The organism is Aeromonas taiwanensis, assembly GCF_000820165.1.
In the GTDB taxonomy this organism is placed as follows: Bacteria; Pseudomonadota; Gammaproteobacteria; order Enterobacterales; family Aeromonadaceae; genus Aeromonas; species Aeromonas taiwanensis.
In genome coordinates this window covers 1-54,032 of sequence record NZ_CDDD01000045.1, presented here as the reverse complement: position 1 = coordinate 54,032, position 54,032 = coordinate 1, and the positions used below count along the sequence as shown (strand labels likewise).

39 protein-coding genes, 1 tRNA gene and 1 pseudogene are annotated in these 54,032 nt (G+C 61.7%); 17 read left to right on the top strand and 24 right to left on the bottom strand.

Annotation, left to right across the window (positions count from 1 at the left end):
• Positions 1-1,087, top strand: a 1,087-nt coding sequence (locus BN1136_RS07765) for a type I secretion C-terminal target domain-containing protein (protein WP_156135298.1), incomplete at its 5' end; no start/stop codon positions are given.
• Positions 1,088-1,262: 175 nt separating this feature from the next.
• Here BN1136_RS07765 and glpC read toward each other — a convergent pair.
• The 5 genes from glpC to BN1136_RS07740 form a co-directional block, all read right to left on the bottom strand.
• A complete protein-coding gene (gene glpC / locus BN1136_RS07760; protein ID WP_043760084.1) occupies positions 1,263-2,465 on the bottom strand; it encodes an anaerobic glycerol-3-phosphate dehydrogenase subunit GlpC in 1,203 nt (400 codons plus the stop codon).
• Positions 2,466-2,516: 51 nt separating this feature from the next.
• On the bottom strand, positions 2,517-3,797 hold the full coding sequence (gene glpB / locus BN1136_RS07755) for a glycerol-3-phosphate dehydrogenase subunit GlpB (protein WP_043760086.1): 1,281 nt from the start codon (positions 3,795-3,797) through the stop codon (positions 2,517-2,519).
• Positions 3,787-5,460 carry an anaerobic glycerol-3-phosphate dehydrogenase subunit A gene (gene glpA / locus BN1136_RS07750; protein ID WP_043760088.1) on the bottom strand — a complete coding sequence of 558 codons (1,674 nt, stop codon included), beginning with the start codon at positions 5,458-5,460 and terminating at the stop codon, positions 3,787-3,789. Before glpA ends, glpB begins: the two co-directional genes overlap by 11 nt.
• 262 nt (positions 5,461-5,722) lie before the next feature.
• A complete protein-coding gene (locus BN1136_RS07745) occupies positions 5,723-6,472 on the bottom strand; it encodes a PilZ domain-containing protein (protein ID WP_043760091.1) in 750 nt (249 codons plus the stop codon).
• A gap of 48 nt (positions 6,473-6,520) precedes the next feature.
• Positions 6,521-6,979, bottom strand: a complete 459-nt coding sequence (locus tag BN1136_RS07740; RefSeq protein ID WP_081843723.1) for a YchJ family protein — start codon at positions 6,977-6,979, stop codon at positions 6,521-6,523.
• Positions 6,980-7,104: 125 nt separating this feature from the next.
• On the opposite strand from BN1136_RS07740, the gene BN1136_RS07735 reads away from it, so the two are divergent.
• The 4 genes from BN1136_RS07735 (at position 7,105) to BN1136_RS07720 (ending at position 12,334) form a co-directional block, all read left to right on the top strand.
• Positions 7,105-8,772, top strand: a complete 1,668-nt coding sequence (locus BN1136_RS07735) for a methyl-accepting chemotaxis protein (RefSeq protein WP_043760092.1) — start codon at positions 7,105-7,107, stop codon at positions 8,770-8,772.
• Positions 8,773-8,876: 104 nt separating this feature from the next.
• Positions 8,877-10,088: an ROK family protein gene (locus BN1136_RS07730; protein ID WP_043760095.1), complete on the top strand. Its 1,212-nt coding sequence runs from the start codon at positions 8,877-8,879 to the stop codon at positions 10,086-10,088.
• Positions 10,085-11,668 carry an ATP-binding protein gene (locus BN1136_RS07725; protein WP_043760096.1) on the top strand — a complete coding sequence of 528 codons (1,584 nt, stop codon included), beginning with the start codon at positions 10,085-10,087 and terminating at the stop codon, positions 11,666-11,668. The genes BN1136_RS07730 and BN1136_RS07725 overlap by 4 nt, the downstream gene beginning before the upstream one ends.
• Positions 11,669-12,334: a response regulator gene (locus BN1136_RS07720; RefSeq protein ID WP_043760098.1), complete on the top strand. Its 666-nt coding sequence runs from the start codon at positions 11,669-11,671 to the stop codon at positions 12,332-12,334.
• 141 nt (positions 12,335-12,475) lie between these two features.
• Here the strand turns inward: BN1136_RS07720 and BN1136_RS07715 are convergent, their stop codons facing one another.
• The 5 genes from BN1136_RS07715 to BN1136_RS07695 all read right to left on the bottom strand — a co-directional run bounded on the left by BN1136_RS07715 (position 12,476) and on the right by BN1136_RS07695 (position 19,057).
• Entirely contained in the window at positions 12,476-14,005 is a 1,530-nt protein-coding gene (locus BN1136_RS07715; RefSeq protein ID WP_043760099.1) for a tripartite tricarboxylate transporter permease, read from the bottom strand.
• Between the two features lie 9 nt (positions 14,006-14,014).
• The gene (locus tag BN1136_RS07710; protein WP_043760101.1) at positions 14,015-14,476 is read right to left on the bottom strand and encodes a tripartite tricarboxylate transporter TctB family protein; all 462 of its coding nucleotides are present in this window, start codon (positions 14,474-14,476) and stop codon (positions 14,015-14,017) included.
• Between the two features lie 48 nt (positions 14,477-14,524).
• Positions 14,525-15,490 (bottom strand): tripartite tricarboxylate transporter substrate binding protein, encoded by a 966-nt coding sequence (locus BN1136_RS07705; RefSeq protein ID WP_043760105.1) that lies wholly within the window; start codon positions 15,488-15,490, stop codon positions 14,525-14,527.
• 170 nt (positions 15,491-15,660) lie between these two features.
• Entirely contained in the window at positions 15,661-17,193 is a 1,533-nt protein-coding gene (locus tag BN1136_RS07700; protein ID WP_043760109.1) for an MltF family protein, read from the bottom strand.
• 178 nt (positions 17,194-17,371) lie between these two features.
• Positions 17,372-19,057: an aspartate:alanine antiporter gene (locus tag BN1136_RS07695; RefSeq protein ID WP_029314601.1), complete on the bottom strand. Its 1,686-nt coding sequence runs from the start codon at positions 19,055-19,057 to the stop codon at positions 17,372-17,374.
• A gap of 535 nt (positions 19,058-19,592) precedes the next feature.
• On the opposite strand from BN1136_RS07695, the gene BN1136_RS20480 reads away from it, so the two are divergent.
• Positions 19,593-19,775 (top strand): hypothetical protein, encoded by a 183-nt coding sequence (locus BN1136_RS20480; protein WP_231557847.1) that lies wholly within the window; start codon positions 19,593-19,595, stop codon positions 19,773-19,775.
• 55 nt (positions 19,776-19,830) lie between these two features.
• Here the strand turns inward: BN1136_RS20480 and BN1136_RS07690 are convergent.
• Positions 19,831-19,906: transfer RNA gene (locus BN1136_RS07690), tRNA-Asn, on the bottom strand.
• 132 nt (positions 19,907-20,038) lie between these two features.
• Here BN1136_RS07690 and uvrB point away from each other — a divergent pair.
• The 3 genes from uvrB to BN1136_RS07675 all read left to right on the top strand — a co-directional run bounded on the left by uvrB (position 20,039) and on the right by BN1136_RS07675 (position 23,127).
• Positions 20,039-22,051, top strand: coding sequence for an excinuclease ABC subunit UvrB (gene uvrB / locus BN1136_RS07685; RefSeq protein WP_043760112.1), 2,013 nt, complete (start codon positions 20,039-20,041; stop codon positions 22,049-22,051).
• A complete protein-coding gene (locus BN1136_RS07680) occupies positions 22,048-22,305 on the top strand; it encodes a YkvA family protein (protein ID WP_043760113.1) in 258 nt (85 codons plus the stop codon). The genes uvrB and BN1136_RS07680 overlap by 4 nt, the downstream gene beginning before the upstream one ends.
• Positions 22,306-22,473: 168 nt before the next feature.
• Positions 22,474-23,127 (top strand): DedA family protein, encoded by a 654-nt coding sequence (locus BN1136_RS07675; protein WP_043760116.1) that lies wholly within the window; start codon positions 22,474-22,476, stop codon positions 23,125-23,127.
• Positions 23,128-23,349: 222 nt separating this feature from the next.
• Here BN1136_RS07675 and dsbB read toward each other — a convergent pair whose 3' ends face one another.
• Both dsbB and nhaB read right to left on the bottom strand, forming a co-directional pair.
• Complete coding sequence (dsbB, locus tag BN1136_RS07670; RefSeq protein WP_043760117.1) at positions 23,350-23,871, bottom strand: disulfide bond formation protein DsbB; 522 nt, start codon at positions 23,869-23,871, stop codon at positions 23,350-23,352.
• A gap of 86 nt (positions 23,872-23,957) precedes the next feature.
• A complete protein-coding gene (nhaB, locus tag BN1136_RS07665) occupies positions 23,958-25,532 on the bottom strand; it encodes a Na(+)/H(+) antiporter NhaB (protein WP_043760118.1) in 1,575 nt (524 codons plus the stop codon).
• Positions 25,533-25,865: 333 nt separating this feature from the next.
• On the opposite strand from nhaB, the gene fadR reads away from it, so the two are divergent.
• Positions 25,866-26,579, top strand: coding sequence for a fatty acid metabolism transcriptional regulator FadR (gene fadR / locus BN1136_RS07660; RefSeq protein ID WP_043760120.1), 714 nt, complete (start codon positions 25,866-25,868; stop codon positions 26,577-26,579).
• A gap of 68 nt (positions 26,580-26,647) precedes the next feature.
• On the opposite strand, the gene BN1136_RS07655 is transcribed toward fadR, so the two are convergent.
• From BN1136_RS07655 to BN1136_RS07640, 4 genes are all read right to left on the bottom strand, one after another.
• Positions 26,648-28,168 carry a SpoVR family protein gene (locus tag BN1136_RS07655; RefSeq protein WP_043760122.1) on the bottom strand — a complete coding sequence of 507 codons (1,521 nt, stop codon included), beginning with the start codon at positions 28,166-28,168 and terminating at the stop codon, positions 26,648-26,650.
• A 10-nt stretch (positions 28,169-28,178) separates the two neighbouring features.
• Positions 28,179-29,450, bottom strand: a complete 1,272-nt coding sequence (locus BN1136_RS07650; protein ID WP_043760125.1) for a YeaH/YhbH family protein — start codon at positions 29,448-29,450, stop codon at positions 28,179-28,181.
• Between the two features lie 24 nt (positions 29,451-29,474).
• On the bottom strand, positions 29,475-31,397 hold the full coding sequence (locus BN1136_RS07645; RefSeq protein ID WP_043808309.1) for a PrkA family serine protein kinase: 1,923 nt from the start codon (positions 31,395-31,397) through the stop codon (positions 29,475-29,477).
• A gap of 556 nt (positions 31,398-31,953) precedes the next feature.
• Positions 31,954-33,876 carry a RecQ family ATP-dependent DNA helicase gene (locus tag BN1136_RS07640; protein ID WP_043760127.1) on the bottom strand — a complete coding sequence of 641 codons (1,923 nt, stop codon included), beginning with the start codon at positions 33,874-33,876 and terminating at the stop codon, positions 31,954-31,956.
• 332 nt (positions 33,877-34,208) lie between these two features.
• Here BN1136_RS07640 and sstT point away from each other — a divergent pair, with 332 nt between their 5' ends.
• Entirely contained in the window at positions 34,209-35,459 is a 1,251-nt protein-coding gene (gene sstT, locus BN1136_RS07635) for a serine/threonine transporter SstT (RefSeq protein ID WP_043760129.1), read from the top strand.
• A 731-nt stretch (positions 35,460-36,190) separates the two neighbouring features.
• Here the strand turns inward: sstT and BN1136_RS07630 are convergent.
• From BN1136_RS07630 to pabB, 3 genes are all read right to left on the bottom strand, one after another.
• Complete coding sequence (locus BN1136_RS07630) at positions 36,191-37,489, bottom strand: HAAAP family serine/threonine permease (protein WP_043760131.1); 1,299 nt, start codon at positions 37,487-37,489, stop codon at positions 36,191-36,193.
• Positions 37,490-37,653: 164 nt separating this feature from the next.
• Positions 37,654-38,271 (bottom strand): CoA pyrophosphatase, encoded by a 618-nt coding sequence (locus tag BN1136_RS07625; protein ID WP_043760135.1) that lies wholly within the window; start codon positions 38,269-38,271, stop codon positions 37,654-37,656.
• Positions 38,272-38,321: 50 nt separating this feature from the next.
• Entirely contained in the window at positions 38,322-39,692 is a 1,371-nt protein-coding gene (pabB, locus tag BN1136_RS07620; protein ID WP_043760137.1) for an aminodeoxychorismate synthase component I, read from the bottom strand.
• Between the two features lie 210 nt (positions 39,693-39,902).
• On the opposite strand from pabB, the gene BN1136_RS07615 reads away from it, so the two are divergent.
• Positions 39,903-41,426 (top strand): fumarate hydratase, encoded by a 1,524-nt coding sequence (locus BN1136_RS07615; protein WP_043760139.1) that lies wholly within the window; start codon positions 39,903-39,905, stop codon positions 41,424-41,426.
• 196 nt (positions 41,427-41,622) lie between these two features.
• On the opposite strand, the gene BN1136_RS07610 is transcribed toward BN1136_RS07615, so the two are convergent.
• Entirely contained in the window at positions 41,623-42,102 is a 480-nt protein-coding gene (locus tag BN1136_RS07610; RefSeq protein WP_043760141.1) for a cell division inhibitor, read from the bottom strand.
• A gap of 233 nt (positions 42,103-42,335) precedes the next feature.
• Between BN1136_RS07610 and BN1136_RS07605 the strand changes: the two genes are divergently transcribed.
• Together BN1136_RS07605 and BN1136_RS07600 are read left to right on the top strand one after the other, a co-directional pair.
• A complete protein-coding gene (locus BN1136_RS07605; RefSeq protein WP_043760143.1) occupies positions 42,336-42,533 on the top strand; it encodes a DUF4250 domain-containing protein in 198 nt (65 codons plus the stop codon).
• A gap of 392 nt (positions 42,534-42,925) precedes the next feature.
• Positions 42,926-45,400: a glycogen/starch/alpha-glucan phosphorylase gene (locus BN1136_RS07600; protein WP_043760145.1), complete on the top strand. Its 2,475-nt coding sequence runs from the start codon at positions 42,926-42,928 to the stop codon at positions 45,398-45,400.
• A gap of 68 nt (positions 45,401-45,468) precedes the next feature.
• Here the strand turns inward: BN1136_RS07600 and BN1136_RS07595 are convergent, their stop codons facing one another.
• The 3 genes from BN1136_RS07595 to trxC form a co-directional block, all read right to left on the bottom strand.
• Positions 45,469-46,023: a cytochrome b/b6 domain-containing protein gene (locus BN1136_RS07595; RefSeq protein ID WP_043760147.1), complete on the bottom strand. Its 555-nt coding sequence runs from the start codon at positions 46,021-46,023 to the stop codon at positions 45,469-45,471.
• A gap of 230 nt (positions 46,024-46,253) precedes the next feature.
• Positions 46,254-47,639: an SLC13 family permease gene (locus BN1136_RS07590; RefSeq protein WP_043760148.1), complete on the bottom strand. Its 1,386-nt coding sequence runs from the start codon at positions 47,637-47,639 to the stop codon at positions 46,254-46,256.
• A 154-nt stretch (positions 47,640-47,793) separates the two neighbouring features.
• The gene (gene trxC / locus BN1136_RS07585; RefSeq protein WP_043760151.1) at positions 47,794-48,234 is read right to left on the bottom strand and encodes a thioredoxin TrxC; all 441 of its coding nucleotides are present in this window, start codon (positions 48,232-48,234) and stop codon (positions 47,794-47,796) included.
• 154 nt (positions 48,235-48,388) lie between these two features.
• Between trxC and BN1136_RS07580 the strand changes: the two genes are divergently transcribed.
• The 3 genes and pseudogenes from BN1136_RS07580 to BN1136_RS07570 all read left to right on the top strand — a co-directional run.
• The gene (locus BN1136_RS07580) at positions 48,389-51,187 is read left to right on the top strand and encodes a hybrid sensor histidine kinase/response regulator (RefSeq protein WP_043760153.1); all 2,799 of its coding nucleotides are present in this window, start codon (positions 48,389-48,391) and stop codon (positions 51,185-51,187) included.
• A gap of 139 nt (positions 51,188-51,326) precedes the next feature.
• Positions 51,327-53,063 carry an ABC transporter transmembrane domain-containing protein gene (locus BN1136_RS07575; protein ID WP_043760155.1) on the top strand — a complete coding sequence of 579 codons (1,737 nt, stop codon included), beginning with the start codon at positions 51,327-51,329 and terminating at the stop codon, positions 53,061-53,063.
• Between the two features lie 204 nt (positions 53,064-53,267).
• Positions 53,268-54,032: pseudogene (locus BN1136_RS07570) on the top strand (ABC transporter transmembrane domain-containing protein); the annotation flags it as partial.

Sequence of the window (54,032 nt, the reverse complement as noted above, 5' to 3'; positions counted from 1 at the left end):
GATATCGTGGGTGCTGACCCTGCTGGGGGCGGCGGGCGCCGTCTCGGTGCAGGGGGCGGGGACCGGCGTGATGACCCTGGTGGGGTCGCTCGATGATCTCAACAGCCTGCTGGCCGGCAACCTGCACTACGAGCCGGCCAGGGACTTCTGGGGTCAGGACAACCTGAGCATCACCACCTCGGATCTGGGCAACACCGGCGCCGGTGGTGTCCTGACCGACAGCGCCCAGATCGCCATCCAGGTGACAGCCGAGCCGGACGATCCCCAGCTGGGGGTCGGCACCCACGATATCCTTGCGCTGCAAGGGGCCTGGGTGCCGCTCAACCTCAGTGCCAGCGTGGTCAATCCGGCACCGGGCGAGCTGTCGGTGCGGATCCAGAATCTGGGTAGTGCCCAGGTGGTGGACGAGCACGGCCAGAGTGTCGGCCACGCGGATGGCAATGACTGGCTGCTGCCCATGGACCAGTCCGTGCCCATCTACGTCAAGGATCTGCCGGCGGGGGATCATGCTCTCACCCTGAGCGCCGAATCCAGCCTGGGCGGCAGCACCCTGAGCTCGGCCACGGAGACCATCACCATCCACAGCCAGAGCGGCCACGATCTGCTGGGCTCGGATCAGGGAGACTGGTTGTTCGGCTCCACCGGCAATGACCGCCTCCTGGGCGGCATGGGGGATGATGTGCTGCGGGGTGGTCAGGGCAACGACATCCTGAGCGGTGGCGCCGGCAGCGATCTCTTCGTGTGGGGCAGTGGTGACGAGGGGACGACGGCGCAGCCTGCCATCGACACCATCACCGACTTCCGTCCCCAGGAGGGGGACAAGATCGATTTGGCCGACCTGCTCAAGGGGGTGACTGGCAACAGCGTGGATAGCCTGCTTGGCCATCTGCAGGCGTCGGTGACCAGCGTGGGTCACGGCCTGAGCGACGTGAACCTGTCGGTGTCACCGGCGGGGGATGGCCATGTCACCCAGCAGATCACCCTGAAGGACGTGGATCTGAGCGGCTGGAGCCTGAGCGGCACCTCGTCCCACGACATCCTGCAGAGCATGCTGGATCAGCACAGCCTGATCGTCCAGCACCCCTGATGGGGCGGATGTGAATGAAAAGAGCCGGCGCTTGCCGGCTCTTTTTCCATCTGGTGTTGGCTTATCGGCCCCTTTGCAGAGCGGGCCGTCTGGCCGGGCGTGGCAAGGGGATCACGCCAGGGCTCTGGCCAGCAGGTGGCTGGGGTGCTCGCAGCGAGAGATGGACGTGCTCATCTCAAGCCAGGGCTCTGGCCAGCAGGTGGATAGGGTGTTCACAGGGGAACGGCGTGCTCATCTCGATCTGCCACTTGCAGGTCTCGCAATCGGTGATGACGAGATCAGGCTTGAGGCGGTTTATCTGATCAAACAGCCCCTGGCCTATGGTCTGGCTGGTTTCGTAGTTCTCCGACTTGAAGCCGTAGGTGCCGGCGATGCCGCAGCACTGGGACTCCAGCACAGTCACCTTGACCCCCGGGATGGCACGCAGCAATTCGAGTGTGTAGATGACGCCCCCCATTTTCTCCATGTGGCAGGGGGTGTGGTAGGCGATGTGCAGCCCGAGCGGCTTCATGGCCGGCTTGTTGCCCTTGTAGAACTCGTTCCACAGGAAGCGGGTCACCAGGGAGATGCGATCGCGCACCTTGTGGTTGTCCTGCTCCAGCAGGTGGGGGTATTCATCCCGCAGGGTGAAGCCGCAGGTGGAGGAGGTGGTGAGCAGCGGCATCTCGTTGCCAAGCAGGCTGTTTTCCAGCTGCTTGATGTTGAAGGCCGCCTGCTGTTTGGCCTTGTCCATGAAGCCGTTGGCAATCAGCGGTACGCCGCAGCACTTCTCTCGCTCGAGCAGTTGCACGCCGATATTCATGGCGTTGAGCACCTGCACCAGCTCCTTACCGAGCTGAGGGTGGTTGTAGTTCACGTAGCAGCCGTGGAAGTAGGCGACCTGGCGCGCAAAGCTGGCCTGGGTCTCCTTCTGCTTCTTGTACCAGCCGCGGAAGGTGCCCTGGGAGTATTTGGGCAAGGAACGGTGGGAGGAGACCCCGAGCGCCTTGTCCAGCACCAGCTTCATCGGCTTGAGGCCGGTAGTGAAGTTGACGACTGGGGCCATCAGGGTGGACATGCTGCCCATCAGATCGGTGTGGGAGAGCACGAACTCGCGGATCCCGGGTTTGAAGCCGCTGTATTGATGCTTGGCCTTGGCGATGATGTCGCCGATGCGCACCCCGCTCGGGCAGGCCACCTCGCAGCGCTTGCAGTTGGTGCAGTACTTGAGGGCGCTGTCAAAGAGCTCCGGGCTCTTGATCCGCAGCCGCTCCCCGTCCGGGCCCGCCTGCTTGGGGCCGGGGTAGGCGGGATTGGCCTTGGCCACCGGACAGTAGGCGGTGCAGACGGTGCATTTGATGCACTGATCGAAAGTTTGGTTGGCGTGATCCAGTAGCATGTCAGTTCTCCTCCCGTCGAGATTGAAGGCACGGGATATGGGGCGAAATCATCATTGGGCTGAACTCAAAATGTGGCCGGCGGCCTGCCAGCCGGTGGCAACCGCGACGCCTGAGCCTGAGCCTTCTTTTATGGGGTCATAGTGGGCCAGTACGCTGCCCGCCCCATAGAGGTTGGCGAGCGGCTTGCCACCGCGCAGCACCCGCAACATCTCGTCGGTCTTGATCCCGAAGCCCATAAAGGGGTGATGGTCGAACAGGCGGCGACCGGCCCAGGCGTCGCGCTCGGGCAGGCTCAGCACATCGGCATCGAAGATGGGCTCGCGAATGCCGCGCAGGCGCGACTCCAGCCCGCGGCTGAAGAAGCTGCCGGAGGCGAGTACAAAGTTATCTGCTTCAAAGAGTTGATCGTCGCCATTCTGACTGTGCACGCCGACGACACGGTTGCCCTCGTAGCGGGCGCCCAGCACCCGCTCGCTGGTGAGGAAGGTGCCACCAAGGGCGATGAAGCGGCGTTTGAGGGCCTCCTGCATCCGCATGCCGATAAGCGACGGCGGCATGGTGGCGACCTCCCGGATGGTGCAGCCGGTGCGCTTTTCCAGATCCCTCAGGCGCGGGCCGACCAGTCCGAGGGAGAGGCAGGCGGGCAGCACGATATGGCGGCAGCCGGGTTCGCCGCACTCCATCACCATGCGGCTGATCTCCCGGGCCAGATCCGCCATCAGGGAGTGGTTGCCGCCCCCCTGCTTGTCAAACAGCCGGGCGATGTCGGCGGAGCGAAACTCGTGGGGATTGCGGCTGAACTCGGCCAGCTGGGGAATGCGAATGTCACCGGTCAGGATGCGGCAGTGGGCGAAGCGGGGGTGGGTCGCGAGATTCGCTGCCGCAAGCCGTGGGTGAAAGTCGCGAAAGCCCTCCAGGGTGGCCAGCAGCAGGGTATCCGGCACGGGGGCATCGGTGACGCAGGCACAGGTCTCGGGGGAGATCCAGGTGGATTTCAGGGTGCCGATGGGGGTCAGGCGCTGGTGGTTCTGCTCCTGGCGAAACAGCGACAACCCCTCTTCTGCGCAGTGGCGCTGCAGATCGGCGAGGCTCGCCTCGATATGGGTCATCCCCACCTTGTTGTAGGGGTGCTCGGGGTTGGCAGCCATAAAGGCGGGCAGGGCGGCGCGGGGATCCCCCTCGCTCTCCAGCAGATCCACCGAGCCGGAGGAAAAATGCAGGGCACTCTGGCCGGAAGCCACCAGCAGCGCCTTCTGGCCAGCCTCGGCCAGACGCAGGGCCGCCGAGAGGCCCGCCATGCCGCCGCCAATCACTATGGTGTCAAATTTCATGGGGCGTCTCCTCGTTTGTCTCTGTGGCATGGCTCTGGGGGGCGGCGTCGCTCACCAGACGGGGCGTCGTCCATTCACTCAGGCCAAACAAGCCTTCATAGATCCAGTAGGTAAATTCCGCTTCGCGCAGGGCATCTCCCCACAGCACGGGACGGGTACCCTTGTAGCGCTCCTCCAGGAACTGGCGCAGCATGACGCAGGCCTGGCGGCCATCGGCCTTGCCGTACTCCTGCATCAGGCCGGCGGCGCGATAGGCGCACAGCTCACCCTGGCAGGGACCCATGCCGAGGCGGGTGCGGCGGCGCAGATCCACCAGGTTGTCCACGTCGAGCTCCCGCAGGGCATACTCGATTTCGCCCGCGGTCACCATCTCGCATTCGCAGATGAGGGCGTTGGCCTTGGGATTGTCACGGAAGAAGGCGATGACCCGTTCCCCGTGGCGATACTGGGCAGATCCTTCGACCGGTGCCGAGAGGCCGGGGGCGGAGACCTTCTCCGGATCCCGCGAGCCTGGCAGGCTCAGCTCGGCGGTGCGGCAGGGTTTGCTGTTGCCGAGCTTCCTGGCCAGCAGATCGGTGGCCCACTCCGCCATCAGGCGATAGGTCATCAGCTTGCCGCCGGTGATGGTGTTGAAGCCCTTGAGACCATCGCGCTCGGCGTGATCCAGCAGCACGATACCGCGGCTGATGTTGCGGCCCGACTCGTCTCCGTCCACCGCGACCAAAGGACGCACCCCGGCGTAGGCCCGCAGCAAGCGGGTGCGTGCCATGATGGGGGCAAGTTTTATCCCCTCGCGCAGCAGCACCTCCACCTCGTCCGGCTCCACGGTGAGCTGATCAATCTTGTGGTAATCGATGCGGCTCGAGGTGGTGCCGATGAGGGAGATGGTATCGCCCGGCACCAGGATGTCGGCGTCCGCCGGCTTGCGGCAGCGGTTGAGCACCAGCTGGTTGATGCGGTAATCCATGATGAGCAGGGAGCCCTTGGCCGGGAACATGCGGATGCCGAGATCGGCGTATTCGCAGATCTGCTGGCCCCAGATGCCGGCGGCGTTGATCACTTCCTGACACTCCACCTCGAATGCCTCGCCGGTGCGGGTGTTGATGGCCTTGACCCCGTACACTCTGTCTTGGGTACGCAGCAGCCCCAGCACCTTGCTGTGGGTGAAGATGCGGGCGCCGTGCTCCTTGGCGTCGAGCACGTTGGCAGCGGCGAGGCGGAAGGGGTCGACCGTGCCGTCCGGCACCTGAATCGCCCCTATCATGGCCGGGTTGGCATTGGGTTCGAGCTGCAGCGCCTCGCGGGGATCGAGCTGACGGGTCTCGATGCCGGCCAGGGCGCAGGCGTCCATGAAGGTCTTTTGAAAGCCGATGTCATCTTCCGGCAGGGTCAGGAACAGGCCGCCGGTGTCCTCCACGCAGTGGCTGGCGATCCGCTTGAGGATGCGGTTCTCCTGAATGCACTCGCGGGCGGACTCCTGATCCGTCACTGCGTAGCGGGCGCCGGAGTGGAGCAGACCGTGATTGCGGCCCGTGGTGCCGGCGGCGATGTCGTCCCGCTCAAGGAGGATGCAGTCGATGCCGCGCAGCGCGCAATCGCGCATGATGCCGGCACCGGTGGCGCCACCCCCTATGATGACGACTTGTGTGGTTATTCTTTTCATTGTGCCCGTCTCATCTCTTCCAGATGGGCTCAGTGTGGCGCCTCTCTGGTTGAAAATGTTTGATATGGGCCAAGTTAATGAGCGTAAACGAGCATTTGGTGATGGTTGGTGAGAGTTATGTGACAGAGGTCACGGGAGAGCAGATAGGAAGAAGGGCCGGATCCCGGCGAGGGAAAAGAGCAGGTGTGACCACGGGAGGGACGGGCATCCGTGCCCGGGAAGAGGCCCGCACCGGGGGAGGCAAGCTGCGGGCCTGTGCGGATTAACGCAGTGCGTCTGCGTCTGGGGTCTTTGAGACCATCATTTGCCCGTTGAATTCGAGGTTCATGAAGAGAGCGTTGCTGTTGCGCTGCCCGTCCTGGTCGAATTTCACCCCGTAGAGGATGTTGTCGAGCAATTTACCCTGATTGCAGATGATGCCGCTGAGGAGCAGGGGATCCTGGCCATCCTCCAGGGGTTGAAAACGCAGGACGATGGGGTGCTGCATCTTGAGGGGCGGGGCGAGGTAGCTGGTCTTGAACGCACATCCCTCAAAGGAGATGTCGGTGAGCTGGATGGGGATCTTGGTGTCGCCGTTGGTGGTCCAGCCGGTCAGGTTCACCGGGTAGCGCGTCTCTCTGCGGATCTTGTTGATGGTCACCTGCTTGGGAACCCGGGTGGTGATCAGGAGTGGCGTCTCTCCTGCCAGCTCGATCACGCTGTCGAAATGCACCATGGCCCCCAGGCCGCGCTCGCAGATGACGGAGACATGCACCCGGTAGCCGGGTTTGCAGTATGACAGCAGGTCCTCCCGGTTGATGGCGTGGAAGGTGAAATAGAGGTAGGGCTGGCGATCCAGGCCGACGAGTACCGCAGGCAGGCGTTTCGTCTTGCCGGTGGGCAGGTTGACCTGGATGCCTGCCTGGCTGGCCGGTTGCAGGTATAACAGGACGTCGGAGCCCTGTATTGCCTGACCGCTCCCTTTGATGGCGGCAAGGCGCTGTTGAATGGATTCTGCAAGACGTTCATCCATGGCTGTATTCCTGTCCCGATTAAATAACGTCAGTTTAAAAAGCCTGTTTTATTCGAAGCAACATTTTTTGAATTTCTTGCCGCTGCCACAGGGGCAGGGATCGTTGCGGCCCACCCGCAGCGGCGCCGGATCCTGTTCGCCGTCAGTGTAGACCCAACGCCCCTGATACCGCACGAAGCGGGAGCGCTCGTGCAGGCAGTGGCGCGCATCCCCTTCCACAAACCAGGCCTTGAACTCCACCATGCCGGTCTCGTCATGGGGGCCGCCCCGGCTTGCGAGGATCTCGAGACCGTCCCAGCGGGTATCGCTTCGGGAAAGCTCGTCTGCGGTCAGTGTCCCCAGATGATCGGGATGCCAGCTGTGCACCAGGTAGTCACCCAGCCCCAGCACGAAGGCACTGTAACGGGAGCGCATCAGCTGCTCCGCGCTGGTGGCGGCCTGGCCGCCGTGGAGAGCGCCGCAGCACAGGGAGAGGGGAAGGGAAGAACCGCAAGGACATTGGCTCATGGGTCAGCTCATCGGGTCGATAATGGAAGGTGGCGGGATTGTAGCGAATGCCATCCCCCCTCGGCCAGCAGGTCGAGCCGGTAGGAACGGAACACCCACATAAAAATCGCTAAAGGAAGTCCATGATGACGCTGAAACAGAAGATCCTGTTGCTGGGCGCGGTCCCCATCCTGTTGATGGCCCTGGTGGTCAATCTCAGCAATTATCTGATGTCCAGGAGCGATCTGGAGTCAGAGCTGGTGATGGCAAGGGAGAAGGCGGTCAAGGAGCGCAAGGCGCTGCTCAGCAGCTATCTGATGCTCGCCAAAACCGCCATCGAGCAGGCCTATGCGGAGCCGGACAACCCCGAGACCCGCCAGCGGGTGCTCGAGACATTGCGGCCATTGCGCTATGGCAGCGACGGCTACTTCTTCGTCTATGACTATCAGGGCAACACCCTGCTGCTGCCGACCCGTCCCGAGGTGGAGGGCAAGAACCGCTGGCAGGACAAGGATACCAAGGGCACCTTCCTCATCCAGGGGATCATCAAGTCGGCGCGGGAGGGGGACGGGTTCTCCGAGTACTGGACCAACAAGCCGTCCCTCGGACGGGATGCCCCCAAGCTCTCCTTCAACCTGGTGCTCGACAAGTATCAGTGGGTGGTGGGCACGGGCTTTTACATCGACGACATCGACAGCGAGCTGGCGACCCTGCGCACCGAGCGTGAGGAGGCGATGCATGGCTCCCTGCAGAGCAGCGTGCTGATCATTCTGGTGATCCTGGGGGTGACTCTGGCCGCCACCGTGGTGATCGGCAACCGGGCAACCCGGCCACTGGCGGAGGCGGTGGCTGCCCTCAACGACATCGCTGACGGGGAGGGGGATCTGACCCGGCGTCTCAAGGTGCAGGGCAAGGACGAGGTGGGCCAGCTGGCCATGGCGTTCAACCGTTTTGTCGAGCGGATCCAGTCGGTGGTGAGCCAGGTGGGGGAGACCAGCCATCAGCTGCTTGGCGCCGTGCACAGGCTGCACAGCCTGAGCGAGCACGCCGACAGACAGATGCAGGGGCATGGCAGGGAGACGGATCAGGTTGTCACTGCGGTGACCGAGATGAGCTCCACCGCTCAGGAAGTGGCGGCGAGCGCTTCCAATGCGGCCAGTGCCACCAGCGACGCGGCGCGCGAATCGGATGCCGCACGCGGGGTGGTGAGCAGCGCCATCGGCAGCATCAACCGGCTGGTGGAGGAGGTGCACGTGGCCGCCGGGGTCATCGAGCAGCTGGCTCAGGAGACCGGCAAGATAGGGTCCGTGGTGGAGGTCATTCGCGGCATTGCCGAACAGACCAATCTGCTGGCACTCAATGCCGCCATCGAGGCGGCCCGGGCAGGTGAACAGGGACGGGGCTTTGCGGTGGTGGCGGACGAGGTGCGATCCCTCGCTGGCCGCACCCAGCAGAGTACCAAGGAGATCAACGAGATGCTGCAGCGGCTGCAGGGCGGCGTCAGGCAGGCGGTGGAGGTGATGCAGGCGAGCGAATCCCGTAGCCAGGAGACGGTGCAGGAGGCGAGCCACATCGCCAGCTCCCTCGACAGCATGGTGACGGCGGTCGGCACCATCAACGACATGAACATCCAGATCGCCACGGCGGCCGAGGAGCAGCACGCGGTCTCCGAGGAGATCAACAAGAATCTGGTGGCCATCCAGCAGATCGTCAACGAGCTGACCGAGGCCGCCGGGGAGTCCAGCACCACCACCCGCACCCTGGCCGACACGGGTGACAAATTGCGTCAACTCGTCTCCCGCTTCCGTTACTAGTCACATATTTGCCGTCTGGACGTGATTTCCAGACGGCAAATTTGGGGTTCGGCGCAGAATGTGGGAAAATCGCGTCATTCGTTCCTTTCGTTAGCCCCTACCCTATGAATGAGATCGTGAAAGGCAGTATCGATTTGATCCGTCAGCTCAACTACGGCCTGGTCTACGCCAGCCTGGAGGAGCACAAGGAGCTGTCCCGTACCGATCTGTCCCGCCTGACCGGTCTCTCTCCTGCCAGCATCACCAAGATCACCCGCGAGCTGCTGGACGGCGGGCTGGTGGTCACCTGCGGCGAGAGCTCGGTGGGGCGCGGTCGCCGCCAGACCCTGCTGCGCATCAACGAGCGTCGCTTCCAGTTTCTCTCCATGCGTCTGGGCCGTGGTTATGTGGACATGGCCCTGTTCGATCTGGCAGGCCGCTCCCTGGCGCGCCATCGCCATCTCTTCAGCGAGGCGGAGCGCGCGGATCTGCTGGCCAGCCTGGTGCATGCCATCGAGGGCTTCCTGCCCAAGAAGGCACTGCGTCTGGCCTGTATCGCCCTCTGCCTGCCGGGGCAGGTGGAGCGTCACTCCGGCATGGTCAAGCACTTCCCCTATTACGATCTGCGCAACTGGCCCCTCGGCCCCACCCTGCAGGCGGCGTTCGAGGTCCCCGTGCTGGTGAGCGGTGACGTGCGCACCTGGATCCAGGCCGAGCGCGAATGGGGGGCCGCCAAGAACTGCGCCGATGCGGTGCTGGTATTCGTGCACAACGACATCGGGGTCGGCATGGTGGTCAACGGCCAGCTCATCGAGAGCGAGTCGGCCCTGCTCGGGGATCTCAGCCACCTGCAGCTCGAACCCTATGGCCAGCGCTGTTACTGCGGCGGCTTCGGCTGCGCCTGCACGCTCGTGACCAATCAGGCCCTGGAGGCCCAGTACCGGGATCTGCGCGAGCGGATGCAGGAACACGATCTGCCCGAGAGCGTCAACATCCGCGAGCTGTGCGAGCTGGCGCTGGCGGGCAACAGCCTCTGTCAGGATATTCTCCATCAGGCGGCGGGGCGGCTCTCCCGGGTGCTATCCAACCTCATCTGCCTGCTCAACCCGGGCAAGTTGCTGCTGGGGGGGGAGATCACCCGGGCCGATCGGCTGCTGTTCCCCATGCTGCACCAGTCCCTGGCGAGCCAGTTGCCGGCCGAGTACCTGGTGCGCCTGCAGATCGAATCCACCCATTTCTACGAAGATCCCACCAAGCCCACCTCGGTGCAGGTGCACAAGGCCCTGCGTGACGGCAGCCTGCTGCTCGAACTGTTGCGAGGGGACAAGGAGGCATGAAACTCGGGTTGCAAGGACGCATCCTCTTCATGCTCTGTCTGGTCAGTCTGTTGCAGCTGGTGCTGCTGAGCGGGGCCAGCTACTACTATGTCGCCGAGCAGCGCTATCAGGATGTGGGGGATCAGGCCCTCGACGTGGCGCGGCTGGTGGCCCGGGAGCCCGGCGTCATCGCCGGGGTGAAACGGGCCGACACCGTCCGCCTCAACGTGCTGGTGGAGCGGATGCGGGGGGAGGTCGGTGCGAGCTATATCGTCATCGGCGACGTCGATGCCAGGCGTCTGGTTCACCCCAATGCAGACAGGCTTGGCAAACCCATGGTGGGAGATGATCCTGCCCGGGCCCTGGCGGGGGAGTTCTACATCTCGAGGGCAGAGGGCTCCCTTGGCAGCGCGGTGCGGGGCAAGGGGCCCATTCGCGACGAGATGGGCAGGGTGATAGGGATCGTCTCGGTCGGTTATCTGGTGCGGGACATTGACGCCGATCTGCGCGGTTTCCTGCGCTTTGGCCTGCTCTGCACCCTGCTCATCGTGATCCTCAACAGCGCCGCCGCCGCCTGGCTGGCCCGGCGTTACAAGAAGGCCATTTTCGGCTTCGAACCCGAGCAGATAGGGCGTCTCTATGCCGAGCTCGACTGTACCCTGCGCACGGTGCGCGAAGGGATCCTCACCATAGACGAGCAGGGCAGGCTCACCTCCATCAATCCCAACGGCATCCGGTTGCTGCGCCTGGATGAAACCGTTGCCAGGGCCGCCATCGGCCGGCCCATCGGCCAGCTGCTGCCGGGCAGCCGCATGCTCTCCATCTTGCAGGAGCAGAGCCCCCAGTTTGACGAGGAGATAGTCCTGAATGGCCAGCCCCTCATCGTCAACCGCCTGCCCCTGGTGCAGGGAGGACGCCTCATCGGCGCGGTGTCGAGCTTTCGGCGCAAGGACGAGCTGGCCGAGCTCAGCGCCCAGCTCTCCCAGGTGCAGGCCTACAGCGATCTGCTGCGGGTGCAGACCCACGAACACAACAATCAGCTCGGCACCATCGCCGGACTCATCGAGCTGGGGGCCACCCGGGAGGCGCTGGCCTTCATCGGGCGAGAGGCCGACACCGAGCAGACCCTGCTCAGCTTCCTGATGGGCGCCATTGCCAAGCCCAAGGTGGCCGGGCTGCTGCTTGGCAAGTACCACAGGGCCCACGAGCTGGGCTTGGTGCTGGAAGTTGACCCTGACTCCCGCCTGCACGACATCCCCCATCGCGTGAGCGGTTCCCAGCTGGTGACCCTGCTTGGCAACCTCATCGACAATGCCTTCGAGGCGACCCGTCGCCACGGCGCACCCTATCAGCCAATCCGGGTCGCCTTAAGCGATCTGGGGCAGGATCTCATCCTCGAGGTGGAGGACGGGGCCGGCGGGGTGGATCCCGCCCTGGCGGACACCTTGTTCGAGCGAGGCGTGAGCAGCAAGGCGGAGCCCGGCCACGGCATCGGCCTCGCCCTGGTGCGCAAGACCCTGGATTCCCTGCAGGGGCAGATCACCATAGAAGCCACGGCGCAGGGAAGTTGCGTCGTCTGTTACATTCCAAAGGAGGTGTGAGTGATCAAGATCCTGATCGTCGAAGACGATCCGGCCATCGCCGAAATCCACCGCCGCTTCGTGCAGCGGCTGCCCGGGTTTGACGTGCTGGGGGTGGCGCTCACCCTGTTCGACGCGAGGGAGCAGATCGCCATCCTGAAACCCGATCTGGTGTTGCTGGATGTGTGGCTGCCGGACGGAGAGGGCTTCTGTCTGCTGCGCGAATTGCGCCAGGCGGGGGCCAGCCTGGACGTCATCCTGCTCACCGCCGCCCGGGAGGCGAGCGCCCTGCAGGAGGCGATGCGCCTCGGGGTGGTGGATTTCATCTTGAAACCCGTGGTGTTCGAGCGGCTGCGCGACACCCTGGAGAAGTACCGTCAGAGCATTGCCGCCCTGGCGGCTCTCGCGGACATCGATCAGCAGGCGGTGGACGCCCTGCTGGGCACGCCCTTGCAACAGGTGGCGGCCGCCGGGCTGCCCAAGGGCATCGACGGCATCACCCTGCAACGGGTATTGGCCGTCCTGGCCGCGGAGGGAGCCAGTGCCGAGGAGATAGGTACCCGGATCGGGGTGAGCCGCACCACGGCGCGTCGCTATCTGGAGTTTCTGGTGGGGCAGCAGCTGGCGAGTCCGGAACTCGAATACGGTACCGTCGGGCGGCCGGAGCGGCGTTATCGCAAGCAGTGACCCCGAAACCAGGGTCATTGCGTCCAGACAAAGAAAAGAGCGCCTTTCGGCGCTCTTTTTGTTATCAGGTTTGCTCCCAATGGGGCATCAAGGGCTCTGCTCGTTATGAGTAGGGGACAGAGGCGGCAGAGGCTCATTGATTCAGTGGCTGATGGCCGGCTCTCCCTTGGGAGCCCGGCGGGCTTGCCACCACTGCCAGGCTGGCAGCAGCAACATCACCAGGGTCACCAGGGTGAAGCCCAGGGTGATGGGGCGCTCCCACAGGAAGCTCAGGGAGCCGTCGTTGATGACCAGGGCGCGGCGCAGGTTGTCCTCCAGCATGCCCCCCAGGATAAAGCCGAGCAGCATGGGTGCCATGGGGAAGTCCAGCAGACGCAGGCCGATGGCGATGAGGGCCACCAGCGACATGACATAGATGTCCATGGTGTTGAACGAGACCAGATAGACCCCGATCAGCGAGAACAGCAACACCATGGGGATGAGCACGGGGCGCGGCACCTGCAGGATCTTGGCCAGATAAGGGATGAGCGGCAGGTTCAGGATCAAGAGCACCACGTTGCCCAGGTACATGGAGATGATCACCGACCAGAACACGTCCGGATGCTCCATGAAGAGGCGCGGACCCGGCTGGATGCCATAGGCGATCAGGGCGCCCAGCATCAGGGCCGTGGTGCCGGAGCCCGGGATCCCCAGGGTCAGCAGGGGGACGAAGGCACCGCTGGAGGCGGCGTTGTTGGCCGCTTCCGGGGCGGCGACACCGGTCAGGCTGCCCTTGCCAAATTCATCCCTCTTCTCCTTGCGGGCCAGATTGCGCTCGGCGCCGTAGGCCATGAAGGAGGCGATGGTGGCACCGGCCCCCGGCAGCACGCCGATGAAGAAGCCGAGTACCGATGAACGGGTGACCGGGGTTGCTATCTCCTTGACCTCCTCCTTGCTGAGCTTCAGGGAGCCGAGTTTCTGGATCTGCTCCGCCTCTTCGGCGCGGGAATCCTTGCCCGGGCGCAGCACCGTCATCAGGATCTCCGCCAGGGCGAAGGTGGCCATGGCCAGCAGCAGGAAGGAGAAACCGTCCCGCAAGTCCGGCAGACCGAAGGTGAACCTGTCCACCCCGACGCTGCGATCGATACCGACGGTGGAGATCATGATGCCGAACAACGCCATGATCAGCGCCTTGAGCACCTGCCCCTTGCCGGCAAAGGCCGCCACCGCCGACAGCCCCAGCACCATGAGGGCGAAGTAGTCCGCCGACTGGAAGGAGAGGGAAACCTTGGCGAGCAGGGGGGCCGCCACCATCAGGAAGATGGCCGACAGGGTGCCGCCGACGAAGGAGGCATAGGCCGCGATGGCCAGCGCCTTGCCCGCATAGCCCTTGCGTGCCAGGGGATAGCCGTCGATGGCGGTGATCATGCTGGCGGAGCAGCCCGGGGTATTGATGAGGATGGAGGCGGTGGAACCGCCAAACATGGAGCCGTAATAGACCCCGGCCATCAGAATGATGCCGGAGGCCGGATCCAGCCCGTAGGTGATGGGGATCATCAGGGCGATGGCGGTGACGGGCCCGAGGCCCGGCAGCATGCCGATGAAGGTGCCGACAAAGCAGCCGACCACCACCATGAAGAGGTTGATGGGCATCATGGCGGTGCCGAGCCCTTGCAGAATGCCGTCTAACATGGATTCTCCTTATCCCAGCAACTGGGTGAACAGCCGACCCGGCTCGAGATAGACATTGAGCCCCTTGGTCAGCAGGGCCCAGAAAATGAGGGTAAATGGCACGCTCACCTTGCAGGCGAAGGCGAGACTGGGTTCGCCCATCAGCCGGATCCCGACGATGAGGAACAGGGTGGTGGCGACGAGGAAACCGAGCCAGGTCAGGGCCACGCCGTAGATGATCATCAGGACGAGAAAGGCGAACACCAGCCGCCAGTTGCCGGACTCTTTCTGCAGCCGCTCGCCCCCCGGGGAGGCCATCAGCAGCAGGGAGAGCACTATGCCGACGCCAGCCAGGGCATAGGGCAGGGTGCTGGCGGTAAAGGGTTCATATTCGTCCCCCGGGTAGCCCGGGATTTGGGTGGCATGGTAGCCATAGGCGAGGGAGAGCAGCAAAAACAGCAGCCCCCCGAACCGCTCCTTGGTCAGGTGCATAGGAATGACTCCAATGGGGCGGGCCGGGCCCGCCACGGGGTTGTGGGATTACTTGATGAAGCCGAGCTCGCGCATCAGGCCGCCGATCTCTTGCTCCTGGCTGTTGAGGAAGGCGGTGAACTCGGGACCGGCCTGATAGCGATTGGTCCAGCTGTTGCGGGCACGAACCGTCTCCCACTCCGGCTTGTCATACATCTGCTTGAGCAGGGCGGCGAATTCGGCCGACTTCTCGGCGCTCACGCTGGGGGAGGCGAAATAGCCGCGCCAGTTGGCAAACACCGTGGGGTTGCCCTGTTCGCTGAAGGTGGGGATGTCTTTCGCATCCGGCATGCGTTCGGAGGCTGTCATGCCGAGGATCCGCATCTGGCCGGACTTGACCGCTTCCATCGCCTCGCCAAAACCGGTAGAGAGTACCTGGGTCTCTCCCGCGAGCACTGCGGCCATGGCACTGCCGCCGGCATCATAGGCCACGTAACGCAGCTTGCTGGCGTCGGCACCGGCGTTCTTGAAGGTCATGGCGGCCACCAGGTGATCCAGGCTGCCGCGGGCGGAGCCCCCGGCGATCTTCACCTTGGCGGGGTTTGCCTCATAGGCGGCCAGCAACTGGGGCCAGCTCTGGTAGGGAGAGTCCAGCGGCACGGCCAGTGCCTGGTAGTCGGCGATGATGGCCGCGACCGGGGTGAGATCCCGGAACGACTGCGGCAGTTCCTTGGAGAGGGATTTGACGATGATGGGGGTGGAGTTGACCATCAGGGTCTTGTCGGACTGGGCCGAGGTCTCGATGAGATGGGCGATGGCCTTGGCGCCGCCACCGGCAGAGATGTTCTGGTAGGAGGCGGTCTGGATCAGGCCGGACTTGGTCAGAGCCTCGCCGGTGCCGCGGGCTGTGTTGTCCCAGCCGCCGCCGGCACCGCCCGGGATGAGGAAGTGGATCTCGTCGATCTGGGCGTGGGCGCCAAAGCTCAGCGCGAGCAGGCCGCCTATCAGGGTGCGCTTGAAGGTTCCTTGCAACATGGTGCTCTCCTTGTGATTGTTGCAGGAAGGTTAATTAATCATGTCTGGCTGGAAAACAATCTGACCGTAATGGCTATTAAGGCTGTTGTGGCCATTGTGTTCATTCTGGTCACGAAGGGAGGGGACGCGCATAGAAACGAGGCGCCCGTGAGCGCCTCGTCCGGCAAGGATCACTGGGTCGGTTTCGCCGCCGATGTGCTGGCGTCTTCCTTCGTCTCCTGCTTCAGGGCCTCGCTGGCCTGCTGGCGCAGCTTCATCTGCTCCACCACCAGCTTGTAGGCGATGTAGTACTTGTAGATGTTGCCCACGTAGGTGACGGTTTCTGGCCCTATCTTCTCGGCCGCCACGTACTCGACGTTGTGGAACCAGACGTTGGGATCCAGCCCCCGCTTTTTGGTCTCGGCACGGAGCCTGGCCACCCGGGCAGGGCCGGCATTGTAGGAGGCGAAGGTGAAGAGCGCCTTGTCGAGGGCGGTCATGGGCTCGTCCGCATAGTAGTGATCGATCATCCAGCGCATGTATTTGACGCCGCCGTGGATGTTGGGCTCGAGCTGGCGGATGTCGCCCACCTTGAGCCCCTTGCCGGTGGCGGGCATGATCTGCATGACGCCGATGGCGCCGACGTGGCTGCGCGCTTTCTGGTTGAGGGCGGACTCCTGATAGCCCTGGGCCGCCATCAGCAGCCAGTCCACGTCGTATTTATCGCCGTATTCACGAAACAGCTCCACCACCTGCAGGAATTTCTTGCGGTCGGCCTCGGCGGCGGCACTCCTGACGAACTTGTTCTGCTTGAGATAGCGGGCGAGGAGTTCATCCCCGGTCGCCTTGCCACGCAGCGCCTTGATCTGCTCATTGAGCATGGCGAGCAGCTGGGTACTCTCCTTGCGCACCGCCCAGGCTATGATGCCCCCCTCCCGGAACACGGGGTCGTCGTGGATGGTGACCTTGGGGAAGATCTTCTGCCAGAAACGGGCCTTGTGCTCGTCCATGACGATGAAGGGCAGGAGGCCTGCATTGACCATCTCCACCAGATCTTCATCTTCCAGCACTTCAGAGGCGGGCTGGATGTCGATGAGGGGCTCTCCCGCCGCCTTGCGGGCCTGGTTGTAAGCCATGAGGCTCTCGAAATAGCTGGAGGAGGGGCGCACGTAGATGCGTTTGCCCCCCAGATCGGCGGCGCTCTCCACCTTGGGCGAGTAGGGGCCGGAGACGAGTAGCTCCCGCACGTCTTGCAGCAGGGGATCGGTGAAGGCCACACCCTGCTCCTTGCGCTTGTCCGTGATGGTGAGATTGGCGGCGGCGATGTCCCCCTTGCCGGCGATGAGGGCGCTCAGCAGGGCTTCCCGGGCCACGGGAATGAAGACGAAGTGCACCTTGAGGTGGCGCTTGATGGCCTTGTCCTTGCGCAGTTGCTCGTTGAGCCGCTTCTCGACCTGGACGAAGGCGTCGTAGGTGACACCCCGTTGCACGCCCTTGTTGATGAAGTAGCCGGTCTTGTTGTAGGTCGTCAGTACCCGGATGGACCGGCGCTCCAGCATGGCGTCGAGGTCGCCCAGCATGGGTTTGGCAAGCTCGTTGCCCTCGAAGCTCAGGGCGCTTTTTTCCGTTTCCTCACCGGTGGCCGCCTGCTTGTCGGATTCGGCCCCCCAGGCTGGCGTCAGGGAGCAGAACAGCCAGATCACGACAATCCATAAGCATTTCATAACGTACACCTCACTCGTTTTATTGAGTGTAAGTGGCGCCTTACGGGTGATTTAGCTTATTGGGTTTGATAGAGAGAGCCCCATAGCACGATTTCCACTATTCAACCCCCTGGCCGTCTACCCATGAAAAAAGGAGCCCCGAGGCTCCTCTTTTTCTGGGTGTTGCGGGCCCGCCTGGCTAGAACCAGAAGCCGATGATGAAGGAGCCCGCCAGGGTCAGCATCACGTTGGCCACCGCATAGGTGCCGGCGTAACCGAGCGCCGGGATGGAGCTGTTCGCGGCTTCGTTCACCACGTCCATGGCCGGGGCGCAGGTTCGGGCCCCGGTGATGGCGCCGAGCAGCAAGGCCGGGTTCATTTTGAGCACCCAGACCCCGAACAGGTAGCCGACCAGCACCGGCAAGGTGGTGACCAGCATGCCGGAGAAGAGCACCACCATCCCCACCTCGCTCAGGTGATCCAGGATGCCCCCCCCGGCCTTGAGGCCGGTGCTCACCATGAAGACGGCAAGGCCGAGATCCTTGGCCAGACGCAGGGCGCCAGGCGGCACATAGCCGACCGTCGGGTGGTTGGCCCGCAGGTAGCCCATCAGGATCCCCGCCAGCAGCAGGCCGACGGCGTTGCCGAGGCCGAACTCGATCTGGCCGAACACCAGGGAGACGGAGCCGATGAGCAGGCCCAGCACGAAGAAGGTGGCAAAGGCCACCAGATCCGTGGTCTGGCTGTGGATGCTGATGAAGCCGATCTTGTTGGCCAGCAGCTTGACCCGCTGCTTCTCGCCGCTGATCTGCAGCACGTCACCCTTTTGCAGCATGATGTTGCGATCGAACGGCATCTCGATCTGGGAGCGCACCACCCGGTTCAGGAAGCAGCCCTTCTCGGTGAGGTTGAGCTCCACCAGATGACGGCCCACCACGGCATCGTTCTTCACCACGATCTCTTCGGTGACGATCTGCAGGTCAAGCAGGTTGCGATCGAACACCTCTTTGCCGTTGCGGTAGTTGACGTCGAGTTTCTCGTGGCTCTCGGGGTAGCCCACCAGGGCGATCTCGTCCCCTTCCTGAATGACGGCATCACCGTCGGGGCTCGCCAGGATGCCGTTGCGGCGAATGCGCTCCACATAGCAGCCGGTGTGGGGATAGATGCCGGTCTCCCGCAGGGTACGCCCCCCGATCCAGGCGGCGAGCTCCGGGCCGACCCGATAGGCGCGGATGATGGGTAGGTAGGTCTTGCGGCTCTCGCTGTCGGAGAGACCCCGCTCGCGGGCGATCTTCTGGGCCTCGGTGTTGAGGTCGAGCCGCGCCAGGGAAGGCAGGTAGCGCACCACCAGCATCAATCCCACCAGCCCCACCAGATAGGTGAGCGCATAGCCGATGCCCATGTTGTCGAGCACCGACTGCATGTCGGTCTGGTGGGGCAGGTTGAGCAGGCCGCTGCGCAGGGCATCCTGGGCACCGACCAGTGCCGGGGTCGAGGTGAGCGAGCCCGCCAGAATACCCGCCGCCATGCCCGGCCCCAGATTGAAGAACTTGGCGAGCCCCACAGTCAGCAGCAGGGCGCTCAGCAGGATCACCAGGGTCAGGGTGATGTAGTGGATGCCGTCGCGCAGGAAGACGCTGAAGAAGTGGGGACCCGCCTCTATACCCACACAGAAGATGAACAGCATGAAGCCGACGTTTTCGGTGGAGGTGGAGAACTGGAATCCCATCTGGCCGAATAGCAGGGCGGTGAACAGCACGCCAATGGTATTGCCTATCTGGAAGTTGCCGATGCGGACCTTGCCCAGCAGCAGGCCGAAGGCCAATACCACGAACAGCAGCAGGGAGTCGCTTTGATGTAGCAGTGTCACGAAATCTATGGTCATGCCCGGAAAAACCGAGGAAAAAAGTGGGGCCGACATTGTGCCGGATCCCTTGGCAAGAAAGAAGCGTCAAAGCGGATCGGCAGCCAGTTAAGTGGTGTGCTCTCGGGGCGGAGGGGGGATGCGTGGGCCCTTTGGGATAAATGGCTCTATTTTACCCTGCCATCTACGGTGTCAATGAGTGATTTGTGCTGTCGGGCGGAGAGGCGGCATTCCCCCTGTGGACAATTTATTACCTGCTGCATGGGGAGCAATTGAGCATGGTTTTCAGCATTTTTCACTGGGGGCAAGGTTGGGTGACAAAGGAATCCTTAGCATCATCCGGCGAGTGCTGACCCGTGGCACGGGGGATGGCGAAAAAATACTGCGCCAGGGCGAGGGCATTGCCCTGGTTGACCCCATTTAGGGGGGAGAGCAAAAACAGCAGAAAATGGGGATAGAGGCGTGGTGGCACCGACGAAGGGAGGCGATCGTCGCCAACCTAGACGAGGCGTGGCTTTGGCCAAGTTACCCACAGAAACTGTGGATAACCCTGTTTATGAAACTTGGCGATCAGGCTGTATCCCGCGCCAATACTGGGCTGCAAGAGCTGTTCAAAAAATACCTGAAAAAAATTGTTTCTTTAAAAATCAAATGGTTATACGCAGCAGAACAAAACGCTGCTGGTCGGGAATGGGGGATCAAAAGGGGAGCGCGCCGCAAGCGAGGGCTTGTGCATTAAAATTGGCAGAGGAAAGCACTAAAGTGGATAACTTGCACCGAGATGGTGAGGAGATTGGCTCCCCCGACTGGACTTGAACCAGTGACATACGGATTAACAGTCCGCCGTTCTACCGACTGAACTACGGGGGAACATCAGGCAAGGAGGTGCATCATACAGAGGTCGTATTTCGGGGTCAATAGCCATCAGGGCAGGTAGACGGATACCCAGGGCTGTCGACTCGGGGTACACTGCTCCCTTGCCGTTTTTTGCCGGGAGTCGTCATGAGCAAGTTATTCCAGTTGGCCAGCCAATTCCAACCCGCCGGGGATCAGCCGAGGGCCATCGCCCAGCTGCTCGACGGCATCGAGTCGGGTCTCGCGCACCAGACCCTGCTCGGGGTGACCGGCTCGGGCAAGACCTTCACCATGGCCAACGTCATCGCGACCCTCAACCGCCCCACCATGATCCTGGCCCCCAACAAGACACTGGCGGCCCAGCTCTATGGGGAGATGAAGGAGTTCTTCCCCGACAACGCGGTGGAGTACTTCGTCTCTTATTACGACTACTACCAGCCCGAGGCCTATGTGCCGACCACGGACACCTTCATCGAGAAGGATGCCTCCATCAACGATCACATCGAGCAGATGCGGTTGTCGGCCACCAAGGCGCTGCTTGAGCGGCGCGATGTGGTGATCGTCGCCTCGGTGTCGGCCATCTATGGCCTGGGGGATCCCCAGGCCTACCTCAGCATGATGCTGCACCTCAAAGTGGGGGACGTCATCAACCAGCGGGACATATTGCGCCGCCTCGCCGAGCTGCAATACACCCGCAACGACATGGCCTTCCAGCGCGGCACCTTCCGGGTGCGGGGGGAGGTGATGGACATCTACCCCGCCGAATCGGACAAGCTGGCCCTGCGGGTGGAGCTGTTTGACGAGGAGGTGGAGCGCCTCTCCCTGTTTGACCCGCTGACCGGTGCCATCGAGCAGACGGTGGTGCGCTACACCATCTACCCCAAGACCCACTACGCCACCCCGCGGGAGACCATCCTGGGGGCCATCGAGCACATCAAGGAGGAGCTCAAGGGGCGGCGTGAGCAGCTGTTGTCCCTCAACAAGCTGGTGGAAGAGCAGCGCATCAGCCAGCGCACCCAGTTCGACATGGAGATGATGCAGGAGCTCGGCTACTGCTCCGGCATCGAGAACTACAGCCGCTACCTCTCCGGCCGCGCGCCGGGGGAGCCGCCGCCCACCCTGTTCGACTACCTGCCGGGGGACGGCCTGCTCATCATCGACGAATCCCACGTCACGGTGCCCCAGATCGGCGCCATGTTCAAAGGGGACAGATCCCGCAAGGAGACCCTGGTGGAGTACGGCTTCCGCCTGCCGTCGGCACTGGACAACCGGCCGCTGAAGTTCGACGAGTTCGAAGCGTTGATGCCGCAGACGGTGTTCGTGTCGGCGACTCCCGGTCCCTACGAGCTGGAGAAGTCCGGCGGCGACGTGGTGCAGCAGGTGGTGCGCCCCACCGGCCTGCTGGATCCCGAAGTGGAAGTGCGGCCGGTCAGCACCCAGGTGGACGACCTGCTCTCCGAGATCCGCAAGCGGGTAGCGGTGGAGGAGCGGGTGCTGGTGACGACGCTCACCAAGCGGATGGCGGAGGACTTGACCGAATACCTGGCGGATCACGAGGTGCGGGTGCGTTACCTGCACTCCGACATCGATACCGTGGAGCGGGTGGAGATCATCCGTGATCTGCGCCTTGGCAAGTTCGACGTATTGGTGGGCATCAACCTGCTGCGCGAAGGCCTCGACATGCCGGAGGTCTCTCTGGTGGCCATTCTGGATGCGGATAAAGAGGGCTTCCTGCGCTCCACTCGTTCGCTTATCCAGACCATAGGCCGGGCGGCGCGCAACCTCAACGGCAAGGTCATCCTCTACGGGGACACCATCACCAACTCCATGAAGGTGGCCATCGAGGAGACCGAGCGGCGCCGCGCCCTGCAACACGCCCACAACCTGGAACACGGCATCACGCCTAAGGGACTCAACAAGTCCATCGGCGATGTGATGGACATGGGGGGCAGCCGCACGGCGGGCAAGGCCGGCAAGGGGAGCCGCAAGGCCGCCGAGCCGCAAGGGGGGTACCATGCCCGCTCCGCCAGCGAGATCGCCAAGGAGATCAAACGGATGGAGGAGCAGATGTTCCAGCATGCGCGGGATCTGGAGTTCGAACAGGCGGCGGCGCTGCGGGATCAGATCCAGCGGCTGCGCGGCGAGCTGATCGAATCATGAGCGCCAGACGCTGGCTCATCTGGCGGCGCCTGCGTCGCCTCTACCTCGGCTTTCGCCATCCTGCCACCTCCTGGTGGGCGAAGGGGCTGGTGATCCTCATCCTGATCTACGGCATCAGCCCGGTGGATCTGGTGCCGGACCTGGTGCCTCTCGTCGGCTGGCTCGATGATGCGACCCTGCTGATGCTCCTGTTGTGGGGCTGGGAGAAATGCCTACCTAGCGCCGTGGTGGCCGCACTGGACAAGCTCGATTGAGGTCGCTTGGCCCAGTGCCTGGGGGGGCTGGAGCGGCAGCGGACGGGGCAGGACTGGGGGAATGGAGGGCGCCCTCTGATGCTGGATGAAAAAGGGGGCCTGGAGGCGATTGTGAGCCAGGTCTCATTGGCGTAGACTCCACGCCGTTCACTTCATGGGTACCAAAAAATGGAACTGATCCTCTTTGTCATCGACTTTATCCTGCACGTCGACGTGCATCTGAAAGAGTTGTTCGAACACTACGGCGTCTGGGTGTACGCCATCCTGTTTATCATCATCTTCTGCGAGACGGGTCTGGTGGTCACGCCCTTCCTGCCCGGTGATTCCCTGCTGTTTGCCGCCGGCGCCCTGACCGTGGACAGCGCACTCAATGTGCACACCCTGGCCGGGGTGCTGATCATCGCCGCCGTGCTTGGCAACGTGGTGAATTACACCATAGGCCACTTCTTCGGGGAGCAGCTGTTTCGCAATCCTGACTCGAAGATCTTCCGCCGTGACCATCTGGTCAAGACGCACGCCTTCTATGCCAAGCACGGGGGGAAGACCATCATCATCACCCGCTTCCTGCCCATAGTACGTACCTTCGCGCCTTTCGTGGCCGGCATGGGCGCCATGACCTATCCCCGTTTCCTGGTGTTCAACCTGGTGGGTGGTCTCCTGTGGGTGCTCTCCTTCGTCTACGCGGGCCACTTCTTCGGCAATCTGCCTGTGGTGCGCCACAATTTCACCCTGCTCATCTTCGGCATCATCGCCATTTCGCTGTTGCCCATGGTGATCGGCATGGCGAAAGCCAGGATGAATGCCAACAAGACGGCTGTCTGAACCGGACAAGGTTGATTGCAACAAAGGGGCCATGGGCCCCTTTTTGTTATTTGTGCTTGACCCATTGCCAAGGCAACCACCCAGCAGACCAGCTGGTCGCTGACGCAGGTGACGACCGCTCTCTGATGGTGCCAGGGAGAAGGTGCTGGTGGCCCAGAACGAACTGCGGAGCAGAATAAAAAGGGAGCCTTGGGCTCCCTTTTTGGATGCATCGACCGGTGTTTAGTTGCAGCAGCGGCCCTTGATGAGGTTGCCGATGGCGACCACCACGAAGACCAGCAGGTAGGCGGCAAAGATGACCACCAGCCACTGCGGCATGGAGAAGCTGAGGAATTGCCAGCTGATCTCGCTGCAGTCACCGTCCGGGAAGAACAACCAGGGGATCCACTGATCGAGCGGTGCCCAGCTGGGGAAGTCGACGAACCCTTCGCACACGTTGAAGGGGGAGGGGTTCATCTGGTAATCCACGTGCTTGAGGGCCAGTTTCAGGCCCCAGAAGGCGCTGTAACCCCACAGCAGCATGGCGCTCCAGCGTACGTACCATTTGTGGGGAGCCACCATCCCGAGCAGACCGGCGGCCAGCACGCCGAGAATGGCGATCCGCTCGTAGATGCACATCACGCAGGGGTGCAGACCCAGTACGTGCTGGAAGAAGAGGGCACACAGCTCGAGGAAGAGCGCCGACGCGGCCAGCAACCCCCAGGCCAGGCGATGGCTGGCAATACGGCGAAGAAACTCGATCATCTGATTGATCTCACGGAGAAAAAGAGTGGCTGAATTAGAGCAGAGCCCCATCTAAAAAGAAAGGGGCCGAACAGCCCCTCTCATCATCAATGTGCGGCCGGGGTCGGCAGCGGTACGGCGGCGTGATCGACCAGCCAGCCTGCGTGATAGAACCACTCGGTGGCAGGGCCGAGCAGCAGCTCCACGGCAAAGAAACCGACCAGGCCCAGCACCAGGGTATAGGGCAGAGCCATCCACACCATGCGGCCGTACGAGAGGCGCAGCAGCGGTGCCAGTGCCGAGGTCAGCATGAACAGGAACGCGGCCTGGCCGTTGGGGGTGGCGACCGATGGCAGGTTGGTACCGGTGTTGATGGCCACCGCCAGCAGGTCAAAGTGATCGCGGCTGATGGCACCGTTGATCAGCGCCGTCTTCACCTCGTTGATGTAGACGGTGCCGACGAAGACGTTGTCACTGACCATGGAGAGCAGGCCGTTGGCCAGATAGAAGAGGGCGAGCTGATCCTCCGGCTTGGCCGCCAGTACCCACTGGATCACTGGCTTGAACAGCTGTTGGTCGATGATGACCGCCACCACGCTGAAGAAGACGGTGAGCAGGGCGGTGAAGGGGAGCGCCTCCTGGAACGCCTTGCCAAGCGCGTGCTCTTCGGTGACGCCGGTGAAGGCGGTCGCGAGCACGATGACCGTCAGGCCGATCAGCCCGACTGCGGCAAGGTGCAGGGCCAGACCCGTGATGAGCCAGACGGCGATCACCGCCTGGACGATCAGCTTGGCCTTGTCCTGGGGGGAGCGCTGTGCATCCTCCTCGCGCTCATAGGCTTCCATGATGTGACGCACGGGGTCGGGCAGCCGGGTGCCGTAACCAAACAGGCGGAACTTTTCGACCAGGATGCAGGTGAGCAGGCCACAGAGGAACACGGGGATGGTGACGGGAGCCATGCGCACGGCAAATTCGCCGAAATGCCAGCCCGCCTGTTCACCGATGATGAGGTTCTGGGGCTCACCGACCAGGGTGCAGACGCCCCCCAATGCGGTACCGATGGCCGCGTGCATCATGAGGCTTCGCAAGAAGGCGCGGAACTCGTTCAGATGCTGGCGGGAAAGCTCGTCAATCTCCTCGTCGTCGTGGTGCAAGTTGCCGGACTCGTCCCGTGAGGCCACCTTGTGGTAGATGGCGTAGAAGCCGGTGGCAACGCTGATCACCACGGCGATCACGGTCAGGGCGTCGAGGAAGGCGGACAAGAAAGCCGATACCAGGCAGAAGGCGAGGGAGAGCCAGGTCTTGGAGCGGATGCGCACCAGCATCTTGGTGAAGACATAGAGCAGCAACTGCTTCATGAAATAGATGCCAGCCACCATGAAGACCAGCAGTAGCAGCACCTCTATATTGGCCACCAACTCATGCTTGATCTGGTTGGCCGAGGTCATGCCGATGAGCACCGCCTCGATGGCCAGAAGACCACCTGGCTGCAGCGGATAGCATTTGAGCGCCATCGCCAGGGTGAAGATGAACTCGACAACCAGCAACCAGCCGGCAAGGAAGGGGTCAAAGTAGAAGATGATCGGGTTGATCAGCAGGAATAAAACGATGGCAATTTTGTACCATCGGGGGGCATTGCCCAAAAAATTCTTTGTAAAAGCGCGCCCTAGGCTGATTGGCATAATGATGATTCTCTGTTCTGTTGTTGATATCTGAGTCTATGCAGCCGAGCCCGACTCGACCCGAACATCCGGATATTCACCTGTATCAGATTGATTGCACATGATTTTAATCAAGGGAGCGATAACTATAAATAAGGTGGAGAGACTTGCCCAGTGATGAAGTGCTCATCACGGCATCATTTGGTGTTGCTTGGCTCCTGAGTTGTTGCGCATCACATATTTTTAACAAAAAGATTGGGTTAATGTGAGCAGAGGACTGACCTTCTGCTTGCCAGCATGACCGGCTTTGCTATTATTCGTGAGCCTTTTTACGCACTACAACAGAGTCATTACATGGTCATAAAAGCGCAAAGCCCTGCCGGGTTTGCCGAGGAATACATCATCGAGTCCATCTGGAACAATCGCTTTCCTCCTGGATCCATTCTGCCGGCGGAGCGTGAACTGTCCGAGCTGATTGGCGTGACTCGCACTACCTTGCGCGAAGTGTTGCAGCGCCTTGCCCGCGATGGCTGGCTCACCATCCAGCATGGCAAACCGACCAAGGTGAACAATTTCTGGGAAACCTCGGGCCTCAATATCCTGGAGACCCTGGCTCGTCTCGATCAGGACAAGGTGCCGGATCTGGTGGCCCAGCTGCTGTCGGCCCGCACCAACATCTGCACCATCTTCATACGGGGCGCCATTCGCAACAACCCGGAACAGGCCGCCGAGATCCTCCGTGGGGCCGACGAGGTGGAGAACACGGCCGAAGCCTATGCGGAGTTCGATTATCGTCTCCATCACCAGCTCTCATTTGCTTCCGGCAACCCCATCTATGCCCTGATCCTCAACGGTTTCAAGGGGCTGTATAGCCGCGTCGGGCGTTACTACTTCTCCGACAAGCAGGCGCGCGAAACTGCGGATGCCTACTACAAGACGCTGCGCAAGCTGGCCGAGACCAAGGATCACGAAGCCGTGTTCATGACGGTACGCCAGTACGGCATCGAGTCGGGCAAGTTATGGACCCGCCTGCGTCAGGACATGCCGAGCAACCTGTGTGACAACTGATTGCCACGACCCCAAAAAAACGCGCCTGAAGGCGCGTTTTTTTATGCACGATCTTCTGCTGTTGCCCGTCAGGTCACGCTCTTGCGCTCCGGGCAGCGGCCTATGATGTCCGCCGCAAGCTCGCCGTTGTCCTGCTCCAGTATCACGTCGAATCCCCACAGCTGGTGCAGATGCTTGAGCACCTCGTGGCGTGACTCGCCAAGAGGGATGCGATTGTGGGGCACGTAGCGCAGGGTGAGGGAGCGATCGCCCTTCACCGCCACGTTGTAGACCTGAATGTTGGGCTCCAGATTGCTCAGGTTGTACTGGGCTGACAGGGTGTTGCGCACCTGCCGGTAACCCTCCTCGTTGTGGATGGCGGAGACCTTGAGGTAGTTCTTCAGATCGTCGTCGTCGATGGCAAACAGCTTCATGTCGCGCATCACCTTGGGACTCAGGAATTGGCTGATGAAGCTCTCGTCCTTGAAGTTCTGCATGGCAAAATGCAGGGTTTCGACCCAGTTTGTGCCGGCGTAGTCCGGGAACCAGTGTCTGTCCTCCTCGGTCGGGTGCTCGCAGATGCGGCGCAGGTCCGTGAACATGGCGAAGCCGAGGGCGTAGGGGTTGATGCCGGAGTAGTAGCGGCTGTTGTAGGGGGGCTGATACACCACGTTGGTGTGGCTGTGCAGCACCTCCAGCATGAAGCGATCGCTTATCTTCCCCTCGTCGTAGAGGTGGTTGAGGATGGTGTAGTGCCAGAAGGTGGCCCACCCTTCGTTCATCACCTGGGTCTGCTTCTGGGGATAGAAGTATTGGCTGATCTTGCGCACGATGCGCACGATTTCGCGCTGCCAGGGCTCGAGCAGGGGGGCATTCTTCTCGATGAAATAGAGGATGTTCTCCTGGGGCTCCGCCGGGTAGCGCCTGTCTTCGACCCCGGAGATCTTGTGCTGCTTGGGCAGGGTGCGCCACAGCTCGTTGACCTGGGTCTGCAGGTAGTCTTCCCGCGCCTTCTGGCGCCGCTTTTCCTCCGCCAGCGAGATCTTCTGTGGCCGTTTGTAGCGATCCACCCCGAAGTTCATCAGCGCATGGCAAGAGTCGAGCAGCCGCTCGACGGCATCGATGCCGTGTTTCTCCTCGCATTCGGTGATGTAGTTCTTGGCGAACAGCAGGTAGTCGATGATGGAGGAGGCATCGGTCCAGGCCTTGAACAGGTAGTTGTTCTTGAAGAAGGAGTTGTGGCCGTAGCAGGCGTGGGCCATCACCAGGGCCTGCATCGGCATGGTGTTCTCCTCCATCAGGTAGGCGATGCAGGGATCCGAGTTGATGACGATCTCGTAGGCCAGCCCCATCTGGCCACGCTTGTAGTTGCGTTCGGTGTGGATGAAGCGCTTGCCGAATGACCAGTGCTGATAGCCGATGGGCATGCCGACGCTGGAGTAGGCATCCATCATCTGTTCCGCCGTGATCACCTCGATCTGGTTGGGGTAGGTGTCCAGCCGATAGAACTTGGCCACCCGGGAGATCTCCTGATGATAAGTCTCCAGCAGATCGAAGTTCCAGTCAGGGCCATCGTCCAGCGGTGCTATTTTTCTCGCGGTTTCTGCCATAGGGGGTCCCTCAAGCCGCTTGCTTCTTGAACAGCTCCCGGAAGACCGGATAGATGTCCTCTACCTTGCGAATGTGCTCCATCGCGAAGTGGGCGTACTGCTCTGCCACCGATTCGTACTCGTGCCACAGGGTCTGGTGGGCTCGGGTGGTGATCTCGATGTAGGAGTAGTAACGCACCCGCGGCATGATGTCGCGCATCAGGATCTCCCGGCACTGAGGGGAATCATCCGCCCAGTTGTCCCCATCGGACGCCTGTGCCGCGTAGATGTTCCACTGGTTGGCGGGATAACGCTCGTTGATGATGTCGCTCATCATCTTGAGGGCGCTGGAGACTATGGTGCCACCGGTCTCCTGGGAGTAGAAGAACTCGTGCTCGTCCACCTCCTTGGCTTGGGTGTGGTGGCGGATGTAGACCACCTCGACATTCTTGTAGGTCCGGCTCAGGAAGAGGTAGAGCAGGATATAGAAACGCTTGGCCATCTCTTTGGTGGCCTGATCCATGGAGCCGGAGACGTCCATCAGGCAGAACATTACCGCCTGGCTGGACGGGACCGGCCGTTTGACGAAGTTGTTGAACTTGAGATCGAAGGTGTCGATGAAGGGCACCGCCTCGATCCGCCGTTTCAGCTCGCGGATCTCCTTCTCGAGCTGCGCCATCTCGGCAAAGTGATCGTTGGGCTCGCTGGCCAGCTGGGCCAATCGCGCTTCCAGTTCACGCAGCTGGCGTTTCTTGCCCGCCTGCAGCGCCATGCGGCGTGCCAGCGAGTTTTGCAGCGAACGCACCACGTTGATGTTGGCGGGCACCCCGTTGGAGGTGTAGCCCGCCCGGTAGGTTTTCATCTCCATCAGCTGATTGAGCTGGGTCTTCTGCAGCCGCGGCAGCTCGAGATCTTCGAACAGCAGATCGAGGTATTCATCCTTGGAGATCTGGAAGACGAAGTCATCCACCCCTTCTCCCTGATCCGACGCCTGGCCTTCGCCGCTCCCCTGACCGCCACCCCCTCCCTTGGGACGGTCAATCTTGTCGCCGGAGACGAACTGATCGTTGCCCGGGTGCACCATCTCCCGTTTGCCCCCCTGTCCCTGATGGAAGTGGGGCTCACCGATGTCCTTGGTCGGGATGCTGATGCTCTCGCCCTTGTCCACGTCCTGGATGCTGCGCTTGGAGACAGCATCCGAGACCGCTTGTTTTATCTGCTTCTTGTAACGGCGGATGAAGCGCTGCCGATTGACAGCGCTTTTGTTTTTGCCGTTGAGCCTGCGGTCGATAAAATGCGCCATAACTCCCCCTTGAACAGGTCAGGGTCAGGATGACTTGCGGACCCTGAGATACCACTCGGAGAGCAGGCGCACCTGTTTGCGGGTGTAGCCCTTCTCCATCATCCGTTCGACAAAGTTATCGTGCTTCTTCTGCTCCTCGGCCGAGGTTTTGCTGTTGAAGGAGATAACCGGCAGCAGCTCTTCCGTGTTGGAGAACATCTTCTTCTCGATCACGGTGCGCAGCTTCTCGTAACTGGTCCAGTTGGGGTTACGGCCTGCATTGTTGGCCCGGGCACGCAGCACGAAGTTGACGATTTCGTTGCGGAAATCCTTCGGGTTGCTGATCCCGGCGGGTTTTTCGATCTTCTCCAGCTCGCTGTTGAGAGACGCCCGGTCAAACAGCTGGCCGGTCTCGGGGTCACGGTACTCCTGATCCTGGATCCAGAAGTCGGCGTAGGTGACGTAGCGATCGAAGATGTTCTGGCCGTACTCGGAGTACGACTCGAGATAGGCGGTCTGGATCTCTTTTCCGATGAACTCCACGTAGCGCGGGGTGAGATAACCCTTGATGAACTCCAGATAGCGATCATGCAGCTCTTGCGGGAACTGCTCCCGTTCGATCTGTTGTTCCAGCACGTAGAAGAGGTGCACCGGGTTGGCGGCCACTTCCGCATGGTCGAAGTTGAAGACGCGGGAGAGGATCTTGAACGCGAAGCGGGTGGAGAGACCGTTCATCCCCTCGTCAACACCGGCGTAGTCGCGGTACTCCTGGTAGCTCTTCGCTTTGGGATCCGTGTCCTTGAGGCTCTCACCGTCATAGACCCGCATCTTGGAGTAGAGGCTGGAGTTTTCCGGTTCCTTGAGGCGCGACAACACGGAGAACTGGCCCAGCAGCTCCAGGGTGCCCGGCGCGCACTTGGCCTCGGTCAGTTCGCTGTTGAACAGCAGTTTTTCATAGATCTTCACCTCTTCCGAGACGCGCAGGCAGTAGGGCACCTTGACGATGTAAACCCGGTCGAGGAAGGCCTCGTTGTTCTTGTTGTTGCGGAACTGCTGCCACTCGGATTCGTTGGAGTGGGCCAGCAGGATGCCGTCGAAGGGGAGGGCGGAGAGCCCTTCGGTCCCGTTGTAGTTCCCCTCCTGGGTGGCGGTCAGCAGCGGGTGCAGTACCTTGATGGGGGCCTTGAACATCTCCACGAACTCCATCATCCCCTGGTTCGCCTTGCACAGGGCACCGGAGTAGGAGTAGGCGTCGGCGTCATCCTGGGCATAGTGTTCCAGCATGCGGATATCCACCTTGCCCACCAGGGAGGAGATGTCCTGGTTGTTGTCGTCCCCCGGTTCGGTCTTGGCGATGGCGATCTGGTCGAGAATGGAGGGGTTGACCTTCTCCACCTTGAACTTGGTGATGTCGCCGCCAAATTCGTGCAGTCGCTTGGCGACCCAAGGGGACATGATGGGTCTCAGATAGCGGCGAGGAATGCCGTACTCCTTCTCCAGGATCTCGCCATCCTCCTCGATGTCGAACAGGCAGAAGGGGTGGTCGTTGACCGGTGAACCCTTGATGCGATAGATGGGCACCTTTTGCATCAGGGACTTGAGCTTCTCTGCCAGCGAGGATTTACCACCGCCAACCGGCCCCAGCAGATAGAGGATCTGTTTCTTCTCTTCCAGACCCTGGGCCGAATGTTTGAGATAGGAGACGATCTGTTCGATGGCATCTTCCATGCCATAGAAGTCTTTGAAAGCGGGGTAGCGCGCAACGACGCGGTTGGAGAAGAGGCGGCTGAGGCGCGGATTGGTCGAGGTATCGATCATTTCCGGCTCGCCGATGGCTGTCAGCAGACGTTCGGCGGCGGAGGCGTAGCAGGATTTATCCTGTTTGCACATGTCCAGAAACTCCTGGATGCTGTACTCCTCCTCTCTGGCCTTCTCATACCGCTGTTGATAGTGCTCGAAGATGCCCATAACTTAGCCCTCGTTATAGTCGCTTGCCCTGAAAAAGAGTGGATCACTACTTTTGTTCTGTTTACGTCTTAAGCCTAGTCAACAGCCCCCAGTAATCCATCGCCATCATTGGTTTAAGTTTGTACGGGAGCTTCCCGATCAAGATGCGGGAAGGTGCAGCCAATGACATACCTATGTTACTGACTGTTAAATTATTTCTGCCACGACAGTGATGTAAATGTCAAAGACATAAAAAATAAATGTTTGTGTGGCAGGGGGGAGAATAGAGGGTTTACCGATCCCGTGCAGCCGCAGTGCAGGCGGTGCAAGGGATGCGAAGAAAAGAGGGTAAAAATATATTCCGCTTACGTTAACGTAATGGCTATTGTTTGGTGTTTTAGCTCTAATTTTTACATTGACGCTACATTCTGGCTGCTCTAGATTGGCCCTGTGTCGAGCAGTCATCGCTTTAGCAAGAGAGTGGGTGATTGTGCAGATACTAAGCTCTGTTTAAGCACGTTTCCGTTGGCTTGACCCTCGCAACCGCGAGGGTCTTATTTTTTCAGCGCCTGGCGATTCAGGTCTCGTCGGAATAAAGCGCGGAGACCGCGCACAGCACGTCGGCGAAGGGGTGCGCCGCGAGTTGTCCAAAGCCCGCCAGCTGCCTGGCCTTGAGGCGGGTGGTGAGCGGGGTGGCGATGCCGCACAGGAAGCGCGTCAGTACCCGGGGCGAGCGCTGGTGGCTCAGGGCGACAAAGGGATCGCACCAGGCGCGCAGACCGTGTTCGTTTGGCAAGGGCGCAATGGGCTCCGGGGGCAGCTTGGCGACCTCTCCCCGGCAGACGGAACAGTGCCCGCACCGCTCGGGCGCCGCGTCGTCGGCAAAATAGCGGGCCAGTGCGTGGCTCAGGCAAGCTGTCGACGAGAAGAACGCCAGCAGGGCCTGCAGACGGCCCAGCTCGCTCTGCTCTTTCTTTTCAAACAACCCATGGAGCTCTTCAGCCAGTGTCACCGTATCGATATGCTGGCGTAGCACCCGATATACCTCGGTCATCTGTTTGCTTTCCAGCTCGATCCAGCCCTGCTGCTGCAGATAATCCAGCGCCGCCGCGGCCCGCTGGCGTTCCCCCTGATATCCCTGCCACAGCGCATCGAAGTCCATGGTACACCAGGTGCGCGCCTGGGGGGCGCACGCAAACAGCTGCTCCAGAAACTGGCGACGATCGGGATTGAAACGGGCGAGGATCTCCCGCTTTTCCAGCACGAACTTGAAACGGTACTCGGCAAAGTAGCTGTAGGCTGGCGCTATGATGCCCGCCATCTCCAGATAGACCAGCAGGGTCTTGAGGGGCAGCTGGCGGATGTTGGTCTCGTTGGAGAGGCGCAGCAGACTGAACTCCCACTCGCTGCCGCTTTGCAGCAGGATTTCGAGCAGCGTGACGATGGCCGAGCGATCCGGGGTGTCACCATAGACAAAATTCTCCAGCACCGGCAGCTGGGTACGGCTGGCCAGGACGGTACAGCGGGAGGGGAGGCCGTCGCGCCCGGCACGGCCGATCTCCTGGCTGTAGTTCTCGATGGACTTGGGCAGATCGTAATGAATGACCCGGCGAATGTCGGCCTTGTCGATACCCATGCCAAAGGCGATGGTGGCGATGATGCAATCGATCTGGCCGGTCATGAAGTCGTGCTGGATCTGGCTGCGCAGGGCGGGATCCAGCCCTGCATGGTAGGCGCACGCCCGGATGCCGCTGGCCTGCAACTGCGCGGCGCACTGCTCTGCGCTGTGTTGCAGGGTGACATAGACGATGGTGGGGGCACCGGGATCCCGGTGCAGCTCCTCGCGCAGCCAGTTATCCCGTGCACGCCCGGCCAGCGGGAGCACGGCCAGGTCCAGGTTGGGGCGATAGAAGCCGGTTACGACCAGATCCTCCCCGTCGATAGCGAACTTCTCCTGCATGTCGGCCATGACTGCCGGGGTGGCGGTGGCGGTCAGCAGCAGCACCTGGGGAATGCCGAGCTCGCGGCGATGATCCGGCAACTTCAGGTAGTCGGGGCGAAAGTTGTGACCCCACTCCGAGATGCAGTGGGCTTCGTCCACCACCAGCAGGGAGAGGGGTACCTGGGCGATGAAGCGGCGAAAGCGTTCGTTCTTGAGGCGCTCTACCGAGATCATCAGGATCTTGAGCTGGCCATCGCTGGCCTGCTGCATCACGTGCCGGCTCTCTTCCACCGTCTGGCTGGAGTCCAGGGTCGCGGCCGCGATCCCCTTGCGCTGCAAGAAGGCGAGTTGATCGTGCATCAGCGCCAGCAGGGGGGAGATGACCAGGGTCAGGTGCGGCAGTGCCAGAGCGGGCAACTGGTAGCAGAGGGATTTGCCAGCCCCGGTCGGGAAGATGGCCGCCGCACTCTTGCCCGCCAGCAGACGGCTGATCACCGCCTCCTGACCCGGGCGCAATTGATCGAAGCCGAAGTGTCGTGTCAGCAGAGAGGTGATCATGGCAAGGCTCCTTGACAAAGGGCGCCATCATACCACTCCTGGGCCCCCGTGACCGAGGATCGGACTGGTTTGGTGACATTTCAACCGGCGTTGATATTGTGTTATCACATTGTTGTAGATTTTTTGTGAGGTAACCCTGATATTTTTCAGTGATTATGTGGAAAAAAACGATGGCAGATGGGATATTCCTTGTCCGCAACCCCACGCGAACGGGACAGCTCCACCAGAAGAGCTGCCCACGGCGCCACAGTCATCGGACCGGTACCAATGCGCGGGGCTGGTTGCCAACAGGACTAATGATTCACGCACCATGAGTGCACAGGGACTACTTGATGACACAACAACACCCCCTCATTCGACTGGTCAACAGCACCAGTCTGGTTAGCCAGATCCTGGTCGGTCTGGTATTCGGTATCCTCCTTGCCATGTTCATGCCGGAATGGGCGAAGGCGGCGGGCCTGCTTGGCAGCCTGTTCGTTGGCGCCCTGAAGGCCGTCGCACCGCTGCTGGTCTTCGTGCTGGTGATGTCGGCGATCATCGGCCACAAGCAGGGTCAGAAGACCAACATGAAACCTATTCTGCTGCTCTATGTGCTGGGTACCTTCCTGGCGGCAGCGGTGGCCGTGGTCGCGAGTTTCCTCTTCCCTTCCGACCTGCACCTGGTGGCCGGCAACGCCGAGATCACGCCGCCGGGCGGCATCACGGAAGTGCTGCAGACCCTGCTGTTCAACGTGGTGACCAACCCGGTGAAAGCGCTGCTGGACGCCAACTACATCGGCATCCTGGCCTGGGCCATCGGCCTTGGCATCGCCATGCGCCACGCCAACGAGAGCACCAAGACGCTGATTTCCGATCTGTCCCACGGGGTGTCTACCATCGTCAAGGCCGTGATCCGTTGCGCCCCGCTCGGCATCCTGGGCCTGGTCGCTTCCACCCTGGCCGAGACCGGCTTCGACGCACTGTTCGGCTATGCCCAGCTGCTGGTGGTGCTGATCGGCTGCATGCTGTTCATCGCCTTCGTGGTCAACCCGCTCATCGTGTTCTGGAAGATCAAGCGCAATCCCTATCCGCTGGTGCTGACCTGCCTGAAAGAGAGCGGCGTGACCGCCTTCTTCACCCGCAGCTCCGCGGCCAACATCCCGGTCAACATGGCCCTGGCCGAGAAGCTGCGCCTGCCGGAAGATACCTATGCGGTCTCCATCCCGCTGGGGGCCACCATCAACATGGCCGGCGCCGCCATCACCATCACCGTGCTCTCCATGGCGGCAGTGCACACTCTGGGCATGGAAGTGGATCTGGCGACGGCCATTCTGCTCTCCGTGGTTGCCACCGTGAGTGCCTGCGGCGCCTCCGGTGTGGCTGGCGGCTCCCTGCTGCTGATCCCGCTGGCGTGCAGCCTGTTCGGCATCAGCAACGACATCGCCATGCAGGTGGTGGCTGTCGGTTTCATCATCGGGGTGTTGCAGGATTCCGCCGAAACGGCCCTCAACAGCTCCACCGACGTACTGTTCACCGCAGCCGCCTGCATGGCCGAGGATGAAAGCCTGCTGGACGCCGCTCCGGTCCCCAGCCGCGAAGTCTGATCTTCTCGTTTTAAACGAGATGCTGGCGCCCTCCTCGGAGGGCGCTTTTTATTGTCTGCCCTCTGCCCTCTGCCATGTGTCATCAACCATCTGCCTTCAACCTCAGCGCGGTCAGTCCCTGACCACTTCGTAGGATGTGCTCCCGGATCTTTCCTGCATCGCCCCGGTTTTGGCTATGGGGCTGATCACGGCGCCTGGTCGAGGGGCTTGCCAGGGGGCGAGGGCCTGTGCTGGTGAACCCAAAAGGCTCCATGCCACAGACCCGAAAAGCGATTTGACCTGGACTGTCGTGAGGACAGACGGTTTGCCGATGCCTGAGTGCCTGCCCACTCTTCTATCAGATCCGTCGACCTGAATCGGGGGTGACGGCAAGCGCCACTGGAGCGGTCCGCGCTGGCGGGAGGCGTCCGCGATCTAGTGTCTTCCGCCAGTTTTCTTTGCCCGGTCACGCCTTTTTGTGAAAATGTCCGGCGCTTGTACTTAGGTAGAGGGTGCGATGGTGGCGTGGCGGCAAGAGGGAGATGCGAACGGATGGGATAGGCGTGGGAAGATGGCAAGGGTCTTCGTTGCCTGTGATGGTGTCAGGGGGGCAGGGGCTGCAATGGGTTGGAAGACGGGGCGGGAAGGCTCGCCTTGACAGGCGCTGCAATAAACACAGCCCGGCAGACTGAGCCTGCCGGGCTGTGGGGGATGAGTCGGGCCAGGGTGGCCCGACGCTATCGAGGGCGGGATTAGCCGACCAGCTGATAGAGGATGGCGGAGATGGCGATAAGACCCATGACTGCCACGAAGACGTTGCTGATCTGACCCTGGTATTTCGCCATGGCCGGTACGCGCTTGATGGCGTACATGGGCATGAGGAACAGGATGGTGGCGATGATGGGGCCACCCAGGGACTCGATCATCCCGAGAATGGAGGGGTTGATCACGGCCACGCCCCACAGGGTCAGGATGAAGAAGGCGATGATGAACAGCTCGATCTTCTTGTGGTTCGGCTCTTTGCCAGAGTTGCGCATGTTCTGGACGATCATCCCTTTCAGGCCTTCACGGGCACCCAGATAGTGACCGAAGAAGGAGGAGACGATGGCCACGAAGGCAACCAGCGGACCGAAGTAGGAGATGATGGGGCTGGCATGCTGGTTGGCCAGGTAGGAGAGCACGGCGATGTTCTGGGACTTGGCTTCTGCCAGCTGGGCTGGTGTCAGGCTCATCACGCAGGAGAAGACGAAGAACATCACGAAACCCAGCAGGATGACGGCGGTGCGCTTGAGGATGGCGTCGGACTTGGCGACGGCATTGTCACCGTGATCGCGACGCTGGGCCAGGGCGAAGCTGGAGATGGCCGGGCTGTGGTTGAAGGAGAACACCAGCACGGGAATGGTCAGCCACAGGGTGGTGGCAAAGTCCTTGGCGCTCGGCACTTCGCTCAGGGCCGCGCCGGTCCAGTCCGGAATGAGGTAGAGGGAGATACCGGCCAGAATGGCGATGAGCGGGTAGACCAGGAATTCGGTGACCTTCAGCATCAGCTTCTCGCCAGCCAGCATCACGGACATCATGGCCATGATCAGCACGATGGAGAGGATCCAGCGCGGTGGCGGCGTCATCTGCAGCTGGTTGACCAGGAAGCTTTCCACCGTGTTGGTGATGCCCACCCCGTAGATCAGCACGATGGGGTAGATGGCGAAGAAGTAGAGCAGGGTGATGAGCTTGCCGGCACCGATGCCGAAGTGCTCTTCCACCACCTCGGTGATGTCTGCGTTGGGCTGCTTGGAGGAAAGTACGAAACGGGCCAGGCCGCGGTGAGCCAGGTAGGTCATGGGGCCGACCAGCAGCGCCATCACGACCAGCGGCCAGAAGCCACCCATGCCGGCGTTGATGGGCAGGAACAGGATGCCAGCACCGACTGCGGTACCGAACAGGCTGATCACCCAGGTGGAGTCTTGCTTGCTCCAACCACGAGCTTGGGTAGAGCGAGTTCCTTGCTCCTGTACGGCTGCAACATCCTGTGCGCCAGTGACTGTATTGGACATGTGTCTCACCCCGAATGTGTGGTTTTAATTAGTCGGCGCAAGAATACTGTCTTTTTAATCAAAAATGTTGATCAAATTCACCTTTATCAGGTCGAAACCCGTACTTTCTTGTAGAAATGTGATCAAAAGAATAAAAAATCAAAATTTATTTATCATATGCAATGTTATTTGAGTGTTAATTGGATAATTTCTCGCCCACATAAGTTATCAATATGTTGCTCTGACAGGTGCTGGGCCAACTGGCGGATCATGCTGGCGGTGGCGCCCCAGATGAAGGAGTTGCCCCAGGGGATCCAGTAGATGGTGTGGTGTCTGCCCGATCGCGGCAGGGTCAGGGCGATGTGATGGGCCGAGTTCAGCACGTGGCTCAAGGGCACCTCGAAAGCCTGCGCGACCTCATCCTGGCTCAGGGTCAGGCGATAGCCGGGATCGAGCATGGCCAGCACCGGCAGCACATCGTAGCGGGAGACGGTGTTGAGGGGGGTGAGACTGCCGATGACCCGGATCTGGGCGGCGGGGATGCCGAGCTCCTCCTCGGTCTCCCGCAGTGCCGTGTGGATCAGACTCTCGTCCTCCGGATCCTGGCGTCCGCCGGGAAAGCTGATCTGACCCGGGTGGTGGCGCAGGGCCGGGCTGCGCCGGGTCAACAGCAGGTGGAGGCCCCGGGGGCGCTCTACCAGGGGCATCAAGACCGCCGCTGGCTTGAGCCCCCCCAGCGCCAGGCGATGGGCGGGGGCGGGGCGTTGCAGCAGGAAGCGGGTCAGCAGCTCGGTGCGCGTCATCTGAATGTGGTCCTCCTCTGCTCTTGGGTCTGCGGTGCCGCATGCCAGATTCATAGCGTGCCCAGCAGCGGCAGGATGCGGGCCACCTTGTCGTAGGTCTCCTGATACTCGGCGTCCGGGTCGGAGTCGGCAATGATGCCGCCCCCGGCCCAGCAGTGGAGGTGGCCGGTTTCGGCGATCAGGGTGCGAATACAGATGCTGGTGTCCATCCGCCCATGCTGGCTCAGGTAGCCGATGCTGCCGCAGTAGGCGTTGCGTCTGTGGGGCTCCAGCTCCTCGATGATCTCCATCGCCCGGATTTTGGGGGCGCCCGTGATGGAGCCGCCGGGGAAACAGGCACGCAACAGATCCACGCCCTGCCAGCGGGCATCGAGCTCACCGTGAATGGTGGAGACCAGGTGGTGCACCGCAGGGAAGGACTCCACGGCAAAGAGGTGTGGCACGGTAACGGTGCCCGGGCGGCTCACCCGGCCGATGTCGTTGCGCAGCAGATCCACGATCATCAGGTTCTCCGACCTGTCCTTGTCCGCGTGGGCTAGCTCGTCCGCCACCCGGGCGTCTAGCTCGGGATCCGGATGGCGGGGGCGGGTGCCCTTGATGGGTTTGGTTTCGATATGGCGATCGTCGAGCAGCAGAAAGCGCTCGGGGGAGAGGCTCAAAATGGCGCTCTGGGGCAGGCGGAAAAAGGCGGAGAACGGCGCCTTGTTGGCGGCACTGAGGGCGCAATAGGCGGACCACTCGTCTCCCTCATAGGGGGCGCTGAAACGCTGGGTCAGGTTGATCTGGTAGCAGTCCCCCGCCGCCAGATAAGCCTGGATGCGGGCAAACTTGTCGCCATACTCGGCCCGGCTCATGTTGCTCTGCCAGGGGCCCAACAAGCCAAAGGGGCGCGTCTCCTGAGCGGTTTGTGCCATCAGCCACGCCAGCCGGCGGTCGAGTCCGGTCTCGTCCCCCCAGTGCACCAGCTGCCAGCGGTCGGTCGCCACGTCCCGCAGCAAGGCCCAATCGTAGATGCCCATCGCCATGTCGGGGACCTGGATGTCCCTTTGGGCCTGTGTGGGCAGACGCTCGAATCGCCGCCCCAGATCGTAGCCGAACAACCCCAGGGCTCCCCCGATAAACGGCAGGCCAGAGTTATCCTCCACCTGATCACCGAGCAGGGCCTGCTGGGTATCGGCGAGCAGGGCGAGGGGATCCTCGTGGTGGTGGCTCAGGTGCCCAGCCTGGGTGAGGCTGGTGCTCTCACCCCGGGTCTCCAGGGTGGCCAGAGGATCAGCACTGATGATGTCAAAGCGGTTGTCGGCCCCCTGGGGGCCGGCGGATTCCAGCAGGATGGCCCAGGGCTGGTGTTGCAAGCGGGCAAACCAGGTGTGGAGCGAGGCTTGCGGGTCGAAATGGTGGATATGCAGTCTTGGTTTCATTTTTTGTTACATAGGCAACAGTTTGCACCCGGCTCCCTAGCCGGTTCGGGTGGTCAAGCGTATCATGGCCGCCGGCATTTTTAAGAAAAACACCGTTATAAAAACACGCCGTAGTCTGCCGGCTCCAGGTGCATTTGCCGCCTGCCGAAGGCCCGGCTCATATGGAAGCCCTTGCTCGCGCTAGCGATAACAAGGACCAGTGAGGATGATATGAGCATCATTAAAAAACAGGACTTTATCGATTCCATTGCTGACGCCCTGCAGTACATCTCCTTCTACCACCCCCTCGATTTCGTGCAGGCCGCCAAGGCCGCCTACGACCGCGAGATCAACCCGGCCGCCAAGGATGCCCTGGCCCAGATCCTGATCAACTCCCGCATGTCTGCCGAAGGTCATCGCCCGCTCTGTCAGGATACCGGCATCGTCACCTGCTTCGTCAAGATCGGCATGCAGGTGCAGTGGGACAGCGACATGACGGTCCAGGAGATGGTGGACGAAGGCACCCGCCGTGCCTACACCAATCCGGACAACCCGCTGCGTGCCAGCGTGCTGGCCGATCCGGCCGGCAGCCGCAAGAACACCAAAGACAACGCCCCGGCCGTGGTGCACATCGACATGATCCCCGGCGACAAGGTGGAGGTGAGCATTGCGGCCAAGGGGGGCGGCTCCGAGAACAAGTCCAAGATGGTGATGCTCAACCCCTCTGACGACGTCGTCGAGTGGGTGCTGAAAACCGTGCCGACCATGGGCGCCGGCTGGTGCCCGCCGGGCATGCTGGGTATCGGCATCGGCGGTACTGCCGAGAAGGCGGCCGTGCTCGCCAAGGAAGCCCTGATGGAGCACATCGACATCCAGGAGCTGATCGCCCGTGGTCCGCAAACCACTGAAGAGAAGCTGCGGGTCGAACTCTATGACAAGGTCAACCGGTTGGGGATAGGCGCCCAGGGCCTCGGCGGTCTCACCACCGTGCTGGATGTGAAGGTGAAATCCGCGCCGACCCACGCCGCCTCCAAGCCCGTGGTGATGATCCCCAACTGCGCTGCCACCCGTCACGTGCACTTCGAGCTGGACGGCTCGGGCCCGGCGGAGCTGACGCCGCCCAAGCTGGAAGACTGGCCGGAGATCACCCGCGAGTCCGGCGGCAATGTGCGCCGTGTCAACGTGGATGGCATCACCAAGGCCGAGCTCGCCAGCTGGAAGAGTGGCGATACCGTGCTGCTCTCCGGCAAGATCCTGACCGGTCGTGATGCCGCCCACAAGCGCATCGCCGACATGCTCAAGAATGGCGAAGGGCTGCCGGAAGGGGTCGATTTCACCAACCGCTTCATCTATTACGTGGGCCCGGTCGACGCGGTCCGTGACGAAGTGGTCGGCCCGGCCGGTCCCACCACCTCCACCCGGATGGACAAGTTCACCGACATGATGCTGGGGGAAACCGGCCTCATCGGCATGATCGGCAAGTCCGAGCGCGGCCCCAAGACGGTCGAGAGCATCAAGCAGCACCAGGCCGTCTATCTGATGGCCGTCGGCGGCGCCGCCTACCTGGTGGCGAAAGCCATCAAGAAGGCGCGCGTGGTGGCCTTTGCCGATCTGGGGATGGAAGCCATCTACGAGTTCGAGGTGGAAGACATGCCGGTCACCGTGGCGGTCGACTCCCAGGGCAACAACATCCACGAAACCGGGCCGGCCTACTGGTCTGCCAAGATTGCCGAGCTGGATACCAAGCTCGCGTGATGCGTTTCAACCCCGCTGGTCGGGGGGCGGGCTGAATGCCCGGCACAGCATGACCATGACAAAAGGCGACCCTTGGGTCGCCTTTTTTGTGCTCCACGTTTGCCTGTTGCAGCGCTCTGACCATGACGAGATAACGAGATAACAGGTTAGCGCAGCAGATCATCCCTGAGGCTGCGCTGTGGCTCCGGAGGTGTGATCAGTGGTTCAGGTAGACATCCTGGCCGCCGTAGCTCATGGCGCTCCCTTGGGAGGGGGCAGGTTCGAAGAAACGGGTCAGGACGCCGGCCCGCTGGCCCAGGGTGTTTAATCTGCCGCGATCCAGGGCAACCTGATCGGGTAGCCAGGTCAGTACGGCGGCGCAGTGGCCATTGATCAGGCTCTGCTCCAGCAGGCGCTGCCAGTTCTTGATCTTGCGACCGTGCACGACCAGCACCCTGGCAGGGTTGATCCCTCGTGCCTGCAGCTGTTCGGCCACGGGCAGGCCGGGCGGCGCGATGAGCAGGATCCAGCCGCTGTCGCTCTGGCTCAGGCGTCCCAGGGCATCCAGCAGCGGCGTCTCCTGCAGGTGTGCGCCAGGCCGGTGATCATGCCCCATCTTGCTCTGATGGCGGGTGGGCCAGGTGGTGATCACACCGGCAGAGGAGGAGAGAGGGCGATGACTCAGGGGCTGGCTCATATGTCGTTCCTGTATGAATAACCATGCTGTATGTGTATACAGTAGTTCCATCCAGTGGAAGTGACAAGTCGTTTATGGCTAAAAATGTGAGCCGAATAACAAGGATTATAATTAAGTGATTGAATATAAATGATATTCATATCTTTGCTGTCGCGTATGTTTTTTGACCTGTAGACAAAGCACGACGCGGCGCTCATGGTTATACAGTCTGTATGACCAGAGGAGGGGGAAAGATGGACATCAGTACCTTGCAGCGGCTGGATGCCAATATTCTGCTCGGGATCATCAACGAGAAGCTGCGGCTGGAGTGCGATGGTCTGGAAGAGCTGCTGGCTTACTACGACATGACGGAGGATCAGCTGGCGACCCGTCTGCAGCAGATTGGGTATCACTACGATCCCATGAGCAACCAGTTCAAGGCTCATGGTTAATTGAGATGGCAGGGTGCTCCGTCTGGGGCACCCTCCTTTTTTGTCGCTTGTGAGTGGCTGGCAATGAAAGCGCTTTCATCCACCACCATTTCGTCCGTTATTTTCACGTATTTTCAGCCGCTGGCAAACATTGAAAACCTATTCATAGAAATATCTTTTTTATGTTTTTCTATGCTGTTGATTTTATTGTGTATTTGTATTTTGTTCAGGCGGTTTCAAGGAAAGGGTTTTCATGGTGAAACTGTCATTTTTATGCGTTAAAGTGTGACTCACGTTAACTTTTAAACCCCAGCCTTTAGCTAGTATGCCCACGCCGGAGCATATTCAGAGATAACAACAGCACCGGTCCCCAATGGGATGACATTTTTATTTGTAACGAAGGAAAATGGTTTATGGCTACCAAGAAGAAGACAGACCAGGATCTCCAACTGGATAAAGATCAGCTCAAGGCGAGTATCGTGCGTCACCTGCGTTCTACCTTGGGTACAAGCGAACAGAAAGCCTCTCCCGAAGCATGGTGGAAAGCCACCGCTGCGGCCGTCAACGAACAGGTGTACGAGCGCCTGACCCGCACTCAGCAGACTCACTTCAAGAAAGACACTCGTGCGATTCACTATCTCTCTGCTGAATTCCTGATGGGGCGTTTGACCTCCAACAACCTGCACAACCTGTCCCTGTACAAGATCTGCGAAGAAGCGCTGGGTGAGCTGGGTCTGGAACTGACCGATCTGTGTGAGCAAGAGCCCGACATGGCGCTCGGCAACGGTGGTCTGGGCCGTCTGGCAGCCTGCTTCATCGACTCCCTGGCCACCCTCAACTACCCGGCGGTCGGCTATGGCATCCATTACGAGCACGGCCTGTTCCGTCAGGAGATCCAGGATGGTCGCCAGATCGAGCGTCCGGACTCCTGGCGCGAATACGGCAACCCCTGGGAGATCTGCCGCCCGGAATCGGTGCAGGAGATCCCCCTCTACGGCTACGTGGAAACCGTGTTTGGTGACAAGGGTGGCCTGAAGAAGGTGTGGCACGCCGGTCGCAAGATCAAAGGGGTGCCCTGGGACATTCCTGTGGTCGGCTTCGGTGGTCACACCGTCAATATCCTGCGTCTGTGGGAATCCCGTGCCTCCGAGTTCTTCGACTGGGACGTGTTCAACGCCGGCGGTTACATCGACTCCCAGGCCGAGAAGGCCCAGGCCGAGACCATCTCCAAGGTGCTCTACCCGAACGACGAGACCGACGCGGGCAAGGAGCTGCGCCTGATCCAGCAGTACTTCTTCTGCGCCTGCTCCATCAAGGACATCCTGCGCCGCTACAAGCGGGTACACGGTGCCGATTTCAGCAACTTTGCCGCGCAGATCGCCATCCAGCTCAACGATACCCACCCGACCGTGGCCATCCCCGAGCTGATGCGCGTGCTGGTGGACGAAGAGGGGCTGAACTGGGATACCGCCTGGGGCATCTGCTACCAGGTCTTCTCCTACACCAACCACACCCTGCTGCCAGAGGCGCTGGAGAAGTGGTCCGTCAGCCTGTTCGAGAAGGTGCTGCCCCGCCATCTGGAAATCATTTACGAAATCAACGCCCGCTTCCTGAACGAGCTGGTGGAGCCCAAGTGGCCGGGCAACGACGCCATCAAGGCCAAGCTCTCCATCATCGAAGAGGGTGACGTGCGCAAGGTGCGCATGGGCAACCTGTGCGTCATCGGCTCCTCCAAGGTGAACGGTGTGGCCGAGATCCACTCCAAGCTGGTGAAAGAAGACCTCTTCCCAGAGTATGCCGAGCTGTGGCCGGAGAAGATGTGCAACGTCACCAACGGCGTGACTCCCCGTCGCTGGCTGCTGGCCTGCAACCCCGAGCTGGCCGGGCTCTACAACGAGGTGGTGGGCAAGGAGTGGCCGCTGCAACTGGACAAGCTGCGCAGCGTGGTGAAGTTTGCCGATGACAAGGCCTTCCAGCAGCAGTTCATGAGCATCAAGCGCCACAACAAGGAGAAGCTGGTCAAGGTCATCAAGGCCGAAACCGGCATCGACGTGAGCGCCGAGGCGATCTTCGACGTCCAGATCAAGCGTCTGCACGAATACAAGCGCCAGCAGCTGAACCTCATCCACATCATGGCGCTCTACCGTCGCCTGCTGGCAAACCCGGATTATGACATGCATCCGCGCGTGTTCATCTTCGGCTCCAAGGCGGCGCCCGGTTACAAGCTGGCCAAGGACATCATCTACGCCATCAACAAGCTGGCGGAGCGGGTCAACAACGACGCCCGCATCCAGGGCAAGCTGAAAGTGGTGTTCATGCCGAACTACCGCGTGAGCCTGGCCGAGAAGCTGATCCCGGCGGCGGACGTCTCCGAGCAGATCTCCACCGCGGGTTACGAGGCATCCGGTACCGGCAACATGAAGATGGCACTGAACGGCGCCATCACCATAGGTACCCTGGACGGCGCCAACATCGAGATCGCCGAAGAGGCGGGCGCCGAGAACTGCGCCATCTTCGGTCTGAACGTGGACGAGGTGAAGTCCCTGAAGGCGCGCGGCTACAACCCGTACGACTTCTACTACGCCAACTCCGAGCTCAAGGCTGTACTGGACTGGTTCGATACCGACTACTTCACGCCCGGCCGCCCGGGGGAGCTCTCCTCCATCAAGCGTTCTCTGCTGGAAGGGGGGGATCCCTACTTGACCCTGGCGGACTTCGAGTCCTACTCCGAGGCACACAAGCTGATCGATGCCTGGTACCGGGATCCGGCTCTGTGGGCGAAGAAGGCCATCATCAACTCCGCCACCATGGGCAAGTTCAACTCCGACCGCTCCATCCAGGACTACGTGGACCGGATCTGGAAGCTGACAAGCTGCAGAGTCGGTTGAGTGCCATCCCTGATAAAAAACCCCGCATGGCGGGGTTTTTTTTATGTCACATGAATGGGGCTGTGCCATCAGGGATTGTCGACCACCCGGGTGCCCGCCGGGACCCGTTTCCTTCCGGTGATCATCCCCCTGACGAGATCCCCCCGCACCAGGCGATCGAGGGCGATGACCGCCAGCACATGGACGAAGATGGCGACCTGCAGCGTCTTGGCAAAGAACTCGTGCACCTCCTCCATGAGGTGGCTGCCTGATAGCGGCCCGAACTCGGTCAGGATCCCGCTGACAGCCGTGCCTACCAGGCAGGTCAACAGCAGCAACACCATCAGGGATCCCAGGGGATTGTGGCCGGCATAATAGGGATGCCGCCCCTTGAGCGTCTCCTTGAGATAGGCGATGACGCCGGCCGGCGTCGGCAGCCAGTGGGCAAAGCGGGCGTGGTAGGAGCCGATGAATCCCCACAAAATGCGCAGCCCCAGCAGTCCGGCAAGCGCGTATCCCGCATAGCGGTGGTTGCGCGCACCCTCCTCGAGAATGAACAGATTCAGTACGCACAGAGCGACGGTGGCCCAGTGAAAGATCCTGACCACACCGTCCCACACCTTGATCTCGTTGCTGCTTTGCATCGCTTTCTCCATGGCATTTCCCTCTCGTCGTGATGGGGTGGTGCCATCCGCCTCACGGAGGGCACCCTTGTCGTTGCCTGCATCATGGGAGGGATTTCTTAAGGACGTGTTAATGCAGGAGGGAGTGATTGCCTTGTCAGGTCTCACGTGACGCACGCAAAACAAAGCCCCGACATCGCGGGGCTTTGAGGTCATTCCGTCAGGTCGCCGGTATCAAGAGGCGGTGGGGTTCAATGGAGAATATCCCCCATGAAATAGGCCAGCATGGTCAGGATGACGGTGAACACCAGGTTCAGCACCAGGCCCGCCCGCATCATCTCCCGCTGCTGGATATGGCCGCTCGCGAAGACGATGGCGTTGGGCGGTGTGGCCACCGGCAACATGAAGGCGCAGGAGGCACCGACCGCGATCAGCACGGACACGACGATGGGGGAGACCCCCAGCGCTTCGGCCACCCCGGCGAACAGCGGCACCAGGAGCGCGGCGGTGGCGGTGTTGGAGACCAGTTCGGTCAGGAACACCACGAAGGCGGCCAGGCAGAGCAGGATCACGAAGATCGGCATGGTGGCGAGGCCGCTGGAGAGGTGCTCCGCCAGGAAGGCATTGGCCCCGGTCTGTTTCAGGATGGCGCTTAAGGTGAGGCCACCTCCGAACAGCAGCAGCACGCCCCAGTCGGTGTTCTGGTTGATGTCATCCCAGTTGGCCACCCGGCTGACGGCGATGGCCAGGATGGCGCCCATGGCGATCAGGGTATCGAACTGGGGAATGCCGCCCAGCGCCTTGGCAAGAGGCTGGGAGCCGATCCACAGCAGTACAGTGGTGAGGAAGATGAGCAGGGTCACCTTGCGCTGGCCCGTCCACTCGATGGTGACCTTCTCTGTGCTGACCTGATGGGAGAGGTCGGGACGGGTCACCAGATAGAGCAGGCCGATGCCCACCGGCATGAAGATGAGTACCACGGGAATGCCGAATTTCAACCAGTCGGTGAAGCCCAGTCCCATCTGGGCGGCGGCGATGGCATTGGGGGGGCTGCCCACCAGGGTGCCGATACCGCCGATGCTGGCGCTGTAGGCGACACCAAGCAGAACGAAGACCAGGGTACGGCGCTCCTTGTGGACATCCAGCCCCTTGAGCATACCGAGGGCCAGCGGCATCATCATGGCGGCGGTGGCGGTGTTGCTGATCCACATGGAGAGGGCTGCCGTGATGGTGAAGAGCACGATGGCAGCCCAGCCGAGGTGCCCCTTGGCGAGTTGCATCACCTTGGCGGCGATCTGGGTGTCCAGTCCCTGCTTGGAGAGCGCCGCCGCCAGGGCAAAGCCACCAAAGAAGAGGAACAGGACGGGGTTGGCGAAGTCGGTCAGCGACTTGCTCATGTCGAATACCCCGAGCAGGGTAGCGAGCACGGGAATGGAGATGGCGGTGATGGTGATGTTGACCGCCTCGGTCAGCCAGAGGATGGCGATGAAGATCAGGATGGCGAGCCCCTTGTTGACCATGGGATCAAAGGGTAGCCAGGCCAGCATGGCACAGAGCAGGAGCAGATCCAGGATGACGATCCCGGACTTGATGTCCAGCCAGCGCGAGGGGGTGGAGGGGAGTGCTGAGGTATGCATGTTGTTCTCTCGGTTAATTTATGGTTGTTGTTGTGTTGCCGAGATTACATTCAAGCCCCTGTTTGAAACAGGGGCTTGTGGTCAAACCATGTGGCGACTCACAGAGTCAAGTGAAAATGGATCCTACATTAAACAAAAATTAAACATTCCGTTTTCATTTGGCTGTGTTGACAAAGGATAGCAGCCACTCCCTGAACATCCCCTTGGGCAGAGCCCCGCTGCGCTGGGCCAGGATCTGCCCCCCCTGGAAGATCATCAGGGTCGGAATGCTGCGGATGGCGTAGCGGCTGGCAACGGCGGCCTCCTGCTCTGTGTCGAGCTTCACGAAACGCAGGCGGGGTTCAAGCTCCCGGGCGACCTCCTGGAAGACGGGGGCGAATTGCATGCAGGGACCGCACCAGCTGGCCCAGAAATCGACGACCACCGGAATATCGGACTGGATCAGGGCATCGAAGTACGCCAGTCGACCCACTACCGGGCTCTGGGCGAAGAGGGGATCGTGACAGCGACCGCACTTTGCATTTGAGTCTGCTTTTTCGGCTGGCAGGCGGTTGCGGGTAAAGCATTGGCTACAATAGGTGGTGACAAGTGACATTATTGCTTCCTTATTTCATGGCCCGGCAACATCTTTATTGCATTCAGAGCGCCGACTAACGGTAACATAGCACTCAGGTGTTTTTCACAGTGGGCCCTCCGGTCGTGACCCTTCGTCACCGGGTGGCCGACCATGACATGAGAATCGAGACGGGATGAAGAGTGTTGCACGGGTGAATCGTGTTGTCTTTGGCCTTATCATCGTATCGCTGCTGGCGTTTTCTGCCTATTGCTGGCAATTGCTCAGCCAGCAGCAACGCGCCTTTGATCTGAGCGTGGCTGCGGAGCTGGTTCTGAATCGGGTCAATACCGACACTGTGTATCTGCTTGGGCGCGAGAAGGCCAGCGATGGCAGTGTGCAGCAGCGCCTCAGCCTGCTGTCCAGCAATCTGGACCGCTTCGTGAGCAAGGTGCGCGAAGACCCGGATTCGGCCGGAGATCCCGGCTCCCAGACACTGCAGCGGGACATCGACGGCTACTTGCTGGATCTCGCCAAGCTCTACACCATAGAGATGACCATAGAGTACCTGGCGCCCCGCTTCGAAGGGCAGATCCGGGCGCTGCAGGGAAGCTTGCCGGCTGGTGAGGGGCAATATCGCGATCTCACCGAGCTGCAGCGTCTGAGTCACTTTCTCAGGCGCAGCTGGGACACGAGTGAGCAGCGCCACCTGCTGGCACTGCAGCAGCGCCTGCTGGACCTCTATCAGGGGCAGCCCAGGGTGGCGGCCGCCGTCCGGTTGAGCGAGGAGCTCAACCAGCAGGTGATGGAGTACCACCGCCTGCGCAATCACATTGTCGAGATGAAGGGGCTCAGTTCGCTGCCCGCGTGGAAGCAGAGCAAGCTGGAGCTGGCGTCCTCCCTCAAGAGCCGGTTCTATCTGATGGTGCTGGGGGGGGCGCTGCTCTGCTTCTCGCTGGTGGCCGCGACCCTGTGGCGCCGCAATCAGAAGCTGAGCGAGCTCTCCCGCCATGCCGGCTTGCTGGCCCAGGCCAAGAGCGATTTCCTGGCCAACATGAGCCACGAGATCCGTACCCCCATGAACGCCATCATCGGCTTCAGCGCCCTGGCCCTGCAGAGCAACCTGGATCCCCAGCAGCGGGACTATCTCAACAAGATCAAATCCTCGTCAGATACCCTGCTGCTGCTCATCAACGACATCCTGGATCTCACCAAGGTGGAGTCCGGCAAGCTGACGCTGGAGGAGATCGACTTCGATCTCAGCGAGCAGCTAGACTCCCTGGCCGCCATGTTTGCCGACCTGGCGGAGCGCAAGCACATCGAGGTCATCATCAACAAGTCCCCCGCCGTACCGGATTTCCTGCGCGGGGATCCGCTGCGCCTCGGTCAGGTGCTGGTCAATCTGGTCAACAACGCCATCAAGTTCACCGAGCGGGGGGAGGTGGAGGTGGCCATCACCCTGGTCAATCAGCATCCCATGCGGGTCTGTTTCAGCGTGCGTGATACCGGCATCGGCATCGCTCCGGAGAAGGTGGCCCAGCTGTTCCAGCCCTTTACCCAGCTGGAGGCGGGCAACACTCGCAAATATGGCGGGTCCGGCCTGGGCCTCAACATCTCCCAGCGCCTGGTGGGGCTGATGGGGGGAGAGATCCGGGTGCAGAGCAAGCCCGGGGTGGGCTCCACCTTCCTGTTCGAGATCCCCATCTCCCAGGCGGTCTACGGGGTCTCCGGGCGCCGGGTCTTCTTCGATCACCAGCCTCTCATCCTGATGATGGATGACAACGAGTTGGTGCTGGAGCTGGCCAAGGACATCCTGGGCCGCGCCGGTGCCACCGTGATCGCGGTCAACAGCCTCTCCCGGGCCCGCCAGGTGCTGCGGGAGGAGGGGCACCACATCCGGCTCGCCATCTTCGACTGGCGCATGGGCCAGGAGGATGGTCTGGATCTCGCGCTCGAGATGCACCAGCACAGCCAGTGGCGGCGACTGCCCGTCCTGATGACCAGCGCCTGGTCAAGGGAGGGGCTGCACGGGCGCATGGAGAGCATGGGGCTGACCCACTTCCTGGCCAAGCCGATGACAGAGAACGCCCTGCTGGCCAAGGTGGACGAGCTGCTCAATGGCAGCTCCCACGACAGCAAGGTCCGTCAGGCCGAGGTGCAGGGGGATCAGCAGCATTTTCGCGATCTGCTGCAGGGCACCCGGGTGCTGCTGGCGGAAGACAACAGGGTCAACCAGCAACTCATCATGGAGTACCTGCGCCGGGTGGATGCCAAGGTCACAGTAGTGGACAACGGGCGCGAGGCGGTGGAGCAGGTGGCGGAGCAGCCGTTCGACGTCATCCTGATGGATCTGCAGATGCCGGTGCTGGACGGGCTGGATGCAACCCGCCAGATCCGCAAGATGGTGGACAAGCACGACGTCCCCATCATCGCTCTGACCGCGAGCGCCATGCCAGGGGATCGGGAGCGTTGCCTCGGGGTCGGCATGAACGGCTATGTGACCAAGCCGGTGAGCAAGCTGGATCTCTACAACAACCTGCTGCAGTGGGTGAAGAACAGCGATGGCGAGTCCAGGGTGCCCCTCGAGGTCAAGCCGCCGGATCTGATGGGGGTGCTGGATCTGGACGATGCCCTGCGCCGGTTGGAACAGGACAGGGAGGCGCTGCAGATCCTGTTCAAGCTGTTCCTCTCCGAGCACAGGGACGATCTGTGGGACATACGCTCCGCCTTGCGCCGCCAGCAGCCCGAGGTAGCGTGCCGGCTGCTGCACACCCTCAAGGGGGTGTCGGCCAACATCTCCGCCTCCCGCCTGCAACAGCTGGCCGGGGAGCTGGAGTGGCGGCTTAGGCTGCAGGAGGAGCTGAGCGAGGGGGAGTTGAACCAGTTGCAGCAGGTCTTCACCCAGACCCGGGAAGAGGTGTCCCACTTCCTGCTGACCGGGGAGTCGCAGGAGTCGGTCGCCTTCCCGTTCTCGCCTCAGGACAAGCGGATCTGAGAGGTCAGATAGCAATCGTTCTCAAGTCGCCCGCTTCGAGCTATGATGACCGACCCCATCGCCCCCGCCACGGGGGCGATTGTATTGGGCTTCTCTCTATGACCAGGCGGCGTCCCGTGCCGCGAGCAAGGATTTTACTGTGAGCGTATTTTTGCGGCTTGGCTGGTTCTTCAAGGATCAGTGGCGGCGTTATCTTATGGCCATCACCCTCCTGATGCTGGTGGCCCTGTTGACCGTGATCCCCCCCAAGGTGGTGGGCTGGGTGGTGGATGGCATCACTCAGGGAGGGCTCGACAGCACCAGGCTGACGGGCTATCTCGCGGGGTTGTTCGGCCTTGGCCTGCTCATCTATCTGCTGCGCTATGTGTGGCGTGTCATGCTGTTCGGCGCCTCTTACCGCCTCGCCTATGTGCTGCGCAACCGGCTCTTCACCCACTTCACCCGCATGAGCCCGGACTTCTACCAGCGCCATCGCACCGGCGATCTGATGGCCCACGCCACCAACGACATCCAGGCGGTGGAGATGACCGCCGGGGAGGGGGTGCTGACCCTGGTGGACTCCATGATCGTCGGCATCCTGGTGCTCTCCATCATGTGCAGCCAGTACTCCTGGCAGCTGACCCTGCTCTCCCTGCTGCCGCTGCCGGTGATGGCGTTCTTCATGAACCGCTTCGGCACCCAGATCTACAAGGAGTTCAAGGCGGCGCAGGGGGCCTTCTCCCGCCTCAACAACAAGACCCAGGAGGCCCTCTCCGGGGTGCGGGTGCTCAAGTCCTACGCGGTGGAGTCCCTCGAAGACAAGGGCTTTGCCGAGCTGACCCGCCAGGCGGGGGAGCGCAACATGGCGGTGGCGCGCATCGACGCCAAGTTCGACCCCGTCATCTATCTGTGCATAGGCTGCTCCTATTTCCTCGCGGTGGCTGGCGGCAGCGCCCTGGTGCTACGCGATGAACTGACCCTGGGGGAGCTCACCAGCTTCACCATGTACCTGGGCCAGCTGATCTGGCCCATGTTCGCCATCGCCTGGCTGTTCAACATCATCGAGCGGGGCAGCGCCGCCTATTCGCGCATCGAGAGCCTGCTGGCCGAGCGCAGCGACATCGAGGAGCCCGCCTCGCCACAGCCGCTCGCCTCGCCCTTCCCCCTGGCAATGAAGGGGGTGGCCTACCGGCTCGAGTCGCGCACCCTGCTGCAGGGCATCGATCTCACCCTGTCCGGGGGAGGCATGCTCGGCATCGTGGGGCGTACCGGCGCGGGCAAGAGCTCCCTGCTCAAGCTCCTGATGCGCCTGGCCAACCCGAGCGCCGGGCAGATCACCCTGGGCGGCGTGCCCATCGAACGGCTGGCCCTTGGCGAGCTGCGCAGCCAGTTTGCCTACGTGCCCCAGGAGCCCTTCCTGTTTTCCACCACCATTGCCGCCAACATCGCCCTCGGCCGGCCGGATGCCAGCCAGGAGGAGATAGAGCGGGTGGCCCGCATCGCCTGCGTGCACGACGACATCGTCCGTTTCCCCAGGGGGTACGAAACCGAGGTGGGGGAGAAGGGGGTGACCCTCTCCGGCGGCCAGAAACAGCGGCTCGCCATCGCCCGGGCCCTCTTGCTGGAGGCGCCCATCCTGGTGCTGGACGACGCCTTGTCTGCGGTGGATGCCCACACCGAGCAGCAGATCCTGCACGCCCTCAAGGCCCACAAGCGCACCCTCATTCTGGTGAGCCACCGCATGACGGCGGTGGAGCAGGCGGACGAGATCCTGGTGCTGGAGCAGGGGCACGTCAGCGAACGGGGCCGCCACGGCGCCCTGATGGCCCACAACGGCTGGTATGCGGACATGGTCCGTTACCAGCGCCTCGAACAAGATGTGGAGGAGAGCCTGTGAACCCAAACATGACAAGGCTGTCGGGTGAGCTGTTGCGCCCGTTCTCTGCCCCTGAAACACGCGCTGGGGAGTCTCTGTGAACCCGACGATCAAACGCCTGCTGGCCTATTGCGCCCGTTATCCCGCCTGGCTGACCCAGGCGGGCATCTGCCTGCTGCTGGCCACGGGGGCCGAGGTGGCGGGCCCCCTGCTCATCAAGCTNNGCAGCGTTTGCGCGAGCAGGTGTTCGCCACCGCCATCCGGTTGCCGGCCCGCTACTTCGACAAGCATCGCTCCGGCTCGCTTATCTCCCGCATCACCAACGACACCGAGGCGATCATGAACCTCTATGTGCAGGTGATCGGGCTCCTGGTGCAGAAGGTGGTGCTCCTGTGCGGCATCCTCCTCTCCATGGCGCTGCTGGATCTGCGCCTGATGCTGGTGTGCGCCGCGCTGCTGCCGGCGGTGGGGGCCGTGATGTGGCTCTACCAGCGCCTGAGCGTGCCCGTAGTGCGGGCGACCCGCAGCCTGCTCTCCGACATCAACAGCCGCCTCAACGAGTCGCTTCAGGGGATGCCGGTCATCCAGGCCATGGTGCAGGAGGTGCACTTCGCCAACGCCTTCGCCGGGGTCAACCAGGAGCACTGGGCCGCCAGGATCAAGGGGCTCAAGATCAACGGCATCCTGCTGCGCCCCCTCATCGATCTCTTTTACATGATGGTGCTGATCGGCCTGCTGGCCCTGTTTGCTCACGAGGGGCTGAGCGCGGGGGGCGCCATCCAGGTGGGGGTGCTCTACGCCTTCATCAGCTATCTCGGGCGGATGATCGAGCCCCTGATCGAGATGACCAACCAGCTCAACCAGCTGCAACAGGCCATGGTGGCGGGGGAGCGGGTCTTCGCCCTGCTGGACGAAACCCGCGAGAGCACGGCGGGGGGGGTGGGGGCTTGTTACACACCGACGCCGGCCGCCGCCCACACCGGGGTGGAG

Excerpts from the sequence above, each read along its gene's own strand:
- BN1136_RS07605 (WP_043760143.1), top strand. The coding sequence starts at position 42,336 with ATGGACATCAGTACCTTGCAGCGGCTGGATGCCAATATTCTGCTCGGG.
- uvrB (WP_043760112.1), top strand. The coding sequence starts at position 20,039 with ATGAGCAAGTTATTCCAGTTGGCCAGCCAATTCCAACCCGCCGGGGAT.
- dsbB (WP_043760117.1), bottom strand. The coding sequence starts at position 23,871 with ATGATCGAGTTTCTTCGCCGTATTGCCAGCCATCGCCTGGCCTGGGGG.
- BN1136_RS07675 (WP_043760116.1), top strand. The coding sequence starts at position 22,474 with ATGGAACTGATCCTCTTTGTCATCGACTTTATCCTGCACGTCGACGTG.
- BN1136_RS07735 (WP_043760092.1), top strand. The coding sequence starts at position 7,105 with ATGACGCTGAAACAGAAGATCCTGTTGCTGGGCGCGGTCCCCATCCTG.
- BN1136_RS20480 (WP_231557847.1), top strand. The coding sequence starts at position 19,593 with ATGAAACTTGGCGATCAGGCTGTATCCCGCGCCAATACTGGGCTGCAA.
- BN1136_RS07650 (WP_043760125.1), bottom strand. The coding sequence starts at position 29,450 with ATGGCGCATTTTATCGACCGCAGGCTCAACGGCAAAAACAAAAGCGCT.
- BN1136_RS07680 (WP_043760113.1), top strand. The coding sequence starts at position 22,048 with ATGAGCGCCAGACGCTGGCTCATCTGGCGGCGCCTGCGTCGCCTCTAC.
- BN1136_RS07625 (WP_043760135.1), bottom strand. The coding sequence starts at position 38,271 with ATGACGCGCACCGAGCTGCTGACCCGCTTCCTGCTGCAACGCCCCGCC.
- BN1136_RS07590 (WP_043760148.1), bottom strand. The coding sequence starts at position 47,639 with ATGCATACCTCAGCACTCCCCTCCACCCCCTCGCGCTGGCTGGACATC.
- BN1136_RS07655 (WP_043760122.1), bottom strand. The coding sequence starts at position 28,168 with ATGGCAGAAACCGCGAGAAAAATAGCACCGCTGGACGATGGCCCTGAC.
- BN1136_RS07725 (WP_043760096.1), top strand. The coding sequence starts at position 10,085 with ATGAAACTCGGGTTGCAAGGACGCATCCTCTTCATGCTCTGTCTGGTC.
- BN1136_RS07630 (WP_043760131.1), bottom strand. The coding sequence starts at position 37,489 with ATGTCCAATACAGTCACTGGCGCACAGGATGTTGCAGCCGTACAGGAG.
- BN1136_RS07705 (WP_043760105.1), bottom strand. The coding sequence starts at position 15,490 with ATGTTGCAAGGAACCTTCAAGCGCACCCTGATAGGCGGCCTGCTCGCG.
- pabB (WP_043760137.1), bottom strand. The coding sequence starts at position 39,692 with ATGAAACCAAGACTGCATATCCACCATTTCGACCCGCAAGCCTCGCTC.
- BN1136_RS07710 (WP_043760101.1), bottom strand. The coding sequence starts at position 14,476 with ATGCACCTGACCAAGGAGCGGTTCGGGGGGCTGCTGTTTTTGCTGCTC.
- BN1136_RS07745 (WP_043760091.1), bottom strand. The coding sequence starts at position 6,472 with ATGGATGAACGTCTTGCAGAATCCATTCAACAGCGCCTTGCCGCCATC.
- trxC (WP_043760151.1), bottom strand. The coding sequence starts at position 48,234 with ATGTCACTTGTCACCACCTATTGTAGCCAATGCTTTACCCGCAACCGC.
- sstT (WP_043760129.1), top strand. The coding sequence starts at position 34,209 with ATGACACAACAACACCCCCTCATTCGACTGGTCAACAGCACCAGTCTG.
- BN1136_RS07595 (WP_043760147.1), bottom strand. The coding sequence starts at position 46,023 with ATGCAAAGCAGCAACGAGATCAAGGTGTGGGACGGTGTGGTCAGGATC.
- BN1136_RS07715 (WP_043760099.1), bottom strand. The coding sequence starts at position 14,005 with ATGTTAGACGGCATTCTGCAAGGGCTCGGCACCGCCATGATGCCCATC.
- fadR (WP_043760120.1), top strand. The coding sequence starts at position 25,866 with ATGGTCATAAAAGCGCAAAGCCCTGCCGGGTTTGCCGAGGAATACATC.
- glpA (WP_043760088.1), bottom strand. The coding sequence starts at position 5,460 with ATGAAAAGAATAACCACACAAGTCGTCATCATAGGGGGTGGCGCCACC.
- BN1136_RS07640 (WP_043760127.1), bottom strand. The coding sequence starts at position 33,876 with ATGATCACCTCTCTGCTGACACGACACTTCGGCTTCGATCAATTGCGC.
- BN1136_RS07610 (WP_043760141.1), bottom strand. The coding sequence starts at position 42,102 with ATGAGCCAGCCCCTGAGTCATCGCCCTCTCTCCTCCTCTGCCGGTGTG.
- nhaB (WP_043760118.1), bottom strand. The coding sequence starts at position 25,532 with ATGCCAATCAGCCTAGGGCGCGCTTTTACAAAGAATTTTTTGGGCAAT.
- BN1136_RS07700 (WP_043760109.1), bottom strand. The coding sequence starts at position 17,193 with ATGAAATGCTTATGGATTGTCGTGATCTGGCTGTTCTGCTCCCTGACG.
- glpC (WP_043760084.1), bottom strand. The coding sequence starts at position 2,465 with ATGCTACTGGATCACGCCAACCAAACTTTCGATCAGTGCATCAAATGC.
- BN1136_RS07740 (WP_081843723.1), bottom strand. The coding sequence starts at position 6,979 with ATGAGCCAATGTCCTTGCGGTTCTTCCCTTCCCCTCTCCCTGTGCTGC.
- BN1136_RS07695 (WP_029314601.1), bottom strand. The coding sequence starts at position 19,057 with ATGACCATAGATTTCGTGACACTGCTACATCAAAGCGACTCCCTGCTG.
- BN1136_RS07600 (WP_043760145.1), top strand. The coding sequence starts at position 42,926 with ATGGCTACCAAGAAGAAGACAGACCAGGATCTCCAACTGGATAAAGAT.
- glpB (WP_043760086.1), bottom strand. The coding sequence starts at position 3,797 with ATGAAATTTGACACCATAGTGATTGGCGGCGGCATGGCGGGCCTCTCG.
- BN1136_RS07645 (WP_043808309.1), bottom strand. The coding sequence starts at position 31,397 with ATGGGCATCTTCGAGCACTATCAACAGCGGTATGAGAAGGCCAGAGAG.
- BN1136_RS07615 (WP_043760139.1), top strand. The coding sequence starts at position 39,903 with ATGAGCATCATTAAAAAACAGGACTTTATCGATTCCATTGCTGACGCC.
- BN1136_RS07580 (WP_043760153.1), top strand. The coding sequence starts at position 48,389 with ATGAAGAGTGTTGCACGGGTGAATCGTGTTGTCTTTGGCCTTATCATC.
- BN1136_RS07730 (WP_043760095.1), top strand. The coding sequence starts at position 8,877 with ATGAATGAGATCGTGAAAGGCAGTATCGATTTGATCCGTCAGCTCAAC.